Here is a 57,671-nt window from a genome sequence, read left to right as displayed (position 1 = left end):
CAAAAAGATTCTCTTAACGAAGAAAACGCAATCGCGCTGCTAGTAGAAAACCCAGCGATGATTAAGCGCCCAATCTTGAAAGTTGAAGACCAACTTCATATTGGTTTCAAAGCAGACCAATACGCGACCATTTTTAACTCTTAATTAAAGGAACAATCAAGGATGACAGACAGTCCAGTACTGGCACTCGCTAAAGACCTGATCAGCCGCCAGTCCGTAACGCCTGAAGATGCAGGCTGTCAGGAAGTAATGATCGAGCGATTAAAAGCGCTTGGTTTTGAAATCGAAGTGATGGTGTTTGAAGACACAACAAACTTCTGGGCTCGCCGAGGTACAGAAGCACCACTGTTTGCTTTCGCCGGACACACAGATGTCGTGCCAGCAGGCAAATTGGAGCAATGGGACACACTTCCTTTTGAACCAACCATTATCGATGGTTACCTTCACGGGCGTGGCGCAGCAGACATGAAAGGCTCTCTAGCTTGTATGGTGGTCGCGGTTGAACGCTTTATTGCAGAAAACCCAGACCATAAAGGTTCGATTGGCTTTTTGATCACTTCAGACGAGGAAGGTCCTTTCATTAATGGCACCGTTCGCGTCGTTGAAACGCTCATGGCTCGTGGCGAGAACATCGACATGTGCATCGTTGGTGAGCCTTCAAGCACTGAAGTTGTGGGAGATGTAGTTAAGAATGGTCGTCGTGGCTCAATCACGGGTGATTTAACGGTAAAAGGAACACAAGGTCACGTGGCGTACCCTCACCTTGCTAATAATCCGGTTCATCAATCACTATTAGCCATTCATGAACTTGCTACGACAGAATGGGACCAAGGCAACGATTACTTCCCACCGACAAGCTTCCAAATCCCGAATGTCTCTGCTGGTACTGGTGCATCGAATGTGATTCCTGGCGAATTTAACGTGCAGTTCAACCTGCGCTTTAGCACAGAACTCAGCAACGAAATCATTGTTGACCGCGTGACCCAAACACTCGACAAACACGATTTAAACTACGATCTGAAATGGACATTCAATGGTGACCCGTTCCTCACCGATACTGGAGCATTGCTTGACGCAGTCGTTGCTGCCGTCGATGAAGTCAACAGCACGAAGCCTGCGTTGCTCACCACTGGCGGAACGTCTGATGGTCGATTTATCGCACGCATGGGCGGTCAGGTGGTTGAGCTTGGTCCGGTGAACGCGACTATCCACAAAGTGAACGAATGTGTAAAAGTCGATGACCTTGAGAAATTAACGGACATGTACCAAAACACGTTGAAACACTTACTCGCACAATAGTGTCATAACGAAACATGCAACAATTAACGAGAGTGCCATGACGCCAGAGCAACTTACCGGAATGACCGATTCCCACCTGCAATCCACATTAGTGGGTCAAAAAGCCTTTTTGCTTCACCCTGAAGTGGCTGACGACTTACTAAACATGATTGAAGCCGCCACACAATCAGGCTTTAAGATGGAGATCGCCAGTGGGTTCCGTGACTTTAACCGTCAGAAAGCAATCTGGAACGGTAAGTTTGCAGGTGAACTGAAGATCCTCGATTCCGATTCGCAACCGCTCGACAAAACTCTACTCAATGACGAAGAAAAGCTCACTGCGATTCTTCGTTGGTCCGCCTTACCCGGAGGCAGTCGCCATCATTGGGGGTGTGATTTTGATGTTTATGCGCGTAACTTATTACCCGCCGATACACAATTACAATTGGAACCATGGGAGTATCTCGAAGGTCATCAGCGTGCTTTCTATCAATGGTTAGTCGATAACCTCGATAGCTTTGGGTTCTTTTTCCCTTATCAACAAGACTTAGGCGGTGTCGCCATCGAACCTTGGCACATCAGCCACAAATCTGTAGGGCAACAATGCCTGTCATTGTTAACACCAGAGTTGCTGAAAACTCAGTTAATTCAGCAAAATCAGATCGACAGCATTGCAGGGATGGATGTCATATTGAATAATTTGGATAAGGTTATCACCCAATTTATTCACAACATCACGCCGCCGGAGGCTCTATGATCGAAATTCTCACCAACCCCTGGGTCATTATCATCATAGTGCTCAGTATCGTGGTTGGTAACATTGCTGCGCTTAAGTACACCGCAAAGATGAAGTTTGGTCAGATGGATAAAAGTCGAAAAAACGATTTAGATAAGCTGAACGAACTAGACAAAGAACGCTATGGAGAGGAAAGCGAGAAGAAAGACGAAAATCGCTAATCTCTCGCACTTGATGCATTCTTCAACATTTGACATCAAGTAAGCAATCAAAAAGGGACCGTTGCGGTCCCTTTTTTACTATTCAAATCTACTTATTTGTAGCGAAGTTAGTCTTTCACAACCGCAGCCAGTACTGGCGCAAGTGATTTCAAGAACTCTTCTTCTACTGGCTTACCAGACGAATCAGTAATGTTGATAGAAGTACGGTTACCTAGATCACCAAGCAAGAAGGTGTAAGTACCAGAGTTTAGATCGATTGGCTTAACACCAATGTCATTCCAGAACGCATCATCCGGTGACGCGTATTTCGCAGTCACTGTACCTTGCGACTGACTGCGCTCTTCAATCTTGAAGCCCATCTTCGGCATGATATCAGGCAGACGGTTCCACACGACATTGTATTGTGCACGAGCAATGATAACTGGCAGACCACTGCGGTCTTTACCCATGGTAATTGGGATGTGTTTCACTAGCTCTTGCGCTTTACGTTGCGCTTCTTCACGTACGTGTTGGTCGTAGCGTGCCGTTACCAAGTTGGTCATGAACACGTTGTAACGCTCACGGTTAGTACGTGTCACTTCTTTGACTTGGTTGCCTTCACGCCAGTCAATCAAGCTTACCTTGAAACCATGACGACCATTCATCTCACCGCGAGTAATCTCGTAGCGGCTGCCGATTTCCATCTCTTCATCAGGAGAGTTCCAAGTCACCCAACCTGTTTCGATGCGGTTATCCGTTTGGCTTTCAACTGGGATCTTGTTCTCTGCAACCATCTCTTGAACGGTCTTCCAAACTTTATCCAGTTCATCCTTACGAAGCAGCCATAGTGTTACTTCACCGTCGCTACTGCGATCTAGGCGAGCACCAGGGATCAATTCCAATACTTGCTGAGGCGGACGAATATCAACATCTTTACCAATACCACCAGCGTAGTTTCCTTCAGGAATACGGTAGTTCGGGTAAAACTGAGGTTGAGCACCTGCCGGTACACTCCACTCTTCAAGAGCAGGCGTGTTCAAATACTCGAAGTCGTCCTTTGCTTGACGACGCTGATTGGCACCACCTGAACAGGCAGTCAATACGAATACAGCTAGTGAGCTTAACACTAACTGGCTTGAAAGCTTCATTTATACTCCTAAAACACTGAGGGCTTTACCACCCTCAGCATGAACTTCAATCCTAGTAAATACCGGCGTCTGTTAGCGCTTGTTCCACAACTGGCTGCGATTTTTCAGAAAGTGGGGTTAAAGGAAGACGCAGCTCACCCTCTTCAATCAAACCAAGCTTATGTGCTGCCCATTTCACTGGGATCGGGCTTGATTCAACGAATAAGTTTTTATGCAGAGTCATCAGACGATCGTTGATCGCTTCTGCTTCTTCAAATTTACCTTCACCTGCCAAATGGAACATGTCTGCCATGTCTTTAGCCGCGATATTGTTCGTTACTGAGATAACGCCGTGACCGCCTAGTTTAACAAATTCTAGACCCGTCGCATCATCACCACTTAGTAAGATAAAATCTTCGCCACAAAGTTCACGGTGAAGTGCAATTCGGCTTAAATCACCCGTCGCATCCTTCAACGCCACGATATTATCAAGCTTTGACAGGCGTGCCACTGTCTCAGGCGACATATCTACCGCAGTACGACCCGGTACATTGTACAAAATTAGAGGTACATCACTCGCTTCTGCGATTGCTTTGTAGTGTTGGAACAAACCTTCTTGAGTTGGTTTGTTGTAGTAAGGCGTTACACTCAGGAAGCCAGCAATACCAGAATCAGCCAATAATTTGCTAAATGTAACTGCTTCGTGGGTTGCATTTGCTCCCGTACCAGCAATCACTGGGATACGACCGTTTGCGAATTCAACGGTTTTATTTACGACCTTTACATGCTCTTCAATGGTTAGAGTCGCTGACTCACCAGTGGTGCCAACTGCAACAATACCGTCTGTACCAGCTTCAACATGGTACTCAACAAGCTTTTGTAGACTATCAAAGTCTACTTCACCATCTGCTTTTAATGGTGTAATCAGCGCTACGATACTTCCTGAAAACATGTTTATCTCCCTCATTTAACTCTTTCTGCATGGTACTGTAATGCGATTGAAAAACACAAGAGCGTAAACTCGCTTACAAAGTACAAATGAATGAATAATTATCAGTTGTTAGAGGTCTAGCAACTAAAATGTGAATTTTGTTCTCAATCCTAGCCATTCTAATAATCGTGTTCGTTGCAGCAAGGATTTCTCACCGCTTTCAATTAGGCGCGGAATATACTCTCTCGCCGAGAAGCTCAAGTCAGCGTTGAGTGAATTAATAGTGCACGCAATCAGCAAACTGTTCACTAAATCAACAAAGCGTTTTAACAAGTTTAAAAAAAGAACTGACTCGACATTTCTACTCCATATCTGTGCTAACATCTCTCTATTGAAGAAAGGACAAGAAGCTCATTTATGAAGCAACATCTGGTACTTACAGCGGTTGGAACGGATCGTCCGGGCATATGTAACCAAGTGGTTAAGCTCGTCACACAAGCTGGCTGTAACATTGTCGATAGCCGTATCGCTATCTTTGGTAACGAATTTACCCTTATCATGCTGCTTACTGGTAACGCCAGTAATGTCACTCGTGTCGAAACGCAATTGCCACTTCTTGGGCAAGAACACGACCTCATCACCATCATGAAACGCACATCAGCCCATGAGTTGCTCGATAACAGTTACACCATGGAAGTGTTTATTGAATCAGAAGACCGCATCGGTTTAACCGAGAAGTTTACGCAATTCTTTGCCGATAAACAGATTGGCCTACAATCACTTAGTGCGCAAACAATCAGTAAATCAAAGATCCAGCTGGATGCCGACCAATTCCACATTGCAATCACCGCTTCAGTAAGTGCAGATTGTAACTTGATGCAATTACAAGAAGATTTCGATGAACTTTGTAACACGCTCAACGTACAAGGTTCTCTGAATTTCATTAAAAACAATCTATAAGTAAAGGAAATAATGATGAATACGCTGACAGCAGGCACGCCAGCGCCAGCCTTCTCTTTGCTCGACCAAGATGGCAACACCGTTTCTCTCGGTGACTTCAAAGGTAAGAAAGTACTGTTTTACTTCTACCCAAAAGCGATGACACCAGGTTGTACGACTCAAGCAAAAGGTCTGCGTGATGTAAAAGCAGAACTAGACGCACATAACGTTGTGGTATTGGGGGTGAGTATCGATCCAGTAAAACGTCTAGGTAAGTTCATTGAGCGCGACGAGCTAAACTTCACGCTACTTTCTGACGAAGACCATGCCATTGCTGACCAGTTTGGTGTTTGGGGCGAGAAGAAGTTTATGGGTAAAGTCTACGATGGTCTTCACCGCATCAGCTTCTTGATCAATGAGGAAGGTGTTATCGAACACGTGTTCAACAAGTTCAAAACCAAAGACCACCATGAAGTGGTTGTGAACTACTTGAAAGAAAACGCGTAAACCTAGCTTTCAATCAAACATCAAAAAGCCCAGCGATCGCTGGGCTTTTTATTGGATTCAATTTCTATTCTTGTATTGGTTCGCTTTCTTCCGTACTTGGTAGCGCGTTCCATACTGCTTTTACAAGCGTCGCCAATGGGATAGCGAAGAAGACCCCCCAGAAGCCCCATAAACCACCAAATACCAACACAGCAACAATGATCGCTACTGGGTGAAGGTTAACCGCTTCAGAGAACAGTACCGGAACCAACACATTACCGTCTAGCGCCTGAATAATGCCGTAGGCAACAAGTAACCAATAAAACTGAGGCGTTAAGCCCCATTGGAACAAGCCGACAATCGCGACCGGAACCGTCACCGCAGCCGCACCGATGTACGGGATAAGCACTGACAAACCCACCGCTACAGCAAGCAATGCAGAGTAGCGCAGGTCAAGAATCGCGAAAGTCACGTAACTCACGCCACCCACGATCAAGATTTCCAGCACCTTACCACGAATATAGTTCGAGATTTGTTCGTTCATCTCGTGCCATACTTTGTTCGCCAGCTTACGGTTCTTCGGTAAGATGCCACTTGCCATGCTGAGCATCTCATCTTTGTCTTTTAGTAAGAAGAACACCAATAATGGAACAAGAATCAAGTAAACCGCTAGCGTTGCTAAACTCACTAGAGAAGCCAGTGAGCCTTTTACGACGCTCTCACCTAAGCCAATCGCTTGGTTCTTCGCGTTAGTCACCACGGTTTCAACAATTTCTAGGTTCGCCAGCTCAGGGTAACGTTGTGGCAAGGTTGCAATGAACTTTTGTAGCCCTGCATACATGTTCGGAATATCGTTGATTAAATTCCCCACCTGAGTCCAAATCGTTGGCACTAAACCAAATACCGCGATCAACATTAAGCCAATAAAAATCAGTATGACAGTAATGACAGAAAACGTACGTGGGATACCCAAACGGCACATCTGCGTTACTGGCCATTCAAGTAAATATGCAAGAACAATGGCCACCAGCAATGGCGCAATCAAATGCCCGAAAAAGTAAATTGTAATAAAGCCGAACAGCAGTATCGCCACGAGGCTCACTGCATGTGGGTCTGAAAAGCGTCGCTTATACCAACGACTTACCATTTCAAGCATCGTACGAAGATTCCTTATTGAATACGGTCAAAGTGAAGTGTTCAGGAGAAGCTTGGCAATCCACTGTGTAGCCTTGGTTACGCAAATACTTCACGATATCGTGCTTAGAGCTTTTATCCACCACTTGAATAACAAGCTGATAATCTTGTTGTGTTTCTTCCGGAAACACCTCAGCAGCGTGACGCTTGGCAAGTAACAGTGCCATAGGGCAGCGTTCCTTACGCAAATCAAGTAATATGGATTCCATTGTATTGCTCTGCACTTGTGATAGGGTTGTATTGTAACGGCTTTTTGAGCTGGTGCTAGCATTTCTCACATGATTTAAGAATAGACGCGCAGGACTTTTAGATTGACAATTTACGAAACCAATTCGTTTATCTTCGGTCTTATTGCTAGCATATTCATCCCACAAGGATGACCATAAAGTCTGTGCTGATGTTGAATGGATTTCGCCCCTCAAGCACACACTCGGTATTTTGGAGAATCTTTAAACCGTATGTTAAAACGCACTCGCTCGCTAGTTTGTTTATGCCTTGCTGCTGCATTGAGTACACCAACGCCAGTTTATGCCAATAGTCCCGACCTCCCAGATATTGGTACGGCAGCCGGAGGCACTCTAACGATAGATCAAGAGTTGATTTATGGTGACGCCTATATGCGTATGCTTAGAGCCAGCAAACCTATCGTCAATGACCCTGTTATTAACGAGTACATCGACTCACTGGGTCACCGTTTGGTCGCGAATGCCAATGACGTAAAAACCCCATTCCACTTTTTCATGATCCGAGATCGCAACATCAACGCCTTCGCTTTTTTTGGCGGCTACGTTGCCCTGCACTCAGGTCTCTTTCTCCATGCCCGCACTGAAAGTGAGTTAGCCTCCGTTGTTGCTCACGAAATCGCGCACGTTACTCAGCGCCACCTTGCACGAAGCATGGAAGAACAAGCTCGTCGTTCACCAGCAACCATGGCAGCACTTGCTGGCGCTCTTCTGCTTGCGATAGCCTCTCCTGAGGCTGGTATGGCAGCGGTGACGGCAGCAACCGCTGGCAATATGCAAAGCCAAATCAACTACACTCGCTCCAACGAGAAAGAAGCAGACCGCTTTGGTATCGCGACACTGGCAAAAGCGGGCTTTGATGCACAAGCGATGCCACGCTTTTTTGGTCGCCTAGCGGATGAATATCGATACGCAAGCAAACCGCCACCAATGTTGCTCACTCACCCGTTGCCTGAAGATCGTATTACAGACAGTCGTGCTCGTGCTCGTGCTTATCCACCAATGCGGGTGATGCCTTCTATTGATTACCATTTAACCCGAGCTCGCATTGTCGCACGTTATGCCGGAATTGATGGTCAAGCAGCAATGAGTTGGTTTGACCGAACTCAAAAGAAAGCCTCACCTGATATTGTGCCATCATTTGATTATGGTCGAGCCTTGGTACACCTAGACAACAAGCGTTTGAGTGAAGCGGAACCTTTATTGAAAAAGCTCCTTCAGCAAGACCCAGGTAACCCGTTTTATCTGGATGCAATGACCGATCTTTATATTGCTCAAAAGCAACCACAAAAAGCAGTGGATATGTTGAGTAGCGCACTCAAACGCAACCCACAAAACAAAGTCCTGACCATCAACTATGCAAACGCATTACTTGAGGCGAAAAAGGACCAAGAAGCGGTGCGTATTCTGCAGCGCTACACACACGATAACCCAGAAGACACGAATGGCTGGCACCTGCTTTCACAAGGCAGTCATGCGCTGGGTAAAAGTGATGAAGAACTCGCCGCACGTGCCGAAATTTTGGCATTGCGAGCCAACTGGAACAAAGCCATCCAGTATTATAGTGAAGCAAGTAAAATTGCTAAGTTAGGTAGCTTACAACAAGCTCGATATGACGCTCGTATCGACCAACTGATGATCCAAAGAGATCGATTCATGGCATTACAATAACGAAATGGAGAAAACCATGTCAGTCGTGATTTATCACAACCCTCGCTGCTCAAAGAGCCGTCAAACACTTGAACTGCTTGAGCAAAATGGCGTAACACCGGAAGTGGTTAAATACCTTGATACACCGCTTAATGTTGAACAACTGAAAGCGCTTTATGCTCAACTTGGTTTCTCTTCCGTACGCGAAATGATGCGTACCAAAGAAGACATCTACAAAGAGCTGGCACTGGGAGAAGCCTTTGTCAGTGATGAGCAACTGTTCGAAGCGATGGCACAAAACCCGAAACTGTTTGAACGCCCAGTAGTAGTTGCAAATGGGAAAGCAAAAATCGGTCGCCCACCAGAACAAGTTTTGGAAATTCTGTAAATGGATTGCCAGATCCTCATTTTGTATTTCAGCCGTCATGGCTCGACAAAACAACTGGCAAGACAAATAGCAAGAGGAGTCGAGTCGACTCCTCATTGCGAAGCGATTTTACGTACAGTTGAAGAATTGTCACCTCACTCACATACCCCTTCTGATCCAATTGCTACTCTAGATGAGTTGAAGCAGTGCGATGGTCTCGCGTTTGGCAGCCCAGTTTGGTTTGGCAACATGGCAGCGCCGCTCAAGCACTTTTGGGATCAAACCACACCTTTGTGGGTGAATGGCGACCTTATCGATAAGCCAGCTTGTGTGTTTACCTCATCGTCTTCCATGCATGGTGGTCAAGAAACCACGCTACAAAGCATGATGACCCCATTATTGCATCACGGCATGATGGTATTAGGAATCCCTTATTCAGAGCCAGAACTGCACACCACGCAATCAGGAGGCACACCCTATGGTGCAAGCAGTGTAGGACAAGAGCCAAGTCTCACGGCAGAAGAGATTCGTCTCGCACAACAATTAGGAAAACGACTGGCAACCACAGCGAAAAAGCTCAAAGGAAGTCAGTAAGCTCAAGGATAAGTAAATCGATGTCTGACATTATTGACCAACCACCTCTTAGCACACGCACTCAAACCTATCGCTACATGGCGCTGTTTGGCAATTTGGCGTTATTGGCTTGGGTTGCGATTTGGCAACTGGCGTTGTCCCCTCACCCACATCTAAGCAGCACTACATTGGCGATTGCTTGGTGTATACCTCTATTGTTGCCACTTCCTGGTATTTTAGCGGGCAAACCCTACACACACGCTTGGGCAAACTTCGTTCTGATGCTGTATTTCTTGCATGCGTTGACGATTTTGTATGTTGACGATGGTGAGCGTTGGTTGGCCGCAGTAGAGTTGCTCCTTACCTCACTCGGCTTTGCAGGTAACATTTTGTTTGCCCGAGCACGTGGTAAAGAGTTGGGTCTGAAGTTAAAACGCTTATCTCAAGTCGAAAAAGAAGAAAAAGCGAAGTTCAATAAATAGAAGCGAAACAATTACGGGGACATGGCGTTTCAAGCTGAACCAGCTTCATCACATCTCCAGCCATAGAACCACCAAAAAAAGAGTCGCACTAAGCGACTCTTTTTTGTTTTGAACAAACCTTAACTTAGGTTTTCAACCACATCCGTTTCCAATACTGGCGCGATTTCAGAATCTTGTTCTACTGGCTCGGCTTTCGTGCGAACTGGAGCATTCCATTTGTAGATCAGATCGTACTGCTTTGGCGCTGGTTGTAGTGCAACAGCAGGTGTGATTGATGCCGGCTCAGTTGCCACATTTGTTTCCGTTGCCGTATCGAGCTCAACGACTTGAGCGGTTTGATCTTCTGTTGTTTCCGCTGGCAATTGCGTTGGTTGAACAACTTCCTCAGGAAGCTGGGCTGGTGCTGACGGCTCTACATTCTCAAGCGGGTCTTCGGTAATCTCAAGTGAACGGATAGAAGACGCTTCTTGTTCAAACGCTTGTTGAGATGCCAACAAGTGAATCGTTAACGTCACTTGATTGCCTTGAATTCGTTTGATTTCAGTACCCGCAACTGAGTTTAGCTTCGTCAATGAGTTCTCAAGATTAAAGAAGTCCACCGCTGATGCGACATCTAATACCTTCACATCAATCGCTTCAGATGATTTGCTTGATACCACAACAGCACTCTTCTTCGCGTAGTAGTCTGCGATACCACCCATCATGGCAGAGATTGCATTTGCACCAGACGCTGAGCCACTGCGAGGTGACTGTTGCGATTGAGCAAGTTGCGCTGGTGATTGATCATATAGCGTCCAGCGAATTTTATCGCCTTGCACACGCACCACTAGCACAGCATCAACAGGGTAACGCTGACTCGCTTGGCTGATTGGGTCTACAAAGCCCCCCCACAAATCAGACACGTTAACACCCGTAACATCATCAAAGTCCCCCACAGGCATAGTGACTGGTAGGCCTCGAGATTCAGCCGCAGCGCGCAGTGCAGCAGCACTGGTTGAGTCTGAATGCTCCCAAGTGATCGTACGATCATAGCCCTGCTCTTCTACCATCCAAACTAAGATGTTGGCACGGTTTGGAGACCATAATGGTAATTGCGCTTGAGTCAGTAGCGAACGAATCTGACCACTATTAAACAGCATCTTTAAACTGCTTTGACCATCAAGCTGACCATAACCAAGCTGAGAAATGTAGCGAGAACTTGAACCCACTGCTTTCTTTATTACCGGGTTGCTAAGGGAAGATTGGCTACCTGTCGCACGCACAATCACATCTTGCATACCTTGTTGACGAGCGAGCTCTTCGCCGTCTTTTTGCTCACCGTCGATCGCCACTTCGGCACGATAGATATCTACCTGAGTTAATGCATAAACTGGCAGAGACAACCAACCTATCAATAAGAGAGCTAAATAGCGCATAGTTTTCATAATCCTCTGAACAAGAACCCGCATGATAAGCAACTATCAAACCGTGAGCAAGAAGAGTACTGAGTGAATTGTCTGTATTCTGACCAAGTTAAAACACGTAAGTGAAACTAAACATTCGTCGACCTTATAAATCCACACAAAAGTTTGATCTAGGCAACATTGCAATCGATTGCCAGATGATAAGATTCGCCGGATTTGTCTGCGTATCTTTGAAATAGGGAATTATTATGAAAAACGCGTTACAAGGCGCTCAGATGCTCTTTGTCGCTTTTGGTGCTCTCGTATTAGTACCACTTCTTACTGGTCTTGACCCAAACGTTGCTCTGTTTGGTGCTGGTGTCGGTACTCTTCTTTTCCAACTAATAACTAAACGTTCCGTTCCTATCTTCCTTGCCTCTTCTTTTGCGTTTATTGCTCCTATTATGTTCGGTATCCAAACTTGGGGTATCGGTGCGACTATGGGCGGCTTAATGGCGGCGGGTTTGGTTTATGTCGCGCTTGGTGCGATGATCAAAGTGCGTGGTGTCGGCTTCATCCATAAAATTTTACCACCAGTTGTGGTAGGTCCGGTGATTATGGTCATTGGTCTTGGTTTGGCACCAACAGCAGTAAACATGGCGGTAGGTAAAACCGGTGATGGTGCCATCCAACTCGTAAATGGTGATGCTGCAGTTATCATTTCAGCAGTGTCGTTGCTAACGACCATCGCACTGAGTGTATTCGCGAAAGGCTTCCTAAAACTGGTGCCTATCGTCGGCGGTATCTTAGCGGGTTACTCTGTTTCGCTTTTCTATGGTGTGGTTGATTTCACTCCAGTAGCTCAAGCTGCTTGGCTAGCCATGCCAAACTTCACGGCGCCAGAGTTTAACATCAACGCTATCTTATTCATGATCCCAGTTGCGATCGCACCAGCGGTAGAGCACGTAGGAGACATGCTGGCTATCTCAAACGTAACGGGTAAAAACTACCTGAAGAAACCTGGTCTTCACCGCACGATTGCGGGTGACGGGGTGGCAACAATTGCGGCTTCTATGGTTGGTGCTCCACCAAATACAACTTACAGCGAAGTAACGGGCGCAGTGATGCTGACTAAAGCCTTTAACCCTGTGATCATGACATGGGCGGCGATCACGGCAATCGTACTTGCCTTAGTGGGTAAGCTCGGAGCCATTCTACAAACGATCCCTGTTCCGGTCATGGGTGGCATCATGATCCTATTGTTCGGTTCTATTGCAACCGTCGGTCTAAACACGCTCATCAAAAACAATGTGGACCTGCACAAATCACGTAACCTAGTGATCGTCGCAGTAACACTGGTATTTGGTATCGGTGGCATGGCTTTCGGTATTGGCGAGTTTAGCCTACAAGGTGTGAGCCTGTGTGGTATCGTGGCTATCATTCTTAACCTTGTGCTACCACACGATCTTGGTGAAAACCACGTGGTGGATAATGCACAGATGGAAGAAGACAACGCGAAGTAATTTATCGTGCGGCTTAATTGATTTGAGTCGCGCGGTTATCACTTTCATATCTAGCTTCTAGCTTCCACATAGCAGAGACAGAAAAGGCTTGGTTTTCACCAAGCCTTTATTTATTCAATTCAGTAAAAGCAATAACGCTTATTTAGTACCGAAGATCTTGTCACCAGCGTCACCTAGACCAGGAACGATGTAACCTTTGTCGTTTAGCTTCTCATCGATTGCAGCAGTGTATAGCTCAACGTCTGGGTGAGCTTTTTCTAGCGCTTCGATACCTTCAGGAGCAGCAACAAGAACAAGTACTTTGATTGCCTGACAACCTTTCTCTTTTAGAAGGTCGATAGTCGCGATCATAGAACCACCTGTTGCAAGCATTGGGTCAACAACTAGAGCAATACGCTCATCGATGTTAGAAGCAAGCTTGTTAAAGTATGGTACTGGCTCTAGTGTTTCTTCATCGCGGTAGATACCAACAACACTGATACGCGCGCTTGGCATGTGCTCTAGAACACCATCCATCATGCCTAGACCTGCACGCAAGATTGGCACTACTGTTACTTTTTTACCCTTGATTTGGTCAACTTCTACAGGACCATTCCAACCTTCAATGGTTACTTTCTCTGTTTCAAAGTCTGCAGTCGCTTCGTAAGTAAGTAGGCTACCGACTTCTGTCGCTAACTCACGAAAACGCTTCGTGCTGATGTCACCTTCTCGCATTAGACCGATTTTATGTTTTACTAGAGGGTGTTTAACTTCAACAACTTTCATTTCCATCTCCGGCTTTATTGGCAATATTTAAACAAACCTTCAGATTATACATGATTTTTGCAGGGATATCAGGATAGATCACTAAAGAAAAAAACCGACGCAAACGTTTGCTATCTGTATTTAACCACTGGTAGAATAGCGCCGTTTTCATATCCAACTTAAAAACCGAGGACTTCCCTGTGAGTGGTAACAACTCTTCTCTTAGCTATAAAGACGCTGGTGTAGATATTGATGCAGGCAACGCGCTTGTAGATCGTATTAAAGGTGCGGTTAAGCGTACTCATCGCCCTGAAGTGATGGGTGGTATCGGCGGTTTTGGCGCATTGTGTGAACTACCAACTAAATACAAACAGCCTGTACTGGTTTCTGGTACTGACGGTGTAGGTACAAAACTTCGCCTAGCGCTGGATATGAACAAGCACGACACTATTGGCGTTGACCTAGTGGCAATGTGTGTAAACGATCTAATCGTTCAAGGTGCAGAGCCATTATTCTTCCTAGATTACTACGCGACAGGCAAACTGGATGTAGACACAGCGGCAGACGTAGTTTCTGGTATCGCTGATGGCTGTGTTCAAGCAGGCTGTGCACTTATCGGTGGTGAAACCGCTGAAATGCCAGGCATGTACGAAGGCGAAGACTACGACGTTGCAGGCTTCTGTGTTGGCGTAGTGGAAAAAGAAGATGTGATTGATGGTACTAAAGTAGCTGCTGGTGATGCACTTATCGCAGTTGGCTCTAGCGGTCCACATTCGAACGGTTACTCGCTTATCCGTAAGATTCTAGAAGTTTCTGGCGCAGATAAGAACGAAGAGCTAGCAGGTCGCACTATTGGCGAACACCTTCTAGAACCAACTAAGATTTACATCAAATCAGCACTTAAGATGATTGAGAAACACGATATCCACGCGATCTCTCACATCACTGGTGGTGGTTTCTGGGAAAACATCCCACGCGTACTGCCTGAAGGAACCAAAGCCGTTATCGATGGTAACAGCTGGGAATGGCCAATCATCTTCAAATGGTTACAAGAGAAAGGCAACGTCGAAACACACGAGATGTACCGTACGTTCAACTGTGGTGTTGGTCTAGTCGTTGCACTACCAAAAGACCAAGCGGACGCAGCAGTTGCACTTCTTAAAGAAGAAGGCGAAAACGCATGGGTGATTGGTGAAATTGCTCAATCAGAAGCCAATGAAGAGCAAGTCGAAATCCAATAACTTGCGAATCAAGCTCAAAAAATAAAAAGAATGGGGATGTTATCCCCAAATAACTTCTAAATGCTGGTTCAGCGAGAATGAATTGGTTTGTAGGCGCGACAACGATTTGAAGATCTAGTGGTTCTAAATCAAAAATCGTTAACAAAGTATACAAGCCAATACAGCTCGCCCTTCGGGAGCATGTCACCAATACGATTTCATCGTCAAACAACTTGGAAAAAGCTTACTATTCCACTGCGTTGTTTTCCTTGAACTAGAATTGGTGACAAAGCTCTGAATCCAGCCTAATGAAGTCATTTGGGGATATAGTCCTCATTCTGCTATCTGGAACATCGAAAACCATTCTAATAGTAGGTAATTTAGCAATTACGCACGTCAAACCTACAGTATCAAGGCAGTCTCAATATCATGAAAAACATAGTGGTCCTCATTTCAGGTAACGGCAGTAACCTGCAAGCTATCTTGGAAGCTTGCGAAGACAACATGCCAAATGCACAAGTCGCAGCCGTATTCTCCAACAAAGCTGACGCTTATGGTTTAGAACGTGCAAAGCAGTTTGATGTGAACGACCATTTTGTCGATCCAAAAGCATTTGATTCACGCGAAGACTTTGATGCTGAACTGATGCAGCAAATCGATGAGTACCAACCAGACGTCATTGTGCTCGCAGGCTACATGCGTATTTTGAGCAGCGCGTTTGTTTCCCACTATCTGGGCAAGATGATCAACATCCACCCTTCTCTTCTGCCAAAGTACCCGGGGTTACACACCCACCAGCGCGCGATTGATGCAGGCGACAAAGAACACGGCACCAGTGTTCACTTTGTGACAGAAGAATTAGACGGCGGACCTGTGGTGTTGCAAGCAAAAGTGCCAGTATTTGAAGACGACGATGCCGATACTCTAGCCGCTCGCGTTCAAACTCAAGAGCACAAGATCTACCCAATGGTGACTAAGTGGTTAGTAGAAGAGCGCTTAACCATGAAAGATGACAAAGCATTTCTTGATGGTTTCGAGCTTGGTGAACACGGCTACGCTGACGAGTAATTCTGAATACCAAATTCCAAACGCAAAAAGGCAGCCATCAGGCTGCCTTTTGTTATTTTAAATCTTATAAGCTTGACTCAATGAAGCCATTGTCAAACTAGAAACCAAAACTAACAACCTAAAAAGTCCCTGACACTACCTTAGCAATACAACACTCGGATAGTAGATTCTGAATCTGACTCGTTCCTCGTCGTTCAGAATGACGCTGCAGGCAAAGAAAAATCAATTTAACTTCAATCATTTACGTCATTCCAGCGAGCCTTAGCGAGACTAGGAATCTATTATCAATACGCTAGGAAGTAAAAATGCTCATCTGTACCCACCTTCGGTTTAAGACGCATAAAAATAAAGCTCGCGATTAAGCGAGCTTTATCTAGATGTTCATTGTCAAAAACCATCACTCCAACGGTTCAGTCGGCGCTTGGTTACCTGGCTTCGGTGCAGCAAATGGAACATCTTCCAGAGCTTTGGCATTGTTCAATACCAATTCCCCAACGTGAAACAAACCGTACTCGCCCGGCTTCATGCGATGCCATGTTTCATTGCCAGTAAGCGGCTGAGTTGCAATCACAGAAACCACATCATTTGGTGTCGTCTCTTCTTGGAAGTTGATTTCTACATCTTCATCCAACAGAGCGGCCTTGCCAAATGGAGCTCGACGGGTAATCCAATACAAATGGTTGGTACAGTAAGTCATCACAAACTCACCGTCGCTGAGCAGCATATTGAACACGCCTTTCTCTTTTAGCTTGTCGCAACATTCAGCGACATAGATAAAGACCGCTTCCATATCCTGAGGAGGCTCAGGATACTTATCTTCCATCTGCTTTAATAGCCAGCAAAATGCCATTTCACTGTCAGTTTGCCCTACCGGACGGTGACGCCCTGTGTACAAATCTTGGTAATCGGTCAGCTGACCATTGTGTGCAAAAGTCCAGTAACGCCCCCAAAGCTCACGCGTAAACGGATGGGTGTTTTCCAGATTCACACCACCTCGGTTAGCTTGGCGAATATGACTCACTACTGCGCGACTTTTTATCGGGTAGTTTTGCACTAATTCAGCAATCTTTGAGTCACAACTTGGGTTTGGATCTTTGAAAGTGCGGAATCCCTTTCCTTCATAAAAAGTGATTCCCCAACCATCACGATGCGGACCAGTACGACCACCGCGCTGCATCAATCCAGTAAAACTGAAACAAATATCGGTTGGAACATTTGCGCTCATGCCGAGCAATTCACACATGGTTTAACGAACTCCTTACCTTAAAACACAACTAAGCCATCATTCAGCTTAGTTGTAAATCTTATTCCATCTCTTTTTCGATCAATTGAATAATGATGTGAATGATCTTGATGTGTACTTCTTGGATACGGTCTGCATAACCGAAATGCGGTACGCGGATCTCGATGTCTGCAAGACCGGCCATCTTACCGCCATCTTTACCCGTTAGCGCAATCGTCTTCATGCCTTTTGCTTGGGCTGCTTCAATCGCTTTTAAGATGTTACCTGAGTTACCAGAAGTCGATAGACCGAACAGAACATCACCTTTGCGACCCACTGCTTCTACGTAACGTGAGAAGACAAAGTCATAGCCAAAGTCGTTACTTACGCAAGAAAGGTGGCTTGGATCTGAAATAGCGATGCCAGCATAACCTGGACGGTTTTCACGGTAGCGACCTGTTAGCTCTTCTGCAAAGTGCATTGAGTCACAGTGCGAACCACCATTACCACACGACAGCACTTTACCGTCTTGCTTGAAAGAATCAGCAATCATTTTCGCTGCTGCTTCGATTTGCGCGATGTTGTGATCATCACTTAAAAACTTGTTCAGAACTTCAGCAGCTTCGTTTAATTCACTTCTAATCAGATCTTGGTACATAAGACGTTCTCTTTATTATTTCGGCCAAAACAGTGAGGTTGAGCCTCTCGCTTAGCAAATTGTGCTGATGAGGCAATTGCCTTGCACATTTCATTACTCTGAGTTTACCCACAAACGAGAATTAGTGTCGATAGCGAACCACAAGATTTGGATTCTTCACGGTAATAAACTTGCTAACTTGCTTATGAAATCATCACCCAACTCTCAACTTTAGAATTTTAACTCTACTTAGATCACTTTTTGCTCAATGTTGTGTTTTACATTTCTTTAATATTTTGATTACACTTACGAGAACTGGTTAGACCTCTTACCAAAATACAGACGTACAACATAATTAAAGTCTGAGAAGGAAAAAACATATGGACATCTTGCTCTCAATCGTAGCGATGACAGTTGTGTTAGGCATTACGCTTTACCACAGAATGTCACTCGTGAAATCCGTCAGCCTGCTAACAGCTGCCATGCTAGCACTGACTATCGCAGGCTCAGTTGGTTTTATTGGCTGGGTACTTTACGTTCTTGCCGTTGCAGTGTTCGCGGTTTCTAGCATTCGCCAATCCCTCATTAGTCGAAAAGCACTTGCTCTGTTTAAGAAAGTCCTACCTGCTATGTCTCAAACCGAAAAAGAAGCATTAGACGCCGGTACAGTGTGGTGGGAAGCAGAACTATTTAAGGGCAAACCTGAATGGCAAAAACTTCATGCCATCAAAGCTCCTAAATTAAGTAAAGAAGAGCAAGACTTCTTAGACGGTCCTGTAAACGAAGTGTGCGCCATGGTTAGTGACTTTCAGGTAACGCACGAACTTGCAGATTTACCACCAGAAGTGTGGCAATACCTTAAGGACAATAAGTTTTTCGCCATGATCATCAAGAAGAAATACGGCGGTCTTGAGTTCTCTGCATACGCTCAATCTTTGGTATTACAAAAACTAACCGGTGTTTCTGGCGTTTTGTCATCTACAGTTGGTGTTCCAAACTCGTTAGGTCCTGGTGAACTACTGCAACACTACGGCACTGAAGAGCAGAAAAACCACTACTTACCCCGTCTTGCTGAAGGTAAAGAAATCCCATGTTTCGCATTAACTAGCCCAGAAGCAGGTTCCGATGCAGGCTCAATCCCAGATTACGGCATTGTATGTAAAGGCGAATGGGAAGGCGAAGAAGTGCTTGGTATGCGCTTAACATGGAACAAGCGCTACATCACTCTTGCTCCTGTCGCAACGGTACTTGGTCTTGCTTTTAAACTGCGTGATCCTGATGGCTTGCTAGGCGACCAAAAAGAGTTGGGCATCACCTGTGCGCTTATTCCAACGGACCTAAAAGGCGTTGAGATCGGCAATCGTCACTTCCCGCTTAATGTACCATTCCAAAACGGTCCAACCCGCGGTAAAGACATTTTCGTTCCGATGGATTTCATTATTGGTGGCGAGAAAATGGCAGGTCAAGGCTGGCGTATGCTGGTTGAATGTCTGTCAGTTGGTCGAGGTATAACACTGCCTTCTAACTCAACAGGTGGCATCAAAACTGCCGCGATGGCGACAGGCGCTTACTCGCGCATTCGTCGTCAGTTCAAACAACCTATCGGTCATATGGAAGGCGTAGAAGAACCATTAGCACGCCTAGGTGGTAATGCTTACGTTATGGATGCGGCAAGCAACTTAACTGTAGCTGGTATTGACCTTGGTGAAAAACCTTCGGTTATCTCGGCTATCGTGAAATATCACTGTACTCACCGTGGGCAGCAAAGCATCATCGACGCGATGGACATCGTAGGTGGTAAAGGTATCTGTATGGGTCCTTCTAACTTCCTAGCGCGTGGTTACCAAGGTGCGCCAATCGCGGTAACGGTAGAAGGTGCAAACATCTTAACTCGTTCAATGATCATCTTTGGTCAAGGTGCGATTCGTTGTCACCCGTATGTTCTTGAAGAGATGAACGCGGCTTACTCTGACGCAGGCGATGCGGTTGAGAAATTCGACAAAGCGCTAGCGGGTCATGTCAGCTTCACGATGAGTAATCTCGTTCGCAGTATCTGGTTTGGTCTAAGTGATGGTCTGGGTTCCTCATCACCAACTAAAGATGCAACTAAGCGTTACTACCAACAATTGAACCGTTACAGTGCAAACCTTGCTCTGCTATCGGATATCTCAATGGCGGTGCTAGGTGGCTCATTGAAACGTAAAGAGCGTCTGTCTGCACGTCTTGGCGACATTCTAAGTCAGCTGTACCTTGGCTCTGCAACCCTAAAACGCTTTGAGCAAGATGGTCGTCCGGTTGAAGACCTACCACTAGTACACTGGGGCTTACAAGACAGCTTGAAGCAGACTGAAGCAGCGATTGATGAGTTCCTAGCGAACTTCCCTAATAAAGTGATCGGTCGCGCACTGCGTGTATTGATCATGCCATTTGGTCGTGTACGTAAAGCGCCAAGTGATAAGCTAGACAGCAAAGTAGCTCGTATTCTACAAACACCAAGTGCAACACGCTCACGCATTGGTCGTGGTCAGTACCTAGAACCAACTGAGCACAATGCAGCAGGTAAAATTGAGCTAGCACTGTCTGTGATTCTTCAAGCTGAGCCTGTGTTCGACAAGGTATGTAAAGCGCAAGGCAAGCGTCGCCCATTCCTACGTTTGGATATGATCGCTCAAGAAGGTTTAGAGCAAGGTGTAATCACTCAAGAAGAAGCGGATCTGTTGAGAGAAGCAGAGCAGCATCGTCTAGACACCATCAACGTAGACGACTTTGAGCCAGAGCTATTAGCCGCAAAGCCGCTTTACCCTCAGATGGAGCACGTCGCTTAAGCAGGTAATCACTTAAACGAAAAATAGAAAAGCAAAACGGGAGCTAAGGCTCCCGTTTTTTATTGAATCTCTGCTTCGCACAACACGGCGCTCGCAAAGTCCTAGAACGCTGGTAGCAGATTCTTAGTCTCGCTGAAGCTCGCTAGAATGACGGTTTACTTTGAGTTATCAAGTGACTACACGCACAGTGTACCTAGATTTCCGTCATTCTGAACAGCGAGGGACGAACATGATTCAGAATCTACTTACCACGTGTTCCTTAGATAATGACGCCCCAAAGCCCTAGAGCGCTGATAGCAGATTCTTAGTCTCGCTGAAACTCGCGAGAATGACGGTTTACTTTGAGTTGCCAGGTTACTATACGCACAGTGTTCCTAGGTTTTCGTCATTCTGAACAGTGAGGGACGAACATGATTCAGAATCTACTTTCCACGTGTTCCTTAGATAATGATGCCCCAAGATCCTAGAACGCTGATAGCAGATTCTTAGTCTCGCTGGAGCTCGCTAGAATGACGGCTTACTTTGAGTTATCAAGTGACTACACGCACAGTGTACCTAGGTTTTCGTCATTCTGAACAGTGAGGAACGAACGTGATTCAGAATCTACTTTCCACGTGTTCCTTAGATAATGACGTCCCAAAGTCCTAGAGTGCTGATAGCAGATTCTTGGTCTCGCTGAAGCTCGCGAGAATGACGGTTTACTTTGAGTTACCAGTTATCAAGTGACTACACGCACAGTGTTCCTAGGTTTTCGTCATTCTGAACAGTGAGGAACGAACATGATTCAGAATCTACTTTCAACGTGTTCCTTAGATAATGACGTCCCAAAGTCCTAGAGTGCTGATAGCAGATTCTTGGTCTCGCTGAAGCTCGCTAGAATGACGGCTTACTTTGAGTTATCAAGTGACTATACGCACAGTGTTCCTAGGTTTTCGTCATTCTGAACCGTGAGGAACGAACGTGATTCAGAATCTACTTTCCACGTGTTCCTTAGATAAGGACGTCCCAAAGTCCTAGAGTGCTGATAGCAGATTCTTAATCTCGCTGGAGCTCGCTAGAATGACGGTTTACTTTGAGTTATCAAGTGACTACACGCACAGTGTTCCTAGGTTTTCGTCATTCTGAACAGTGAGGAACGAACGTGATTCAGAATCTACTTACCAAGAGAGCCTAGCTAGACAGATAAAAGATCCGGTTTGGAAAAACATCCACCAAACACTCTGACTCCGTAATAGATGTAGGAAGCCCTAAAGTTCGACATGCCGTGTTCGAGACATATTTGACGTAGAAGCCTATCCGCTTGCTCTCGACTGCTTTGCGGCAATACTTCCTCCCTCATGAGCTGGTACAACGCGTCATGCACCAAAGACGCCTTGAGGATGTTTTGAGTATCAATCGCAGGACCACTCGCTCCATCCCATGAGTAACCTTTCTTAATCGTCAGCACCCCTTGCTCGGATAGGCTGAGAAACGGGCTGTCAAAAGGCTGCGCGAGGGCGATACCGGTTTCAATCTGTTCTTCGGAATGAAGGTTATATTTGTACGTCCGACGTTTTTTGTACTTCATAAACACCTCCTAGCCACCAAGCGGCTTGTAAGACACTATACCTAGAGCTTGTCTGCGAGTTTCTTGAGGTAGTTTTTTGCCAACTCATTGTTGTCGCGACTCAGCCATTTTATACAGTCAAACAGCTCCCAAATCAGACCTTGGTCTCCACTTGTATAAACGGGAAAATCTTCGTGCTTTGGGGCTGGCTCATCGGTTACTAACTCATCGATGATATCAGCTTTATCGAATAGAACTTTGAAGGGTCTTGAAAGTTGGAAAGGTTCATTAAGATCCAAGCAATGAATCTCTGCACTGGTCAGATCGTTAAAGATGTATTTTTTAAAGCAAGCATTCTCATTGTGATCGCCTTCAAGACGATAGAAGATCTCTTTGTCTTCCTCAAACAGAGCAAAGCAAGGTGTGACATTTTTATGGAAGTTATTTTTGGTAAACACGATAACATCCGCATCCGATACACGATCCCCTTTTCCTGAAGACAATGAGCCAAGCAATACTGCGGCTACCACCTCTTCTTCGTGCACAAAGGCGTTGCATGCAGATTCCACTAGCGCTCTTTGCAAAGGTAAATGATCTAGATTTAATAATTTGATTGTCACAGCTAAAGTCCTCAATTTAAACGCAGCACACAATGTAAATATCAGTTTTTAAACCAAAGTACACCCAAGTGACTTCAAGATACAGGATTCAGAGCGTTGTCATTGATTCGAGAGTAAGGAAAATAACGCAGTATAATAGCCAGCTCTTTCCAAGTTGTTTGGTGCAGCCATTGGTTTAATAAAAAAGCGAGTTCATGACACACTCTCAAAGGGCACTCTTTACAAATAGTAAGGGCCTTGGCTTGTATACTTTGTTGCCGATTCTTGATTTAGAATCAAGATCTTTAAATCGCCGCAGCGTCTACACATCAACTCATTCTCGCTGAACCGAGTATCTGAGGTTACTTGGGTATAAAACTCTAGTAAGACGATTTAACAAAAACGGAGCCAATCGGCTCCGTTCTATAATCTCATTTCTTTGCCCTACTTCTTAGGGACTTCCAACTGCATCTCTGGCATAGCTTGACGTTTAGCTTTTACCTTGCTCCATATGATCCAGAATAGCACCACTAGAATCAGTGCGATGACGTTTCCGATACCTATGATGATCATGCTGCGCTTACGTTCCGCCTCGCGCTCAGCAATGATGCGTTTTTCCATTTCAATACGACGCTGCTCAGCGAGTTCCGCCTCTTTCGCGACACGAGCCGCTTCAAGATCCACCTCTTCAACAACACTAAATGACTGTTCTTTGATTGGGAAGACTAATGAACGCTTAGTCGCTAAGTCAGTTGCAAACACCTCACCGTGCCATGAGTATTTACCTAGCTCTGGATCATTGTCCATTTTGAGCGTGGTTTTCGTGCCATCAGCCGACACTTGACCTTGGCTATAACTGATAAAACCATCGGGCGCTTCCTGCTCAATGTTCACCGCAATAGAGCCCGGAGTGATCATGCCTTGTTCACCACTGACCACCAGCTGATGCGGTTGGTCTGCATGACGTGATTGAATAAAGGTGCGCGTAATTGGCGATGGATAGACCAGCACGATTTGTTCTTGCGCTCTCAGGAAAACCCCGTTACCTGATGTAATGCGTGCGCGGTACTTACCCGGCTCAACATCAATTGGTAGCTGAACCGTAAATACACCATCACCTGCTTTTTCATCCAAACCACGACCATCATCGGCAAACTCACCGATCACCATAGGTACTGGTCGCGCTTCTTTGATCAGTTCGTCTTCATTCTCAACAAATTTGGTGAAGGTGACGCGCAGATTGACGCGGTCTAGAAAATCTCTCAATACCAACGGTTGATCGTCTGAGGTTAAACGCGCGGTGAACTTAAGCGCCTCACTGTGGTAAAGGCGATTAGGGAACACATCGGTACTCAGCTTGAGATGTGAAATCAGACGGATGTTGTTTTTAGGAGTGACCTTACCCACAGCCTGCCAAGGACCTGGCATTGGATTATCAATCGATATGATGTCCAGAGAAGGCTCTTGGTACCAACGCACATTGTCGTAGGTACCCCATGCATAATATTTTTTGCCATCAGGACGGACAAGAACAACGGGCTGAGAGCTCTGTTCGCGATAAACCAGAAAGGTAATTTGTTCGATGGTTGGGTCGACACGAAATCGGTTATCTAACAAAGACATGGCGGACTCGCTCGCAGAAAACGCGAAACAACTCCAGAACGCTAAAATAGCGACTGACAAAGCCCTCAACATAGTCTCTCCTATTACTGCCAAATACTGTCGTTCACCAGTTCCAATCTTTTCTGGTGTGCTTCTACTTCATCGGCAGTTGCACGCAAAACCTTTAGCGCTTTTCTTCCTTCAACACGACGAATACCTTCTGCACCGCCGTCACTCTTGTTAGCGTTGAATTCTAGGCTTGTTTGTCCACCAGTCATCAGTAGGTAAACGTCAGCTAGAATCTCCGCATCGAGCAATGCCCCGTGGAGCGTACGGTGTGAGTTATCAATGCCGTAACGTTCACACAAAACGTCGAGGTTGTTTCGTTTGCCTGGGAAGATTTTCTTCGCCATGGCAAGGGTATCAGTCACCTTACAGAAGTCATCCGTTTTACCGATCGTCGGATCGAGCATTTCAAACTCGTAATCCATAAAGCCGGTATCGAAGGGCGCGTTGTGGGCAACCAACTCGGCACCTTTGATGAAATCTAAAAACTCTTGGTGGACATTTGCATAGTCCGGCTTGTCGACAAGAAACTCATCGGTGATACCGTGTACTTCAATTGCATCTGGCTGAATGTCACGGTCCGGTTTTAGGTAAACGTGGAAGTGACGACCAGTTAGCTTACGGTTGATGATTTCCACGGCACCGATCTCGATAATGCGGTGCCCCATGTAGTGCGGGCCGCCTTCGAGGTTCATACCCGTGGTTTCGGTATCGAGTACGACAATACGATTATGTTCAGAATTGCTGCTGGTATTCATAAGGTTATGTGTGTCAGACTATGCTTTATTAAATGTTTCGGCTAATAGTACCAAAAATATGACCAAACACGTTGAGATTTTCACTGATGGATCTTGTTTAGGCAATCCTGGTCCAGGTGGTTACGGCATTGTTCTGCGTTACAAGCAAACAGAAAAGACGCTAGCAAAAGGCTACACATTGACGACCAACAACCGTATGGAAATGTTGGCAGCAGTAGTGGCACTTCAAACGTTAAAAGAGCCATGCCAAGTAACGTTAACAACGGATAGCCAGTACGTGCGCCAAGGCATTACGCAATGGATACACAACTGGAAAAAACGTGGCTGGAAGACCGCAGATAAAAAGCCGGTAAAGAACGCCGATCTATGGCAAGCACTCGATAAAGAAACCTCTCGCCACCAAGTAGATTGGCACTGGGTGAAAGGTCATGCGGGTCATCGTGAAAACGAAATCTGTGATGAGCTAGCACGCGCAGCCGCAGAAAACCCAACCGAAGAAGATACAGGGTACCAAGCGTCTTAGTTTTTACCGCTTGAGACCTTTTTCACTGCACTGCCCTCTCTGTTCATCACGCCCAATGGTGTTAACTTTCTCTTCAAGCGCCAATGCGGCTTGATCGGTTTGAGAGGGTACGTTCGTTTACGAGCAACGATATAGTACAAACTTCCTGCCGGTGATGCCCAATCGCCTAAGCTATTTTCTAGCCACGTCCACATAGTTTTGTAACGCGTCATAGGAAACAGCGCGTAACGGTCACAATGAATCACTTGATAGTTCAATACACCTAACCAGTCTTTGATACGGTTGGCGGTGAACATACGTCCGCTCCATGGTAAGTTGTTTCTGCGCCAAGGCAACAAACTTGCTACACCAGTGAGACTGATCGGATTAAACCCCGTAATAATAAGATAACCATCATCCATCATGACGCGGTCAACTTCACGTAGCAACCGATGGGGATCACTTGCATAGTCAAGCTGATGAGCCAGCACAACAACATCAAAGCTTTTCTCTAAAAAGGGTAATTCGTAACCATCTGCGATGACATTATGCAACGGGTTCTGGATATCTACGTTGACTTGGTGTTGAATGTTACAACTACAGCTGGTTAGCTCACAGCTCAAGCCACCCAATTTCAACATGTGGTAACCGAACAGCTTCGGACACCACTCATCAAGGCGGGTTTGGATTGACTCAAGTACCCATGGACCATTGTTCATTTCTGACCAAGTCGACGGGTGCTGTAAAGTTTTGTTGCTGAGTGCTGGTTTCATTAACCACCTGACTATTAAAAGGGTGACGGAGAACGAATCGTGTTAGAGATCAAAAGCATACCCGCATTTAATGATAATTACATCTGGCTGATACAAAATAGCGACAAGCGTTGTGCGGTGGTCGATCCGGGCGATGCTAAGCCAGTGTTAGAATATTTGCAGGCTAACGAGTTAACTTTAGAAGCGATCTTAATTACGCACCACCACAACGATCACATTGGTGGCGTTCCAGATTTAGTTCATGCTTTTCCACATGTTTCTGTGGTAGGCCCAAAAGCGGAGCCTATTCCAACTTTAACCAATGCGATGGAAGAAGGCGACAAACTAGAGTTGTTTGGCGAAATCTTTATGGTACTTGGCTTACCAGGTCACACTTTGGGTCACATTGGCTATGTCGGCGACGGTAAGCTTTTCTGCGGCGATGTGTTGTTCTCAGCTGGTTGCGGTCGCATTTTTGAAGGCACACCAGAGCAGATGTTCGAATCCCTAAGTAAGCTTTCCAAGCTTCCTGAAGAAACCGAAGTATTCTCCGCTCATGAATACACCGCAAGTAATGTAGCATTTGCCCTTGCCGTTGAGCCGGATAATGAACACTTGCGCCAGTACCGCGACGACGTAAATCGCCTACGTGGGCTGAACATTCCAACTCTCCCGACAACGCTGCGTAAAGAGAAACTCATTAACCCATTCCTTCGTGCGACCAACGCGGAAGTTATTCAATCCGTCGCAAACCGTATTGAAAATAGCGATCCATGCTCGGTTTTTACAGCTCTACGTGAGTGGAAGAACGAATTTTAACCAATTTCTGCTTGTAAACTTGCTCGACGCAAGTATTATCGTGAGCTGATTTTCATAGAAGCGCCTCTGGCGCTTCTATTGCGTTTAGGGGCTGATATAAAGCAGTTTGTATTTCACCCAAACGCATACAGTAGCGGCTATGTGCCCTACTTTTAGTTAGTGTTACAAGATGTCTATTATCTTGCGACTGCCACGCACCTTAGCTGCGCGACAGGCAGGAGAAGATAAACAGGCCCTAAATAGGCTGAATCCATGCGTTTAAAGTACAGTTGGGCGTTGGCGTTATTACTTTCTGGCTGTCAATTGACTCAGTCAGATTCAACAAACACTCCAGCACCAGAAACCAATAAGTCCGAGCAAGCAGTAAAACAAGATGCGGCTCAAACGGACTCCGAGAAAAAGCAATCAATAGCAAAGAAATCTGCTAAAGAGACCCCAAAAGCCCTTTCTCCTCAGGAACAAAAAGATGTATGGCGACGTATCGGCATGCAACTTGAGATGGACATCCCAGACAACAAGAAAATTGCTTACTACCGCACATGGTATTTGAAGCACCCTAGCCACCTGCGCACCGTTTCAGAACGTGCACAGCCGTTTTTGTACATGATTACAAAACGCATCGAAGAACGTGGACTGCCAATGGAGTTGGCGCTTCTGCCTGTGGTAGAGAGCTCGTTTGATGCGTTTGCATACTCGCACGGCAGCGCAGCAGGGCTTTGGCAGTTCGTGCCTGGTACGGGCAAAATGATGGGACTAGAGCAAAACTACTGGTACGACGGTCGTCGCGACGTGTACGCGTCAACTAATGCTGCACTCGATTACCTAGAGCAACAAAGCAAGCGCTTTGATGGTAACTGGGATCATGCTATCGCGGCGTACAACAGTGGTGGTGGTCGTGTATCAAGTGCCATTCGTAAGAACAAAAAGCTTGGTAAGCCAACAGACTTCTTCTCTTTGGATCTTCCAAAGGAGACAAGCAGTTACGTTCCTAAGCTCCTTGCTCTTGCCGACATCGTCGCTAACCAAGATAAGTACGGCATCGAGATCCCACCGATCCCAAACAAACCAGTACTGACACTTGTTGATCCGAAAGAGCAACTCGATCTTGCGATTGCTGCTGATTACGCAGGCATTGGCGTAAAAGAGCTACAAGGTTACAACCCTGCTTACAACCAATGGTCTACCGCCCCAGAAGGACCACATCAACTTCTTATTCCTATTGAGAAAAAGGATCAGTTCCTTGCCCAAGTGAAAAAGAACCGTGGTAAAGGGGTTAAAGTAGCACGCTACAAAGTGAAGTCTGGTGACTCACTCAGCGTGCTCGCTCAAAAGTACGGCACGACAACGAAAGTTATCCAACGTGCTAATGGTTTATCAAACAACAATATCCGCGTTGGTCAGTACCTGATGATCCCAACGTCAACAAAAGACGATTCTAAGTACGCTTTAAGTGCTGAAAATCGCCTCAACAAAATGCAATCTCAAGCTCGTGGTCAATACAAATTGACGCACACCGTCCAATCTGGCGAGAGCTTGTGGTCTATCGCGCGTGAGAACAGGGTCTCTCATAAATCCCTAGCGAAATGGAACGGTATGGGACCAAAAGACACACTGCGCGTCGGTCAAAAACTGGTGATTTGGAAGAACTCAGACAAAGGTGCGGTAATTCGCACTGTGTTCTACAACGTACGCTCAGGCGACACCATCAGTGGTATTGCAAGCAAGTTTAAGGTGAAGAGTAACGACATCGTGAAATGGAATTCTCTTCAAAAGCAGAAGTACCTGAAACCAGGTCAGAAGCTTAAGTTGTATGTTGACGTAACTAAGGTAAGTGTATGAACCCATCGAGTAACCCGCTTGTAATGTTGTTGGATATTTTCCGATCTCCAACATCGTGCTTCTTGGCGCTGTATCAGCGTGGAGGCTGGGGGTGGCAACCGTTCATCTTCTTGATGATCAGCCCATTCCTGTTTTGGGGTGCCTATTTCTCGAATGTGGATTTCACTTGGTTGAGTGAACAATTAACCGCTCAGTTCCAACAGATCGATCCTAAGCAGATTGAACTGTTGGAGCCGAACACGCTGATGGCAAGTGCCATTATCAATGACGTGTTTAACCGTTTTGCAACGCTACTTCTACTGTCGCTTTGGTTCCTTCTAGCGACAAAAGCGAGCAAACAACAATACGGTTACTGGAAATGGTTTGCCGCTTCAAGCGCAATCCTATTCCCTGCTGTACTGGGTGACATTGCCAGCTACGCGAGCCTACTTTTGAAACACGGTGAAGTGATGACTTACGCTGCAGACCTAAACAGTCTTAACGGTCTGTTGAAACTGCCGTTAACCAACGAATGGTCACATTTTGCAAGCTCACTACCGCTATTGCTGCCTTGGTACATTGTATTAGGTTATGGCGTGGTTCTAACTTGGACTGAGTTTGAACGCGGACAGGCTCTTGTTATTTCGAGCCTGCCTTGGATTGCATTCTACGTGATTTGGGCACTGTACATCGTTATTACTTAAGTCCTCAAGCGAACTTAACGCTGTCAGCGCTCATCGTTGAGCATAAATGACACCAACAGTGGATTATGATCGGAAGCGTCGCTCTGCGGCGCTTTCGCATTTTTGAGGGTCAGACCACGATAAAAGACATGGTCAAGTGGCAATCCCGTAATGAATTGAGTTCGATCATCTTGGTTAAACTTAGCCTCTTGAAGATGCGCTTTTTGTAACGCCTTTTTCATCGCAGCGACACGTTCTTCACTCCAGCTATTAAAATCCCCAGCAAACAGAATTGGACCTTGGTGCTCCTTCAATACCATCTCTAACGCAGACAACTGCGATGTGTATTCTTCTGTGCCCACGGTAAAGTTAATTGCATGAATGTTCACGACTGCCAAAGTTTGACCATTGCTCAGTTGATATTTGCTGTACAGCGCAGATTTCGGCAAACGCAGCCACGGCTCTTTCGATGTATACGCACAAGCTCGGATTGGCGCTTGCTGAGCAATGCTAATCACACCAGCACCGCTGCCCAATGCTTTGAACGCACTGACTTGATTACTCACCCAATGCCCTTCTACCAACCAATTCTTAAACTCATCCGTTAAGCTCGCTTCTTGTAGAAGCAACAGTTGTTTATTGGCAGAAAACGCATCCAATGCTTGTTGCCAGTTATCACGGTTCTGTTTATAGATATTCCACACCAAGACATTTAATTCACCGTCCTTATCGAGCGCTTGCGGTTTATCAAACTCCATACAACGGATGTTTTGAGTAATATTCGCCCCTGTTTGAGTAATAATTTGCGGCTGTTCTGGCACGGTGAAAATGACCTGAAAGCTCACAAACCCAGCGATAATGAGAAAAACTAACGCAAAAGCAAAACGCTGATACATAAACCTACCTAAACACAAAAATGTCACATATATACCCGAGTGGCTTCAAGATGCAGAATTCAGAACGTTGCCGCTTCTACAAACCAAGTCACTTTCGCTGAACTACGCATCTCGAAGTTACTTGGGTATAAAATGCGAATAATAAAAAAGGAGCCATGCGCGGCTCCCTTTTAGCTTACTCAAATTTTCACCACATAATGAAGTGAAATCTTAATTCTATCTCGACGGAGTTAGATTGCGTCTTCGTCTTCTTCACCTGTACGGATACGTACTACGCGTTCTACGTCGGTCACGAAAATCTTACCATCACCAATCTTGCCCGTTTGCGCTGTTTCGATGATAGTTTCTACGCACTTGTCTGCAACGTCTTCAGTCACAACGATTTCTAGCTTCACTTTAGGCAGAAAATCCACCATGTACTCTGCACCACGGTACAACTCAGTGTGCCCTTTTTGGCGACCAAAGCCTTTCACTTCAGAGACGGTCATCCCTGTAATGCCTACTTCAGCCAATGCTTCTCGAACATCATCCAATTTGAATGGCTTGATAATCGCTTCAATCTTTTTCATGTTCATCCCTTAAGCTTCAATCGTTTGCGCATATTATCGGTTAGCGTCCCACAACATTCAATCCTTGTTATTACCAAGCGACTGAAAATCCTGACACTGATGGAGTTTATTTGACGAAGAACGCAACAAAATACAAGGTGACTGAGACCATACGTTGTGTTCGTCAATAGCAAAAAGCCAGAGCAAAAACTCTGGCTTAACGTAACTTATTGTTCGTACCTATTTTAAGCTAGCATAGTATGCCGCCAAGTTCGCAATATCCTCGTCAGAGAGCAAGTTCGCTTGTGCTTGCATCACAGGCGCAAGACCGCCGGTACGTTGACCCGCTTTATACGCTTTGATCGAGCTTTCAATGTATTGCTCGTTCTGCCCTTTCAGATTTGGATAGCCCGGAATCACCGCGATACCATCCGCGCCATGACAAGCGGCACACACAGCAGCTTTCGCTTGTCCTGCCGCTGCATCTCCAGCAGCCAGTGCTTGCCCACTCAACATGGTTAGCGCAACCATTGCGCCCATGATTGCTTTCTTCATTGCTTCACCTAATCGTTTTTATTTAAGTATCTGTTTTTTATATTCGATATTGTGGCATGAATTACAACGACTTGCGCCAGATAAGTTCACAGTCTTGACCACTGAAAGCCTGATCAACAAACAAATCTCCAACGGCGACTACCTGATTTTGGTACATCAAAATCGGAATTTGACGACGTAGCCAACTTGGCACATTGTACTCTTGAAACAACTTTTTCAGCTTACGACTGTGATTCCGCGTGGTTGGGTGCGCAGAAAGCCCCTCTGGATTAAACGTCACTCTGAGCAGATCTGGCTGGGACGGTAACGCTATTGTCGCGTTATCTGAGCTTGTGCTTAGCGTCAACTCTCCTAAATGTTCAGGCAGTACCAACCGTGTGTCGAGCTGAATTTCGCTGTGCCATGTTGTGACATCGACACTTTCTTTCACCCAGTAAAGACGATGTTGAAAGCGGCGCACTTCGCCTTGTTTGAGCTTGAGCTTTGGGTTGGCATCTTGTTGCGCCAAAGCGACTTCATTCCAAATCAGATTGAGTTGCACCTGCGTCGGCATGTTGACTGCAAGTTTTGCTAGCCACATTCGGATAAGCCTTGCCCGCGCGAGTTCACTGTGTTCATTGAGTGCTTCAATACTCACGCTGAGATCAGTTTGCAAAACACGCTCAAATGCCGCTCCTAGCAGTTCATCCAACAAGGCTTCTTGTTGCGCGCATAAACTCGCACTGCGCTGAACGGCTTGATGGACACTCGGCCAACGTTCAGATAACTCAGGCACAATTCGATGACGGAGGAAGTTACGGTCGTAACGAATATCTTGGTTACTTTCGTCTTCTACCCAGTCCAGTTTTTGCTCTCTGGCTGCCACTTCGATTTGCTCTCGCTTAACGGTCAGCAACGGACGAACTAATATGCCACCAGCAAACGGCATGCTTTCAGCCATTGCTGATAACCCCTTTGGTCCACTGCCTCGTTTAAGTGCTAACAAGAAGGTTTCCACTTGGTCATCGGCATGTTGCCCTGTCAGCAATAAGTCACCCATTTGGATATGCTTTTCTAAGGCTTGGTAACGAGCTTCACGTGCCAACAACTCGATACTTTCACCGCTGTTGATGTCTAACTCAACCCGTTCAACAGTGCATGGAATGTTCACATATTTTGCCCATAGCAAGCATTTGTCTGCCCAATCATCGGCATTCGAACTTAAACCATGATGAACGTATACCGCCTGACACCTGAGTAACTTAGATTCAGTTGAGTTCACTTGCTGATAACGACTGAGCAGCTCAAGTAGCAGACGCGAATCAACCCCGCCGCTAAACGCCAAGACAATCTTTGTATCTGGTTGAAAATAGCGGTCGAGAACTTGAGCAAAATGCGAGTAAAGCGATTCCATAAGCCATCCGATAGAAACAAAAAAGGGTTAGGCATATGCCCAACCCTTTCTATTTTATCTGTTATCTTGCGAGATATCAGCTAGCGCTTAGCAGTAACCGTAGTTCATTAGACGTTGGTAACGACGCTCTAGTAGCGTTTCGTGGTCTAGTTGCTCAAGGTCTTCTAGCTGACGAAGCAAGTTAGCTTTCATGTTTGCAGCCATTTGAACGTGGTCACGGTGCGCGCCACCTAGCGGCTCTTCAATGATTTCGTCAATAAGCTCAAGCTCTTTTAGGCGCGGAGCTGTTAGACCCATTGCTTCTGCTGCTTGAGGCGCTTTGTCTGAATCACGCCATAGAATTGAAGCACAACCTTCCGGAGAGATTACTGAATACGTTGAGTACTGAAGCATGTTTACGTAGTCACCAACACCAATAGCGAGTGCACCACCAGAACCGCCTTCACCAACAACGTTACAGATTACTGGTACTTTAAGACCAGACATCACTTTAAGGTTCTTCGCGATAGCTTCTGATTGACCACGCTCTTCAGCACCAACACCTGGGTATGCACCTGCTGTGTCGATGAAAGTGATGATTGGCATGTTGAAACGCTCAGCCATTTCCATCAAACGCAGTGCTTTACGGTAACCTTCAGGCTTTGGCATACCAAAGTTACGTTTTACTTTTTCTTTAGTTTCACGACCTTTTTGGTGACCAATGATCATCACAGGACGACCTTCAAGACGTGCAATACCACCAACGATCGCTTTGTCGTCTGCGAACGCGCGGTCACCCGCAAGCTCATCAAACTCTTCGAATACGTGCTGAATATAGTCTAGCGTGTATGGACGTAAAGGGTGACGAGCCAGTTGAGCTGTTTCCCATGCACCTAGGTCGCTGAAGGTTTTCTTCTTAAGCTCTAGGCTCTTCTTCTCAAGCTGTTCGATTTCTTTATCAAGGTCAATTGCAGAATCACCACCGTGACGAGATACGTCACGTAGCGCTTCAATTTTCGCTTCTAGTTCTGCAATTGGCTTTTCAAATTCAAGAAAGTTTAGGCTCATCTATGAATCCTTTTTGACTCAGCGTCTTACGTATTGCGCTGAATTTTTTAGTTAAATTCGAGTTCTACTTGGCTCTTACCAAGTAACTGTTTTAAATCGTCTAGTAATGTATCACTTGGCGTTACTCGCCATTCGGTGCCCAATGTTAACCGCGCTCTGGCGTCGGCACGCTGGTAGTATACATTGACAGGTACGGTTCCGGCTTTGTGCGGTTCTAAAATACGAGTAAATTGCTCAAAGAATTTATCGTTAATCTGTTTAGCATCAATTGATACTGACAAACCACGTGCATATTTCTCACGCGCAGTACCCAGATCCATAACTTCACGCGCCGACATTTTAAGGCCACCGTTGAAGTCATCAAAGCTGACCTGTCCAGAAACAACCAAAATTTTATCTTTTTCGAGAAGTTCTGCATACCTATCAAGCGCATCCGAGAACAACATCACCTCCATTCGACCACTTCGGTCGTCCAGAGTCATGATACCGATTCGTGTACCGCGCTTGGTTGTCATAACACGAGCTGCAATCACCAAACCCGCGACTGTCACGGATTGATCACGACGAGTTGGGGTTGCGTCTTTTAGTCGACAACTAACGTACTTATTTAGTTCCTTTATGTATGCGTTAACTGGGTGCCCGGTCAAATATAAACCGAGCGTCTCACGTTCACCCTCTAACCATACTTTCTCTGGCCATGCTGGCACCTGAGTATATTTGTGTTCCACCTCTTCCGGAGCATCGGTCAATACACCGAACATATCCGTTTGACCAAATGCTTCCGCTTGGTGGTGTTGGCTTGCCGCTTTCACCGCGTCATTAAGCGATGCCATTAGTGCCGCACGGTGTGGACCCAGTCTATCGAGTGCGCCTGCGTAAATCAGCTTTTCGATGACACGTTTGTTGACCTTTTTCAGGTCGATTCGCGCACAAAAATCAAATAGGTCGATGAAGTGACCGCCTTTGTTGCGCGCTTCCAAGATCGCATCGATTGGACCTTCACCCACACCTTTAATCGCGCCGATGCCATAAACAATCGCGCCATTCTCGTCTACGTTAAAGCGGTACAAGCCGGCATTGATGTCAGGCGGAAGCACGGTGAGCTTCATGCGGAAACATTCGTCAACTAAGCCAACCACTTTCTCAGTGTTATCCATATCGGCAGTCATTACCGCTGCCATGAATTCCGCTGGATAGTGCATCTTCAGCCATAGCGTTTGGTACGAAACCAGTGCGTAGGCTGCCGAGTGAGATTTGTTAAAGCCGTAACCCGCGAACTTCTCTACCAAGTCGAAGATCTTCATCGCCAACTCGCCATCGACGCCGTTGGCAATTGCCCCCTCTTCGAAGGTAGCACGCTGTTTCGCCATCTCTTCCGGTTTTTTCTTACCCATCGCACGACGAAGCATGTCCGCACCACCAAGGGTGTAGCCAGACAGTACCTGTGCGATCTGCATTACCTGTTCTTGATACAGGATGATGCCGTAAGTCGGATCCAGAATCTCTTTAAGCGATTCGTGTTGCCACTTTTCATCAGGATAAGAGATCGCCTCACGACCGTGCTTACGGTCGATAAAGTTATCTACCATGCCCGACTGAAGCGGCCCTGGGCGGAACAGTGCCACCAATGCGATGATGTCTTCAAAACAGTCCGGTTGCAGACGTTTAATCAGCTCTTTCATACCGCGCGATTCAAGCTGGAATACCGCAGTGGTTTCTGAGTTTTGCAGCAAACGGAATGACGCCGCATCATCCAGTGGAATCGATTCGATGCGAACAGGATCTTTGCCTTCACGTTCTAGACGCGGGTTAATCAGACCCAACGCCCAGTCGATGATGGTTAAGGTACGCAGACCCAAGAAGTCAAACTTAACCAGACCAGCGGTTTCAACGTCGTTCTTATCGAACTGAGTAACTGGGAAGTGACCTTCCGAGTCAGCATAAATCGGGGCGAAGTCTGTAATTGTGGTTGGTGAGATTACAACACCACCCGCGTGCTTACCGGCGTTACGTGTACAACCTTCTAGGATGCGACACATATCGATCAGTTCTTTAACTTCTTCGTCAGCATCATACAACTCAGGCAGTGCTGGCTCAGCTTTAAACGCTTTCTCCAGAGTCATACCCGGATCAGGCGGTACCAGTTTGGAGATGCGGTCTACAAAACCAAACGGATGCCCCAGTACACGACCTACGTCGCGAATTACCGCTTTTGCCGCCATGGTACCGAAGGTGATGATCTGTGATACCGCATCACGACCGTACATTTCTGCTACGTGATCAATTACTTGGTCACGTTTATCCATACAGAAGTCGACGTCAAAATCGGGCATGGATACACGTTCTGGGTTCAAGAAACGTTCGAATAGAAGGTCATATTCTAACGGATCAAGATCGGTGATTTTTAATGCGTATGCCACCAAAGAACCAGCACCCGAACCACGACCCGGACCTACCGGAATCGCGTTGTCTTTCGACCACTGAATGAACTCCATTACGATCAAGAAGTAACCTGGGAATCCCATTTGGTTGATTACGTCGAGTTCGATTTGTAGACGATCATCGTATTCAGGACGACGTTGCTTGCGCTCTTCCTCATCTGGGAATAGGAACTCTAGACGCTCTTCCAGACCTTCACGAGACTTCATGACCAAGAAATCAGTCTCTTCCATACCCTCGGTTGGGAAAGCTGGGAGGAAGTATTCGCCAAGACGTACTGTGACGTTACAGCGCTTGGCAATTTCGACACTGTTTTCTAGTGCTTCCGGAATGTCGGCAAACAGCTCGCACATTTCCTCTTCAGTACGCAGGTATTGTTCTGGGCTGTAATTCTTTGGACGGCGCGGATCTTCTAGTGTGTAACCGTCATGGATCGCAACGCGAATTTCATGAGCGTCAAATAAATCTTCGCTGAGAAAGACTACTTCGTTGGTAGCGACTACTGGCAATTGTGTTTTTTCTGCCAATTCGATGGCAAAGTGCAGGTAAGTCTCTTCGTCGGAACGGCCAGTACGAACCAGCTCTAAATAGAAACGGTCTGGGAAATATTCTTGGTAGAACGCTACACAGCTTTCCACCACTTTGCGGTTACCCTTAAGTAACGCTTTACCAATTTCACCATTTTTCGCGCCAGATAATACGATCACACCTTCTGACAGCTCGGCTAACCAAGCTTTATCAATCACAGGTTGGTGTTGTACGTGACCACGAAGGTAGGCTTTAGAGATCAATAAGGTCAGGTTTTTGTAACCTTCGTTATCTGCAGCCAATAGGGTCAGTTGCGTCAGTTCCTCACCAAACTCATCCGATTGCATTTTGAAATCTGCGCCGATGATTGGTTTCACACCACTGCCGTGCGCAGTGCCGTAGTATTTCACCAAACCACATAGGTTAGTGAAATCGGTCAACGCCATTGCTGGCATGCCGAGCTCGGCGACTTTCTTAACGAGCGGTGGAACTTTGTTGATACCATCCACCATCGAGAAATCACTGTGGATTCGAAGGTGAATGAACTTAGGATCTGACATTAACAGGTACCGTAAAACTAAATCTTGTTTGGGATTCTAACCTAAAGCGGGCATGGTTTATAACACCGATATGCCCGTTATACCACTTTGGCTTATTCTTCGATGCCGAGCGCTTTCTTTACTGGTTTGAAGCTCTTACGATGCTCACTGATCACACCGTGTTGTTCAATTGCTTCAAAGTGCGCTTTGGTTGGGTAACCTTTGTGCTTAGCAAAACCAAATTGTGGGTATTGCTTGTCTAACTCTTCCATTTCTTGGTCACGAACGACTTTCGCAATGATAGAAGCAGCACTGATTTCAGCAACACGCAAATCGCCCTTCACGACGGCTTGCGAGTCCATCGGAAGTTGCGGGCAACGGTTGCCGTCGATAAGAGCTAAGTCTGGCTGCACTTCCAAACCAGCGATCGCACGTTGCATAGCAACCATCGTCGCTTGCAGGATGTTTAGCTCGTCAATCTCTTCTGGAGAGCAGCGCCCTACTGACCAAGCCAACGCTTTCTCTTTGATTTCTGGCAGCAGCGCCATGCGTTTTTTCTCGCTCAGTTTTTTAGAATCGTTCAAACCCTCAATTGGGTTATTCGGATCTAAGATCACTGCCGCAGTCACGACATCGCCAACCAAAGGACCGCGTCCTACCTCATCAACACCGGCAACCAATTGATAGCCTTGTGGGTATTCAAACGGTGGTAGTTCAACTTTGGTTTTGGTCGCTTTTGGTTTAACAGCCATGATAAATCTCTATTTTTCAATCAGTTTTAGAACCGCATTTGCGGCTTGTTGGTCCGCATCTTTACGGATCCAGTGGTGCATTTCGGTGAACTTATCCAACATTTCTTGGTTGTCACTTTCTAGCAAGCGAGACACTTCGTTGAATAAATTATCCGGTGTGCAATCCTCTTGCAGATATTCTTTGACCAATTCGGTATCAGCCAAAATATTCGGTAGCGATACGTATTTAGTCTTCAGCAAGCGTTTAGCAAGAAATGCCGTCATAGCGTTCACACGGTAACCCACCACCATCGGACGCTTAAGTAACATGCATTCTAAGGCAACGGTACCGGAAGCCAACATCACCGCGTCTGAAGCCGTAATTACGTTACGCGCTGTATCATCCACCAACTTAAAATCCAATTCTGGAGCGTATTCTTTCCACGCTTGTTCGAATTGCTCACGACGTTTTTGATTTACTAACGCAACGACAAAACCAAGATCTGGGAATTTCTGATGGAGTTTTTTACACGTTTCAATGAAGGGTTGAGAGAGCATTTTCAGCTCACTACCACGACTCCCCGGAAGCACCGCTAGCCATTGCTTATCTTGTTCTAGACCCAATAGCTCGCGAGCAGGCGTTTTGTCTGATTGCAGTGGAATCGCATCTGCGAGAGTATGACCAATGAATTCACAAGGTACATTGAATTTGTCGTAGAACGCTTTTTCAAACGGAAGGAATGCCAGCACTAGATTGGTTGCTGCTTCAATTTTGAAAATACGCTTCTGACGCCAAGCCCAAACTGAAGGGCTCACGTAATGCACGGTTTTTATCCCTGCATTTTTCAAATCCAGTTCAACACGCAAGTTAAAATCTGGTGCATCGATACCAATAAAGACATCTGGCGGGTTATCAGTAAAGTACTTAACAAGCTCAGCTTTGACTTTTAGCAATCTTGGTAAGCGCCCTAGAACTTCTACTAAGCCCATTACAGCAAGCTCTTCCATATCGAAGAGAGACTCACAACCTTGAGCGATCATCTTTGGACCGCCAATACCAACGAACTCCGCGTCAGGGTATTGTTGTTTCACCGCTTTGATAAAGCCTTCACCTAGCGTGTCGCCAGACAGTTCTCCGGCAATGATGCCGATACGTAATGGTCTTTCCATATCTACTTCGCTATTTTTCCTGTGCGCTATGGATAACGGTTTGCACTTTCTCTCACACAAACCGTTATCCATAAAACACAAAAAGACCGCAGCCCTGCTTGGGCGCGATCTTTTCTATTTAACCGCTCACTCGTTGATTAACGAATGATGCCACGTTCCGTCGTTTCCAGAATGTCTGAGAAACGTTTCACTGCTGGCCACTCTTGTGCCATTTCAGCTAGGATTGGTTTTACTTCTTCCAGAGTCTTACCTGAACGGTAGATTTCTTTATACGCTTTCTGTAGTGCACGAATCTCTGGTTTTTCAAAACCATTACGCTTCAAGCCAACCAAGTTCAAACCAAATGGCGTCGCATGGTTACCTTGCGCGAGTACGTAAGCTGGTACGTCTTGAACAACGGCAGAACAGCCGCCAACGTAAGCATAAGCACCAACAGTACAGAACGGATGAATCGCAGAAAGTGCCATAACACCAGCATGATCATCAACCGTTACGTGACCACCAAGGATCGCGTTGTTGCCAATGTGAGTGTGGTTACCTACGATAACATCGTGTGCGATGTGAGCGTTAACACACAGCAGGTTATCATCACCAATCACTGTTGTTGCTTTATCTTGAACCGTACCACGGTGAATTTGAACCGCTTCACGAATCACGTTGCGGTCACCAATAACCACTGTTGTATCTTCGCCACCGTACTTCTTGTCTTGGTTCTCTTCACCAATTACAGCATGTGGGAAAATGCGGTTATCTTTACCAATTTTGGTGTGGCCTTTGATCACTACGTGAGACATCACTTCAGTACCTTCACCAATCTCCACCGTAGAGGTGATGTAAGTGAAAGGACCAACGGTCACGTTAGCGCCAATTTTCGCGCCTTCTTCTACCACCGCTGCTGGGTGGATTTTAGCGGTTTCATGAATCATATTAAAACTCTCGACGAGCACACTTCAGCTCAGCTGAACATACCACTTCGCCGTCAACTTTTGCTACACCGCTAAATGCAGCAATGCCACGGCGCTCTTTCAGAAATTCTACTTCAATAATCATTTGATCGCCTGGTACTACTGGCTTACGGAACTTAGCACCGTCTACACTTGCGAAGTAGTACAGTTCGTTTTCCGTTGGTGCACCAAATGATTTAAATGCAAGTAGGCCTGTCGCCTGAGCCATCGCTTCCAAGATCAATACGCCTGGGAATACTGGTAGCTGTGGAAAGTGACCTGTAAACTGAGGTTCGTTAACCGACACGTTTTTAATTGCGTGAAGGTACTTCTCTTCTTGGAAGTCAATCACACGGTCGATCAATAAGAATGGGTAGCGATGAGGTAGTAGCTCTTGAATTTCAGAGATGTTCATCGTTTTCTTTTCAGTAGTCAAAGTCGTCTTCCTATATCAATTCTCAACAACCAAGATGGCAAGGCAGCGGCAAATGCCACTTATTCAGGAATTGCCTGCAAAGTGTATACCAGCTTGGTGATAAATCTACTTATAGCGCGTCATTATAGAAGAAAAAGACCCGCATTTCGCGAGTCTTTGTTCAGAATGTGGAACTAAGATTCTTCTTTCTGTTCCAGCTGCTTTTCAACAGCTTTTAGGCGTTTGTTCATCTCGTCAATACGGTGAACTCGAGTCGCCGTTTTACGCCACTCTCGGTTGGTTTGCAGCGGAATGCCTGATGAGTACAGACCTTTCTCTTCGATACTCCGCATCACCATGCCCATACCGGTGATAGCTACGCCATCTGCAATCGTGATGTGACCATTAAGAACCGACGCGCCGCCGATCTGACAGTACTTACCAATTTTCGTACTGCCCGCCACAATAGTACCACCTGGCATCACAGTACCATATCCGATCTGCACGTTATGAGCGATTTGAAGTTGGTTATCAAGAACTACGTTGTCTTCGATGATGGTGTCTTCTAGCGCACCACGGTCAATAGTGGTACATGCACCGATCTCGACACGGTTACCGATACGCACAGAACCCAGTTGAGGAATCTTGATCCATTCGCCTTTGTCATTTGCATAACCGAAACCATCAGAGCCAATGACTGTACCAGATTGAACTAGACAATCATCACCCAACGATACTTCATGATAGATCGTCACATTAGCCCAAAGCTTAGTATTGTTACCTAGCTTTGCGTTTTTACCGATAAAGCAACCAGCGCCAACACTTACGTTGTCGCCTAGTTCTACACCCGTTTCAATCACTGCGTTAGCACCGATTGTCACGTTAGTACCCATCTTTACATCCGCTGCGATCACTGCACTTGGTGCAATCTCATCAGCGGGCTTTGGCGTGGTGTCCATCGCTTGAACAACACGAGCGAAAGCAATGTAAGGGTCAGCAACAACCAGAGCGTTACCCGCGCACTGGTCTTTGTGTTCTGGTTTCACCATTACCACAGTTGCTTGGCACTCAGATAGGTGTTTCGCGTATTTTGGGTTAGACAAGAAGGTCACATCGCCTTCTTGTGCTTTATCCATTGGAGCTACGCGGTTTACAACGAGAGACTCGTCACCAAATAGCTCACCCCCGGTAATTGTTGCCAACTCGGCTAATGTCAATTTCTTCATAACTTCTTATTTTAGAGCTTTAATTACGTCTTCAGAGATGTTGTATTCTGGCTTACCGTACTGAAGCGAAGAGATATCGATAACTAGGTCGTAACCTTTTTTCTCTGCTACTTTCTTCACTGCGTCTTGGATAGTTTTGAATAGTTTTGCTTTCTCTTCAGCTTCGCGACGTGCACTTGCTTTCTCAAGCGCTTGTGCTTTCACTTTGTATTCGCTGTCTAGTTTAGCGATATCAATACGCAGTTTTTCGATCTCTTCTTGACCTAGAAGCTCGCCGTCACGCTGCAGTTTTTCAATCTTTGTCTTAGCTTGCGCTTGGATTGATTTCAGCTCATCAGCTTTGCTCTTAAAGTCTTTCTGCATTTTTTGTAGAACCACTTCACGTTGAGGAAGTGCTTGGAAAACTTGAGCAGTGTTGATGTAGCCAATTTTCTGAGCAGCTTCTGCCGCGTTTGCAAACATTGAAGAGCTAAGTACAAGAAGGCCAATGCCTGCCGCTTTGATCATTTTATTCAAAATATTTTCCTCTTTAGAAGGTTCTACCGATAGTGAACGTGAAGAACTCTTCATCGTCGCCATCAAATTTCTTAATTGGTTTCGCTAGTGAGAATACTAGTGGTCCCATTGGAGACATCCATTGCAACGCCGCACCATAAGATGAACGGTAGTTGGTTGGATCTGAGTAATCGTAGTAGTAACGGTCGCCGTATTCAGCACCAGAACTGCGGTAATCGAATTCCGTATCCCAAACACTTGCCATATCAAAGAAGATACTGGTACGAATTTGGTTACGAACTTCATCCGAAGCAAATGGGGTTGGTACGATCAACTCGATACTTGCAAGCGCTACCGCGTTACCACCAACAGAATCATCTGTTGCGGTGTCAGCACCGTTGTTTGAGCCTGAGTAATCACGGTAAACCGCTTTCGGACCTACTGAGTTAGAGCCGAAACCACGTAGTGTTGTAAAACCACCTGCGTAGTAGTTTTCGTAGAATGGGAACAAGTTATCGTTGCCATCCGTTTGACCATAACCGTTACCATAACCTAGACGACCACGGAACAAGAGCGTGAACTCATGCTTCTTGGTTAATGGCACGTATTGACGAACATCATACTGCATCTTGAAGTATTGAACGTCAGAGCCAGGTACGGTCATCTTGTAGAATGCACGTTGGTGGTTACCTGCTGTCGGGAAGTAACCGCGGTTCAGGTTGTTACGTGTCCACGAGATGTTGAAGTCAAAGTCATTAGTATTCAATGCGCCGCTAGAATCAATGTTGTCAGCTTGCGCTTGTAGGAACTGTTCTACCTGTAGGTAAGGTGACAAGTTACCGATCTTGTTGTGGGTGTAACCAACACCGAACTCAAAGCGGTTCAGTTCGTCAAATGGGAAGCCCCATGTCAAACTTGCACCATAGCTTTGGTTGGTATAGTCAACGATACCCGCTTCAGATGCTTCGAACTCATCGTAGAAGATCTTACCACCCAAACTTACACCATCTAGGTTCCAGTATGGGTCACGGTAGTCTAAGCTCACGTTTTTCTGGTAGTCGTTCATCATCGCGTTAATACCAACGCGGTTACCACTACCAATAAAGTTGTCTTGTTGTAGACCAACTTGGAAGCTCACACCTGATTCAGTACCGTAACCGACACCGAAGTTTACGCTGCCTGAGTTAGCCTCTTTTACGGTATAAACAAGATCAACTTGGTCATCGCTGCCAGGTACACGGACCGTTTGAACCTCTACATTTTCGAAATATCCAAGACGGTTTAGACGCGTTTTACCCGTTTCGATAGATTTCGAGTTTAGCCAGCTGCCTTCCATCTGACGCATTTCACGACGCAATACTTCATCTTTCGTCGAGTTGTTACCCGTAAAGCGAATATCTCGTACATAAATACGGTTGCCTGGGTCAACGTTCACAATCAAAGAAACTTGCTTGTTCTCGTCATCAAACTCAGGGATGGTATTGACTTGTGGGTAAGCGTAACCAGATTCACCAAGTACGCGCTTAATGCCTTCTTCCATCGAAGTCACACGAGAACCATTGTATGTCTCGTTATCTTCAAATGGCACAAGCTTTTCGAATTCCGCCTCTTCACCAATCAGGTTGCCACGGAATTTTACGTCCTTAACGGTGTAAACGTCGCCTTCTTCAAGACCAAGTGTAATGTATACGCCTTTTTTGTCGGGAGAAATCGCCACTTGTGTCGAATCAACGTTAAATTTCAGGTAACCACGGTCTAGGTAGTAAGACTTCAGAGCTTCGATATCACCAGCAAGCACTTGCTTTTGGTATTTTTCGTCCGCTAGGAAGTTCCACCATGGCACATCAACATTTAGGTTGAAACGAGAAAGAAGTTCTTCGTCAGAAAAGACCTCATTGCCGATAAAGTTGATTTGTTGAATTTTCGCCGAAACACCTTCGGTGAAGACGAATTTCAAGTCAGAACGGTTACGAGGCAATGGAGTAACAACCGCTTTTACCGTTGCGTTGTATTTACCAACACTGTAGTAAAAGTCTTCCAAACCTTTTTCGATGTTGCTTAGCGTTGTACGGTCAAGCGCTTCACCTTCACGAACACCAGAAGCATTCAGGTTTTCTTGTAGCTGCTCGTCCTTGATTGCTTTGTTACCCGAGAATGAGATGCTCGCAATAGTTGGACGTTCTTTCACTTGAACAACCAGAACATCACCATCACGCAGTACTTTTACATCTTCGAAGTTACCCGATGCGTACAATGCACGAATGATCTCTGCAACATCGCCTTGGTCAACGGTGTCACCGACACGTACAGGCATTTTCAGCAACGCGGCACCTAGTGCGACGCGCTGCAATCCATCGATTTCAATATCTTTAACTACAAAGTTCTCTGCTCCATTTGCAGATACACTGGTCGCCAGTAAACTTGCAAACAGAATTCGCTTAATCGCCATACTTGTTCTAATTATTCCTTGCTACTACTTTTGTCTCTGAACTATCACAGACGAGTAAAATCATTAAATAGCGCTAACGCCATGAGCGAGAAGATAATCGCACCACCAATTCGATACCCCATTTCCTGTACTTTCTCAGGAACTGGGCGTCGGATGACCGCTTCAATTGCGAAAAATAGCAGATGACCACCATCCAACATTGGTAAAGGAACGAGGTTAATAATACCTAGGTTAACACTAATTAGTGCCAGAAAACCTAAAAAGTAAACCAGACCGTAGTCTGCTGTCGCCCCTGCTCCTTTGGCAATCGAGATTGGTCCACTCAAATTGTTCAGACCAACATCACCTACAATCAGTTTCTTAAGCATACTGATTGTAAGTCCAATAACTTGACCAGTTTTGTCAATCGCTTTGCCAATAGACTCGAATACACCAAACTGTAATTCGAAGCGATAACTTTCTGGCCATTCTGCGACTTCAGGTGCGATACCCGCAAAGCCAACGACTTGTTTGTTAGCTAGCTCACGACTACCCGGTGTCAGTGTGAATGATTGCTCCTCACCTTGACGCAACACCGTCAGTTCCATTGGCGTATCTGGGTTAGAACGAATGGCTTCTACCACTTCATCCCATTTAGAAATCTTATTTCCATTAATCGCAATGATCTTATCGCCAGCTAGTAGACCTGCTTTCTCTGCAGCACCACCTTCGCTTACTTGCGCTAACTCCGTAAAAATCTCTGGAGTATATGGCTTGAAGCCCAACGATTGCATCGCTGATTGTGTTTCTGGATCAAACTTCCAATCATGGATATCAAGTGTCTTCGTGACTTCTGAACCCACTTCGTTTGCAGAAGAGAGTGTCACTGTCATCGAATCATCACCAATATGAGAAACTAATCCCATGTTGACTGATTCCCAGTCCGGAGTTTTGATGCCTGAGATAGATTTTAGTTCCATCCCTGATTCAATTCCTGCTTCTGCAATGATTGAATTGGGCGTAACTTCACCAATTACGGGTTTAACCGCTGGAATACCGATCAGGAAAACCAGCCAGTAAGCCACAATGGCAAAAAGGAAGTTAAAAATAGGACCTGCCGCCACGATGGACGTGCGTTTCCACAAAGGCTTTTGGTCGAAAGCTAAGTGCTTTTCATGCTCTGGGACTTCATCAACACGGCTATCCACCATTTTGACGTAGCCACCCAGAGGGATCATAGAGATGCTGTATTCTGTTCCATCTTTGCCTACCTTGCTCCAGATAGACTTGCCAAAACCGATGGAAAACTTTTCAACTTTTACACCACAACGACGCGCGACCCAAAAGTGACCATACTCGTGCACGGCAACTAAAATGCCCAATGCAACGATAAAAGAAACCAAATTCCACAAGATACCAGTCATTAGCTACGCTCGCGTAAAAAGTCTAAGGCGATAGTTCGTGACATTCTATCTAGCTCTATCAAGCTTTCCAAGCTATTCACATTCTCAGTTGTATGGCTTGCAGTGATTTTGTTCAAAACTGATTCATTGATGCGAGCGATATCTGTGAAACCAAGGCGGTTATTTAAGAAGGCATCAACAGCAACTTCGTTCGCTGCATTCAATGCCGTTGTTGCATGTTGCCCTTCGTAACAAGCATCAATCGCTAGCTTTAAACAAGGGTAACGAGCAAAATCAGGCTGAAGGAAAGTTAATTCTCCAACTTGAGTAAAATCGAGTGGTTTCACACCAGCATCCACACGCGATGGGTAAGACATTGTCAATGCGATTGGTGTTGCCATGTCAGGCTCCCCCATTTGCGCTAACACAGAGCCATCACGATATTGCACCATAGAATGAATAACCGACTGAGGGTGAATGATCACTTTCAACTGCTCACGAGCGGCATTAAATAACCACTTCGCTTCAATGTATTCGAGACCTTTGTTCATCATGGTTGCAGAATCAACCGAGATTTTTGGTCCCATTGACCAGTTCGGATGAGCAATAGCTTGCGCTGGGGTTACGTTTTCTAACTCTGCAATATCGGTATAGCGGAATGGACCGCCTGATCCGGTAAGAAGAATCGAAGAAATACCATGCTCTTCAAGATTGCAACGACCCAAGTTGGTTTGAACTTGTTGCGGAAGACATTGGAAAATAGCGTTGTGTTCACTGTCGACGGGAAGCAGCTCTGCACCATGTTCTGCAACCGCATCAATAAACAGTTGACCTGACATCACTAGCGCTTCTTTGTTCGCTAACAGCACTCGCTTGCCCGCTTTTACCGCTGCCATCGTTGGTAACAGGCCTGCGGCACCGACGATTGCTGCCATTACGCTATCCACTTCCTCTAACGCAGACACATGGCAAAGCGCATCAATACCACCTAACACTTCTGTGCTTGGAGAAACTAAAGCTAGCTCACTTTGTAGAGCCACAGCCGCCGCTTTATCCGCCATTACCGCGTACTTAGGTTGCCATTTACGACAAAGTGCGACCATCTTTTCAACGTTCGTGCTTGCCGCTAATGCGACGATAGAAAACAGCTCAGGGTTTTGTTCAACCACTTTTAGTGTGCTTGCACCAATTGAGCCTGTTGCACCAAGAATCGTTAACTTTTGCATGATGTAAGACCGTTAGAAAAATTCAGGAGCGACGATGCCGCTCCCGATAAATTAGAATACGTAGTAAAGAAGAGCAAATACTGGGAATGCAGCAGTTAGGCTGTCGATACGGTCAAGAATGCCACCGTGTCCCGGAATGATGTTGCTGCTGTCCTTGATACCTGAAACACGTTTGAACATGCTTTCGACTAAGTCACCAAGAACAGATATCACAACAGTAATCAGAGTAATCATCACCATATGAAGTGGGCTGGTGAATTGGATATCGAACCAACCTGCGAATAACCATCCGACAACTAGTGCTGCGATGATGCCGCCAACCAAACCTTCAATTGTCTTATTTGGGCTCACATGAGGCGCCATTTTGCGTTTACCCATGCTTTTACCAGCAAAGTAAGCGCCGCTGTCTGCAGCCCATACCAAGAAGCAAACGTACAGCACAAGTTTTGCGCCGTGGTATGGATCTACTGAAATATCAGAAGCTCTAAGAATGATCACACTCCAAAGAAAAGGGATCAATGTTAGAAAACCGAATACATGACGAAGGGCTTTGCTACCTTGCCATAAATTGGTGGTTTTAGGGTAAGTGATTGCCATCCCACTTGCGATAATCCACCATACAAAGCCAAGCGATAATACTGCGTAGTGTGGCATTGCTAGTTGATTTAAGCTGGTTGCGTCTGGCGAAATGAATAGAAAACTTAGTCCGGTTACAACGGCTGCCGGAACAAGCGCAGCAATACGTGAATTGCTTTCTGTAAACTGGGTCCACTCCCAAAAGCCTAATAGCGTTACCGCAGTCAAAGCGATAATGAAGCCAATTAGGGGTAATTTAAAAATACCTAAAATAACCAGGGGAGCTAAAATTAGTGCTGTTATTATTCTCTGTTTCAAACTAACTAGTCCTTATTGAGCAGCCATTAATGCCTTTACTTGTTCACCAGTACAACCAAAACGACGCTCTCGGTTAATAAACCAAGTCACAGCCTCTACTAAGCTGTCTTCGTCAAACTCTGGCCAGTACTCGGGAGTAAAGTACATTTCTGCATACGCCATTTGCCACAGCATAAAGTTACTGATGCGGCACTCACCACTCGTACGAATCAATAGATCCACTTCAGGTAAGTCTGACATCGTCAAATGCTGGGAAATTAACTGCTCGTTGATATCCTCTACACGGATCTCACCGTTGCGAGCTTTGAGCGCCAACGTTTTTGCCGCCTCTGTGATGTCCCATTTACCGCCATAGTTAGCAGCAATGTTGATCACCATCCCCGTGTTGTTCGCCGTCAGTGCTTCTGCTTCGACAATTTTACCTTGTAAGCGCTCGTTAAAACGGCTGGTATCGCCAATAACGCGCAAGCGTAAATTGTTTTTATGCAGCTTTTTTACTTCGCTCGATAAAACAGAAATGAACAGCTCCATCAGTAGCCCCACCTCTTCTTCAGGTCGACGCCAATTTTCGCTGCTAAAAGCGAATAAGGTCATGGCTTTAATGCCGAGTTTAGAAGCGGCTGCAACGGTCTTACGAACGGCACTAACGCCTTTTTTATGACCGAATACGCGAGGTTTTCCTTTGGACTTAGCCCAACGACCATTACCGTCCATGATGATGGCAATATGCTTAGGGAGGGAATCAGAGAAGGCTTGAGAATTTTGCATAGGGAGTTAATTGAGTTCCATCAGTTGGATAGACTAACACAAAAAAACGCTGCACTGTGAGCACAGCGTTTTCCAACAGTGATGTGGGTGGGAGTATTAAACTTCCATCAACTCTTTTTCTTTTGCAGCAAGAACTTCGTCGATCTTCTTAACTGCAACGTCTGTCAGTTTTTGGATCTCGTCTTGTGCTTTGCGATCTTCGTCTTCAGAGATTTCTTTATCTTTTAGAAGACCTTTTAGGTCGCTGTTTGCGTCACGACGGATGTTACGAACTGCAACACGTGCGCCTTCAGCTTCACCACGAACGATCTTAACTAGGTCTTTACGACGCTCTTCTGTTAGCGGTGGAAGTGGAACACGGATGATTGTGCCAGCAGACATTGGGTTTAGACCAAGATCTGACATCATGATTGCTTTCTCAACTTTTTGAGTAAGCTCTTTGTCGAAAACTGTGATTGCTAGAGTACGAGCGTCTTCAGCAACAACGTTTGCTACTTGGTTAAGAGGAGTAGCAGCACCGTAGTACTCTACAGAGATACCAGATAGTAGGCTTGGGTGCGCGCGGCCAGTACGAACTTTAGAAAGGTTGTTCTTTAGCGCTTCAACGCTTTTGTCCATGCGCTCTTGCGCGTCTTTATTGATTTCGTTAATCACGGTTTCACCTTAAAAATGTCATCTTTCCTGAAGAAAGCCTAAAAGGGTTGAGCAAAGCGAAACACCATCCAACCTAGCGTGGATGGCGTTTAGGATTATGCGTCAGCGTTGATCAGCGTGCCTTCAGCTTCACCCATAACCACGCGACGTAGTGCGCCTGGCTTGTTCATGTTAAATACACGGATTGGCATTTTGTGGTCACGAGCTAGAGTGAACGCTGCCAAGTCCATTACTTTCAGCTCTTTATCCAGAACTTCTGCGTAAGATAGCTTATCATACAGCTCTGCGTCTGGGTTTGCTACTGGGTCTGCAGTAAATACGCCATCAACTTTCGTTGCTTTTAGAACTACGTCAGCTTCAATTTCGATACCACGTAGACACGCCGCTGAATCTGTTGTGAAGAATGGGTTACCAGTACCTGCAGAGAAGATTACCACTCGGCCTTGACGAAGTTCGCGGATAGCGTCTGCCCAATTGTAGTCGTCACACACACCTTTTAGAGGAATTGCAGACATTACACGAGCGTTTACGTATGCACGGTGAAGTGCGTCACGCATTGCCAAACCGTTCATTACCGTTGCAAGCATACCCATGTGGTCGCCTACTACGCGGTTCATACCAGCTTCCGCAAGACCAGCGCCACGGAACAGGTTACCACCACCGATTACCACACCAACTTGAACACCCAGTTCAACCAGCTCTTTAACCTCTTGAGCCATACGGTCAAGAACCGCTGGGTCAATACCGAAACCTTCTTCGCCTTGAAGAGCTTCACCACTCAGTTTTAATAGAATACGTTGATATGCTGGTTTAGGGTTCGTAGTCATGGAGTTTACCTTCCAAAAGAGAGTTGTCGATTAACAGTCATGAATAGACACAAGTTTGCTGATGACTATTCATCACGGCTAATTTTTTGCCGCTCTTTTCGTAAAAAGACCGCAGCCAAGGCCACGGTCTAATCTTTGCACAAATCTCTAAGGATTAACCTTTTTGAGCTAGTGCTACTTCTTCAGCGAAGCTCATTTCAGCCGCTTTCTCGATACCTTCACCTACTTCTAGACGAACGAAAGTCGATACTGATGCACCTTTCTCTTTTAGCATTTCGCCAACAGATTTCTTAGGTTCCATGATGAAAGCTTGACCAGTTAGAGAGATTTCGCCAGTGAATTTCTTCATGCGGCCGATAACCATCTTCTCAGCGATCTCTTGTGGCTTGCCTTCGTTCATAGCGATTTCAACTTGAACTTCTTTCTCTTTAGCAACTACGTCAGCTGGAACGTCTTCTGGGTTAACGAACTCTGGCTTAGAAGCAGCAACGTGCATTGCAACGTGCTTAAGAGTTTCTGCGTCGCCTTCACCAGCAACAACAACACCGATTTTCTCACCGTGACGGTAAGAAGCGATAGCAGTACCTTCTACGTATGCAACGCGACGGATGTTGATGTTTTCGCCGATTTTAGCAACTAGAGCTACGCGCTCTTCTTCGAACTTAGCAACTAGCTCTTCAGCAGTAGCTTTAGTCGCTAGAGCGTCAAGTGCTACTTTGTCTGCGAATGCAGTGAAGTTACCGTCTTTAGCAACGAAGTCAGTTTGGCAGTTAACTTCAAGAAGAACAGCAACGCCGTTTTCTTCTTTGATGATGATTGCGCCTTCAGCTGCAACGTTACCAGCTTTTTTAGCTGCTTTCGCTGCGCCTGATTTACGCATGTTTTCAATTGCTAGTTCGATGTCAGCGTTTGCTTCTACAAGCGCTTTCTTACATTCCATCATGCCAGCGCCAGTGCGCTCGCGAAGTTCTTTAACTAGAGCAGCAGTTACAGTTGCCATTCTCTATTCCTCGTTTGATTCGAAATAAGGTAAAAAACAGGGGCCTACATTGTCGGCCCCCATTGCTAACTATAACTCAGTCTATGCTACAACAAGGTTTCACATAGACTAAGTGTGACACAGAGCCGCTATTATTCAGCTTCTACGAAACCGTCTTTTTCAGCAACTGCTGCAACGTCTTTGTTGCGACCTTCAGTTACTGCAGATGCAGCAGCGTTTAGGTATAGTTGAACTGCGCGGATCGCGTCGTCGTTACCTGGGATGATGTAGTCAACGCCGTCTGGGTTAGAGTTAGTATCTACCACAGCGTATACTGGAATACCTAGGTTGTTAGCTTCTTTAATTGCAATGTGCTCGTGATCAGCGTCGATTACGAATAGAGCGTCTGGTAGACCGCCCATATCTTTGATACCACCAAGAGATTTCTCTAGCTTCTCCATTTCACGAGTGCGCATTAGAGCTTCTTTCTTAGTTAGCTTGTCGAAAGTACCGTCTTGAGACTGTGCTTCGAAATCTTTTAGACGCTTGATAGACTGACGAACTGTTTTGTAGTTCGTTAGCATGCCGCCCAACCAACGGTTGTTTACGTAGTATTGGTTGCTTGCGATTGCAGCTTCTTTAACAGCTTCAGATGCAGCGCGCTTAGTACCTACGAAAAGAACTTTACCTTTTTTCTCGCCAATTTTAGCAAGCTCAGCTAGAGCTTCATTGAACATTGGTACAGTTTTTTCTAGGTTGATGATGTGAACGCGGTTACGAGCACCAAAGATGAATGGCTTCATTTTTGGGTTCCAGTAACGAGTTTGGTGACCGAAGTGAACACCAGCTTTCAGCATATCGCGCATTGATACAGTTGCCATTTTAAAATCCTCTATGGGGTTAGGCCTCCACATCCCCCATAATTCCGACCAAGCTTCTGCTCAGCACCCCGGAACATGTGACGGAATGTGTGTGATTTAAAGATAAAAAGTTAATCGGAAGAAGCCTGCTTCGCCACTTCTCTAACGAAAAGTAAAGAGAACAGTCCTCGATTCCGGCGCGCTTTATACCATATTTTAGCCCAACATGGCTAGTAAAAATTGTTTCTTACCATTCTAATTTACCTATCACAGTCTCCCCTACTCTCTCTTTAATTACATAACTAAACTACAAGTAAGAATGACTCATATTCTTAACTGGCTTGGGTTAGCCACTCGATATCTGATAGAATGCGCGCATTCGCACGTTTGCGTGCTTACGAATAAGTAGAGAAAGCCAATGTCAATCAAGATTAAAACTGCTGAAGAAATCGAACGCATGCGCATTGCGGGCAAGCTAGCCGCAGAAGTTCTAGAAATGATCGAACCGCACATCAAAGCAGGTGTGACAACAGAAGAGCTAAACCAAATCTGTCACGATTACGCTTTAGAGAGAGGCGCTTACTCTGCACCGCTTGATTACCATGGATTCCCTAAATCAATCTGTACGTCGATCAACCACATCGTTTGTCACGGAATACCGGCAACCCAAGATGAAAAGGGTGCTAACGGTCAAATGAAACCTGCGGTCCTAAAAGACGGTGACATCATCAACGTTGATATCACAGTGATTGTTCCAAACGATGAAAACGCAGACCTAAGCGTTCGTCCACAAGGCTACCACGGTGATACGTCTAAGATGTTCCTAGTTGGTGATGTTTCACCAGCAAACAAGCGTCTATGTATGGTTGCACAAGAGTCACTTTACATCGGTATGCGTCAAGTTAAGCCTGGTGCAACTGTTGGTGACATCGGTACTGCAATCGAGAAGTACATTAAAGAAAACAACAAGAACAACCCACGTAACAAGTTCTCTATTGTTAAGGACTTCTGTGGTCACGGCATCGGTGATGAGTTCCACGAAGAGCCACAAGTGGTTCACTACAAGAACAAAGACCGCCGTGTACTAAAAGAAGGCATGTGCTTTACGATTGAACCAATGATCAACGCGGGTAAATTTGGCTGTACTGTTGACGCGCAAGACGATTGGACAGTTTACACCGGCGACGGTAAAAACTCAGCGCAGTGGGAACACACTATCGTGGTAACTAAAGAAGGTTGTGAAGTGCTTACACTTCGTAGCGACGATACCATTCCACGAATGATGAAAAACGTTTAATCGCCCATCACTTTCCCTATCCCCGCTCATGCGGGGATATTTTTTATCTGCTTCAAATTTGTTAGATTGCTAATAGTTTAGCTTGCACGGATAGCAAATATGACCCTTCAGTCTCCTCTTACGTTTACCGATGAACAAATCAATATCGGAGAACTTAAGCAAGAACTTGAAAAATTCAGTTCATACCAAAAAGAAGAATTTCTACAGCACCACCCTGTGACCAACCTTGTTTTGTCACGAGCCGAGTACATGGACTTACTCCTCAATCGTTTGTGGCAACACTTTGGTTTTAAAGATATCCATAATATTTCTCTGGTCGCGGTAGGTGGTTATGGTCGTGGTGAATTGCACCCCCTTTCCGACATCGACATTTTGATTCTGTCGAACAACAAACTGCCTAATGCACTGGAAGCCAAAATCAGTGAGTTCATTACGCTACTGTGGGATTTACGCCTTGAAGTAGGTCATGCGGTTCGTACTGTCGAGGAGTGTGCTGAAATTGGGCGTTCAGATTTAACTGTCGCCACCAATTTACAAGAAGCTCGTTTGCTCTGTGGCAGTGAAGACACCTTCCAAGCGCTGAAGAAAGTGGTGCTATCTGATTCTTTCTGGCCAAGCGAGACCTTTTATCGAGCCAAAATTCAAGAACAGCGCGAACGCCATGCTCGGTACCATGACACGACCTACAATCTTGAACCAGACATCAAATCCACACCAGGTGGTCTACGTGACATTCATACATTAAGTTGGGTGGCACGCCGTCACTTCGGCGCGACTTCATTGTTGGAGATGAGCCGCTACGGATTCTTAACAGATGCCGAATACCGTGAGTTGGTTGAATGTCAGGATTTCCTGTGGCGCGTGCGTTTTGCGCTGCATATTGAACTACGACGTTACGACAACCGTTTGACCTTTGCCCACCAAGCGCAGGTCGCGGAGCACCTTGGCTATGTGGGTGAAGGTAATCGCGGCGTCGAAATGATGATGAAAGAGTTCTACCGTACCCTTCGACGTGTGGCAGAGCTCAATAAGATGCTACTCAAGCTGTTCGATCAAGCCATCATCAATGGTGGTGCAACAGAAGATGCAGAAATCATTGATGAAGACTTCCAACGTCGTGGCGCCTTAATTGAGGCACGTAAGCCCGCTTTGTTCCAAGCTCGCCCAGAGACGATTCTGGATATGTTTCTGCATATTGCCAATGATTCAAGCATCGAAGGGGTTAGCCCACCAACATTGCGTCAGTTGCGTACTGCGCGTCGTCGATTGAATAAATTCTTACACACCATGCCAGAAGCGCGTGAAAAGTTTATGGCATTGTGTCGCCACCCGAACGCCCTACATAAAGCGTTCAGTCTGATGCACAAGCTTGGTGTCCTCGCGGCATACCTTCCACAATGGAGCCAAATTGTCGGTCAGATGCAGTTCGACCTATTCCATGTGTATACCGTAGATGAGCACAGTATTCGCCTGCTCAAACACATTAATACCTTCAGCTACGCAGAGAACCACAGTAAGCATCCGATTTGCTGTGAGGTTTACCCTCGCATTCAAAAGAAAGAGCTGCTTATCCTAGCCGCGATTTTCCATGATATTGGCAAAGGCAGAGGTGGTGACCATTCGGTGATAGGCGAAGGTGAAGCGTACGACTTCTGTATTGAACACGGTTTGTCTAAACCAGAGGCGAAATTAGTAAGCTGGCTGGTAAGGCATCACCTATTAATGTCGGTGACTGCACAACGCCGTGATATTTACGATCCAGATGTGATCACAGAATTCGCCAAGCAAGTACGTGATGAAGAGTACCTTGAGTATCTTGTTTGTCTAACGGTAGCCGATATCTGCGCAACTAACCCAGAGCTTTGGAATAGTTGGAAACGCACCTTGCTCGCGGAATTGTTCTATTCCACCCAACGTGCACTGCGTCGCGGCTTAGAAAATCCCGTCGATGTGCGTGAACGTATTCGCCATAATCAACAAATGGCGTCTGCCCTACTACGTAAAGAGGGCTTCTCGGCACGAGAAATTGAGGTGCTGTGGCAGCGCTTTAAAGCTGATTACTTCTTGCGTCACACCCATAAGCAAATTGCGTGGCATTGCGAGAATTTGCTGCGTATGGAAGACCCAGCAAAGCCACTGGTACTTATCAGTAAAAAAGCGACACGAGGTGGTACCGAAGTATTCGTTTACAGCCCTGACCAGCCCGCGTTGTTTGCTACCGTTGTTGCTGAGTTAGACCGTCGTAACTTCAACGTGCACGACGCACAAATCATGACCAGTAAAGATGGCTATGTACTCGATACTTTTATGGTACTTGACCAACATGGCAAAGCGATTGAAGAAGGTCGCCACGGAGCCGTTACTAAGCACATTACTCATGTATTGGAAGATGGTCGCCCAACCAAGATCAAAACACGTCGCACACCGAATAAACTTCAGCATTTTAATGTAAAAACCAAAGTCGACTTCCTGCCAACCAAGAGTAAGAAACGCACTTTGATGGAGTTTGTCGCTCTAGATACTCCGGGGCTTCTGGCCAAAGTTGGTCGTACATTTGCTGACTTGGGAATTAACCTCCACGCTGCGAAAATTACCACCATTGGTGAACGAGCAGAAGACTTGTTCATTCTAACCAGTGAAGCGGGGGGTAGGCTAAGCGAGGAACAGCAAGCAGAGCTGCGTGAGAAGTTGATTGAGAACTTGTCTGAGCCAGTCTCAGCTTAAGAGAAACCTTCCTTTCATCAATAACTAACGTGGGCAAGAACGATAGCGATCTTGCCCACAAGTTGAGCAATTTGGCTAAATATCAGCTATCTAGCTCATTAATGGGCTGCTACAGTTATACGGAAACTAATTCTAGTTATTAGATAGAGGTAGCCTATGTATCCACACCTCACTGGTTTGGGCATCCATGACCCGAAACAGATTGAACGTTACTCCCTGCGACAAGAAGCACACAAAGACGTCCTAAAGATCTACTTTCACAAACAGAAAGGCGAGTTCTTCGCGAAAAGTGTTAAGTTCAAATACCCGCGCCAAGTTAAAAATGTACTGGTCGACAGTGGCAGTCACAAGTACAAAGAGGTCACGGAGATCAACCGCAACCTGACGCTTGTGATCGATGAGCTGAACAAGATAACCAAGCCTGTGAAAGTGGCTGAAGTGGATGTGAAAGAGAAGATACTTTCTGATCTTCGTCATCTAGAAAAGGTGGTTTCAAGCAAGATCGCCGAGATCGAAGCGGATCTGGAAAAACTCAAGTAGCCCGCTCAATTCCTCAAGAATAAAAAAGGGGGTGATACATATACCCAAGTGACTTCAAGATGCAGGATTCAGAGTGTTGTCATTGATTCGAGAGCAAGGAAAACAATGCAGTGTAATAGCCAGCTCTTTCCAAGTTGTTTGACGCAGCAATCGGGTCAATGACACGCTCCCAAA

The 57,671-nt window shown here is 45.9% G+C and carries 55 protein-coding genes (1 of these 55 running past the window's edge); 21 read left to right on the top strand and 34 right to left on the bottom strand.

Going from position 1 to position 57,671, the window contains the following annotated elements; genetic code table 11:
• The 4 genes in view from MHO32_RS18700 to MHO32_RS18685 are tightly spaced (at most 37 nt apart) and all read left to right on the top strand, a layout consistent with a single transcriptional unit that may run on beyond the window.
• Window positions 1–144: the 3' end of an ArsC family reductase gene (locus tag MHO32_RS18700; protein WP_005436871.1), read on the top strand. The gene continues 207 nt to the left of window position 1, outside the view; only the last 144 of its 351 coding nucleotides appear in the window; its start codon lies off the left edge, out of view; the stop codon is at window positions 142–144.
• Window positions 145–162: 18 nt separating this feature from the next.
• The gene (gene dapE / locus MHO32_RS18695) at window positions 163–1,299 is read left to right on the top strand and encodes a succinyl-diaminopimelate desuccinylase (protein WP_038899087.1); all 1,137 of its coding nucleotides are present in this window, start codon (window positions 163–165) and stop codon (window positions 1,297–1,299) included.
• Window positions 1,300–1,336: 37 nt separating this feature from the next.
• Window positions 1,337–2,035 carry a M15 family metallopeptidase gene (locus MHO32_RS18690; protein ID WP_005445346.1) on the top strand — a complete coding sequence of 233 codons (699 nt, stop codon included), beginning with the start codon at window positions 1,337–1,339 and terminating at the stop codon, window positions 2,033–2,035.
• Window positions 2,032–2,235 carry a DUF2897 family protein gene (locus MHO32_RS18685; RefSeq protein WP_005445345.1) on the top strand — a complete coding sequence of 68 codons (204 nt, stop codon included), beginning with the start codon at window positions 2,032–2,034 and terminating at the stop codon, window positions 2,233–2,235. Before MHO32_RS18690 ends, MHO32_RS18685 begins: the two co-directional genes overlap by 4 nt.
• Before the next feature lie 107 nt (window positions 2,236–2,342).
• Here MHO32_RS18685 and bamC read toward each other — a convergent pair whose 3' ends face one another.
• Window positions 2,343–3,362 carry an outer membrane protein assembly factor BamC gene (gene bamC / locus MHO32_RS18680; protein WP_005445344.1) on the bottom strand — a complete coding sequence of 340 codons (1,020 nt, stop codon included), beginning with the start codon at window positions 3,360–3,362 and terminating at the stop codon, window positions 2,343–2,345.
• A 52-nt stretch (window positions 3,363–3,414) separates the two neighbouring features.
• Complete coding sequence (gene dapA / locus MHO32_RS18675) at window positions 3,415–4,293, bottom strand: 4-hydroxy-tetrahydrodipicolinate synthase (RefSeq protein WP_005445343.1); 879 nt, start codon at window positions 4,291–4,293, stop codon at window positions 3,415–3,417.
• A 396-nt stretch (window positions 4,294–4,689) separates the two neighbouring features.
• Here dapA and MHO32_RS18670 point away from each other — a divergent pair, with 396 nt between their 5' ends.
• Window positions 4,690–5,232 (top strand): glycine cleavage system protein R, encoded by a 543-nt coding sequence (locus MHO32_RS18670; RefSeq protein WP_005445342.1) that lies wholly within the window; start codon window positions 4,690–4,692, stop codon window positions 5,230–5,232.
• A gap of 15 nt (window positions 5,233–5,247) precedes the next feature.
• Complete coding sequence (gene bcp / locus MHO32_RS18665) at window positions 5,248–5,718, top strand: thioredoxin-dependent thiol peroxidase (RefSeq protein ID WP_005445341.1); 471 nt, start codon at window positions 5,248–5,250, stop codon at window positions 5,716–5,718.
• Between the two features lie 64 nt (window positions 5,719–5,782).
• Here bcp and MHO32_RS18660 read toward each other — a convergent pair whose 3' ends face one another.
• Window positions 5,783–6,853, bottom strand: a complete 1,071-nt coding sequence (locus MHO32_RS18660) for an AI-2E family transporter (protein WP_005445339.1) — start codon at window positions 6,851–6,853, stop codon at window positions 5,783–5,785.
• Window positions 6,846–7,100 (bottom strand): sulfurtransferase TusA family protein, encoded by a 255-nt coding sequence (locus MHO32_RS18655; protein ID WP_239213367.1) that lies wholly within the window; start codon window positions 7,098–7,100, stop codon window positions 6,846–6,848. The genes MHO32_RS18660 and MHO32_RS18655 overlap by 8 nt, the downstream gene beginning before the upstream one ends.
• A 249-nt stretch (window positions 7,101–7,349) precedes the next feature.
• On the opposite strand from MHO32_RS18655, the gene MHO32_RS18650 reads away from it, so the two are divergent.
• From MHO32_RS18650 to MHO32_RS18635, 4 genes are read left to right on the top strand one after another with little or no spacing between them, the layout of a single operon-like run.
• Window positions 7,350–8,804: a beta-barrel assembly-enhancing protease gene (locus MHO32_RS18650; protein ID WP_005445335.1), complete on the top strand. Its 1,455-nt coding sequence runs from the start codon at window positions 7,350–7,352 to the stop codon at window positions 8,802–8,804.
• Between the two features lie 16 nt (window positions 8,805–8,820).
• Window positions 8,821–9,171 (top strand): arsenate reductase (glutaredoxin), encoded by a 351-nt coding sequence (gene arsC / locus MHO32_RS18645; protein WP_009698620.1) that lies wholly within the window; start codon window positions 8,821–8,823, stop codon window positions 9,169–9,171.
• Complete coding sequence (gene wrbA, locus MHO32_RS18640) at window positions 9,172–9,744, top strand: NAD(P)H:quinone oxidoreductase (RefSeq protein WP_005445329.1); 573 nt, start codon at window positions 9,172–9,174, stop codon at window positions 9,742–9,744. It begins immediately after the preceding gene.
• A gap of 20 nt (window positions 9,745–9,764) precedes the next feature.
• Complete coding sequence (locus tag MHO32_RS18635) at window positions 9,765–10,205, top strand: DUF2069 domain-containing protein (protein ID WP_009698621.1); 441 nt, start codon at window positions 9,765–9,767, stop codon at window positions 10,203–10,205.
• A gap of 119 nt (window positions 10,206–10,324) precedes the next feature.
• On the opposite strand, the gene MHO32_RS18630 is transcribed toward MHO32_RS18635, so the two are convergent.
• A complete protein-coding gene (locus tag MHO32_RS18630; RefSeq protein WP_009698622.1) occupies window positions 10,325–11,620 on the bottom strand; it encodes a DUF2066 domain-containing protein in 1,296 nt (431 codons plus the stop codon).
• A gap of 236 nt (window positions 11,621–11,856) precedes the next feature.
• Here MHO32_RS18630 and MHO32_RS18625 point away from each other — a divergent pair, with 236 nt between their 5' ends.
• On the top strand, window positions 11,857–13,110 hold the full coding sequence (locus MHO32_RS18625; protein ID WP_005433047.1) for a uracil-xanthine permease family protein: 1,254 nt from the start codon (window positions 11,857–11,859) through the stop codon (window positions 13,108–13,110).
• A 138-nt stretch (window positions 13,111–13,248) separates the two neighbouring features.
• On the opposite strand, the gene upp is transcribed toward MHO32_RS18625, so the two are convergent.
• Entirely contained in the window at window positions 13,249–13,875 is a 627-nt protein-coding gene (gene upp, locus MHO32_RS18620; RefSeq protein WP_005445324.1) for a uracil phosphoribosyltransferase, read from the bottom strand.
• A 179-nt stretch (window positions 13,876–14,054) separates the two neighbouring features.
• On the opposite strand from upp, the gene purM reads away from it, so the two are divergent.
• Window positions 14,055–15,095 (top strand): phosphoribosylformylglycinamidine cyclo-ligase, encoded by a 1,041-nt coding sequence (purM, locus tag MHO32_RS18615; protein WP_239213365.1) that lies wholly within the window; start codon window positions 14,055–14,057, stop codon window positions 15,093–15,095.
• Between the two features lie 408 nt (window positions 15,096–15,503).
• Window positions 15,504–16,142: a phosphoribosylglycinamide formyltransferase gene (gene purN / locus MHO32_RS18610; protein ID WP_239213363.1), complete on the top strand. Its 639-nt coding sequence runs from the start codon at window positions 15,504–15,506 to the stop codon at window positions 16,140–16,142.
• Window positions 16,143–16,539: 397 nt separating this feature from the next.
• On the opposite strand, the gene MHO32_RS18605 is transcribed toward purN, so the two are convergent.
• Both MHO32_RS18605 and lpcA read right to left on the bottom strand, forming a co-directional pair.
• The gene (locus MHO32_RS18605) at window positions 16,540–17,385 is read right to left on the bottom strand and encodes a class II glutamine amidotransferase (protein WP_005445320.1); all 846 of its coding nucleotides are present in this window, start codon (window positions 17,383–17,385) and stop codon (window positions 16,540–16,542) included.
• A 61-nt stretch (window positions 17,386–17,446) separates the two neighbouring features.
• Window positions 17,447–18,022 (bottom strand): D-sedoheptulose 7-phosphate isomerase, encoded by a 576-nt coding sequence (gene lpcA, locus MHO32_RS18600; RefSeq protein ID WP_005436835.1) that lies wholly within the window; start codon window positions 18,020–18,022, stop codon window positions 17,447–17,449.
• 359 nt (window positions 18,023–18,381) lie between these two features.
• Here lpcA and fadE point away from each other — a divergent pair, with 359 nt between their 5' ends.
• Window positions 18,382–20,826, top strand: a complete 2,445-nt coding sequence (gene fadE / locus MHO32_RS18595; RefSeq protein ID WP_017189239.1) for an acyl-CoA dehydrogenase FadE — start codon at window positions 18,382–18,384, stop codon at window positions 20,824–20,826.
• A gap of 1,174 nt (window positions 20,827–22,000) precedes the next feature.
• Here fadE and MHO32_RS18590 read toward each other — a convergent pair.
• The 4 genes from MHO32_RS18590 to dnaQ form a co-directional block, all read right to left on the bottom strand.
• On the bottom strand, window positions 22,001–22,393 hold the full coding sequence (locus MHO32_RS18590; protein ID WP_017189238.1) for a DUF1353 domain-containing protein: 393 nt from the start codon (window positions 22,391–22,393) through the stop codon (window positions 22,001–22,003).
• A gap of 41 nt (window positions 22,394–22,434) precedes the next feature.
• Complete coding sequence (locus MHO32_RS18585; protein WP_239213361.1) at window positions 22,435–22,941, bottom strand: nucleotidyltransferase domain-containing protein; 507 nt, start codon at window positions 22,939–22,941, stop codon at window positions 22,435–22,437.
• Window positions 22,942–23,415: 474 nt separating this feature from the next.
• The gene (locus MHO32_RS18580; protein ID WP_009698629.1) at window positions 23,416–24,666 is read right to left on the bottom strand and encodes a TIGR03503 family protein; all 1,251 of its coding nucleotides are present in this window, start codon (window positions 24,664–24,666) and stop codon (window positions 23,416–23,418) included.
• An 11-nt stretch (window positions 24,667–24,677) separates the two neighbouring features.
• A complete protein-coding gene (gene dnaQ, locus MHO32_RS18575) occupies window positions 24,678–25,397 on the bottom strand; it encodes a DNA polymerase III subunit epsilon (protein WP_038899081.1) in 720 nt (239 codons plus the stop codon).
• Window positions 25,398–25,455: 58 nt separating this feature from the next.
• Here dnaQ and rnhA point away from each other — a divergent pair, with 58 nt between their 5' ends.
• Window positions 25,456–25,920, top strand: coding sequence for a ribonuclease HI (gene rnhA, locus MHO32_RS18570; RefSeq protein WP_050933738.1), 465 nt, complete (start codon window positions 25,456–25,458; stop codon window positions 25,918–25,920).
• On the opposite strand, the gene MHO32_RS18565 is transcribed toward rnhA, so the two are convergent.
• Window positions 25,917–26,672: a class I SAM-dependent methyltransferase gene (locus MHO32_RS18565; protein ID WP_005446141.1), complete on the bottom strand. Its 756-nt coding sequence runs from the start codon at window positions 26,670–26,672 to the stop codon at window positions 25,917–25,919. The two genes, rnhA and MHO32_RS18565, sit on opposite strands and share 4 nt — an antisense overlap.
• A 39-nt stretch (window positions 26,673–26,711) precedes the next feature.
• Between MHO32_RS18565 and gloB the strand changes: the two genes are divergently transcribed.
• The 3 genes from gloB (at window position 26,712) to MHO32_RS18550 (ending at window position 29,992) form a co-directional block, all read left to right on the top strand.
• Window positions 26,712–27,470, top strand: a complete 759-nt coding sequence (gene gloB / locus MHO32_RS18560; RefSeq protein WP_009703865.1) for a hydroxyacylglutathione hydrolase — start codon at window positions 26,712–26,714, stop codon at window positions 27,468–27,470.
• A gap of 252 nt (window positions 27,471–27,722) precedes the next feature.
• On the top strand, window positions 27,723–29,309 hold the full coding sequence (locus tag MHO32_RS18555; protein WP_239213359.1) for a lytic transglycosylase: 1,587 nt from the start codon (window positions 27,723–27,725) through the stop codon (window positions 29,307–29,309).
• Window positions 29,306–29,992 (top strand): YIP1 family protein, encoded by a 687-nt coding sequence (locus tag MHO32_RS18550; RefSeq protein ID WP_005446147.1) that lies wholly within the window; start codon window positions 29,306–29,308, stop codon window positions 29,990–29,992. Before MHO32_RS18555 ends, MHO32_RS18550 begins: the two co-directional genes overlap by 4 nt.
• A 23-nt stretch (window positions 29,993–30,015) precedes the next feature.
• Here the strand turns inward: MHO32_RS18550 and MHO32_RS18545 are convergent, their stop codons facing one another.
• The 21 genes from MHO32_RS18545 to rpsB form a co-directional block, all read right to left on the bottom strand.
• Window positions 30,016–30,867, bottom strand: coding sequence for an endonuclease/exonuclease/phosphatase family protein (locus tag MHO32_RS18545; RefSeq protein WP_029789633.1), 852 nt, complete (start codon window positions 30,865–30,867; stop codon window positions 30,016–30,018).
• Window positions 30,868–31,097: 230 nt separating this feature from the next.
• Window positions 31,098–31,436, bottom strand: coding sequence for a nitrogen regulatory protein P-II (glnB, locus tag MHO32_RS18540; RefSeq protein ID WP_005436810.1), 339 nt, complete (start codon window positions 31,434–31,436; stop codon window positions 31,098–31,100).
• A gap of 219 nt (window positions 31,437–31,655) precedes the next feature.
• Complete coding sequence (locus MHO32_RS18535) at window positions 31,656–31,970, bottom strand: c-type cytochrome (protein WP_050933321.1); 315 nt, start codon at window positions 31,968–31,970, stop codon at window positions 31,656–31,658.
• 61 nt (window positions 31,971–32,031) lie between these two features.
• Window positions 32,032–33,363: a tRNA lysidine(34) synthetase TilS gene (gene tilS, locus MHO32_RS18530; RefSeq protein ID WP_239213357.1), complete on the bottom strand. Its 1,332-nt coding sequence runs from the start codon at window positions 33,361–33,363 to the stop codon at window positions 32,032–32,034.
• A gap of 87 nt (window positions 33,364–33,450) precedes the next feature.
• Complete coding sequence (gene accA, locus MHO32_RS18525; RefSeq protein WP_005446156.1) at window positions 33,451–34,410, bottom strand: acetyl-CoA carboxylase carboxyl transferase subunit alpha; 960 nt, start codon at window positions 34,408–34,410, stop codon at window positions 33,451–33,453.
• Between the two features lie 47 nt (window positions 34,411–34,457).
• Complete coding sequence (dnaE, locus tag MHO32_RS18520) at window positions 34,458–37,937, bottom strand: DNA polymerase III subunit alpha (protein WP_239213355.1); 3,480 nt, start codon at window positions 37,935–37,937, stop codon at window positions 34,458–34,460.
• Between the two features lie 92 nt (window positions 37,938–38,029).
• Window positions 38,030–38,668 (bottom strand): ribonuclease HII, encoded by a 639-nt coding sequence (rnhB, locus tag MHO32_RS18515; RefSeq protein WP_005446160.1) that lies wholly within the window; start codon window positions 38,666–38,668, stop codon window positions 38,030–38,032.
• A 9-nt stretch (window positions 38,669–38,677) separates the two neighbouring features.
• Window positions 38,678–39,817: a lipid-A-disaccharide synthase gene (lpxB, locus tag MHO32_RS18510; RefSeq protein ID WP_045488932.1), complete on the bottom strand. Its 1,140-nt coding sequence runs from the start codon at window positions 39,815–39,817 to the stop codon at window positions 38,678–38,680.
• 137 nt (window positions 39,818–39,954) lie between these two features.
• Window positions 39,955–40,743, bottom strand: a complete 789-nt coding sequence (gene lpxA, locus MHO32_RS18505; RefSeq protein WP_005446164.1) for an acyl-ACP--UDP-N-acetylglucosamine O-acyltransferase — start codon at window positions 40,741–40,743, stop codon at window positions 39,955–39,957.
• 1 nt (window position 40,744) lies between these two features.
• Window positions 40,745–41,197, bottom strand: a complete 453-nt coding sequence (gene fabZ / locus MHO32_RS18500; protein WP_005430234.1) for a 3-hydroxyacyl-ACP dehydratase FabZ — start codon at window positions 41,195–41,197, stop codon at window positions 40,745–40,747.
• A 173-nt stretch (window positions 41,198–41,370) separates the two neighbouring features.
• The gene (lpxD, locus tag MHO32_RS18495; protein WP_005446166.1) at window positions 41,371–42,402 is read right to left on the bottom strand and encodes a UDP-3-O-(3-hydroxymyristoyl)glucosamine N-acyltransferase; all 1,032 of its coding nucleotides are present in this window, start codon (window positions 42,400–42,402) and stop codon (window positions 41,371–41,373) included.
• A 6-nt stretch (window positions 42,403–42,408) separates the two neighbouring features.
• Window positions 42,409–42,918 carry an OmpH family outer membrane protein gene (locus tag MHO32_RS18490; RefSeq protein WP_005446168.1) on the bottom strand — a complete coding sequence of 170 codons (510 nt, stop codon included), beginning with the start codon at window positions 42,916–42,918 and terminating at the stop codon, window positions 42,409–42,411.
• A gap of 13 nt (window positions 42,919–42,931) precedes the next feature.
• Window positions 42,932–45,346 carry an outer membrane protein assembly factor BamA gene (gene bamA, locus MHO32_RS18485; protein ID WP_005446169.1) on the bottom strand — a complete coding sequence of 805 codons (2,415 nt, stop codon included), beginning with the start codon at window positions 45,344–45,346 and terminating at the stop codon, window positions 42,932–42,934.
• A 44-nt stretch (window positions 45,347–45,390) separates the two neighbouring features.
• Complete coding sequence (gene rseP, locus MHO32_RS18480; RefSeq protein WP_239213353.1) at window positions 45,391–46,749, bottom strand: sigma E protease regulator RseP; 1,359 nt, start codon at window positions 46,747–46,749, stop codon at window positions 45,391–45,393.
• The gene (gene ispC, locus MHO32_RS18475) at window positions 46,749–47,954 is read right to left on the bottom strand and encodes a 1-deoxy-D-xylulose-5-phosphate reductoisomerase (RefSeq protein ID WP_239213351.1); all 1,206 of its coding nucleotides are present in this window, start codon (window positions 47,952–47,954) and stop codon (window positions 46,749–46,751) included. The genes rseP and ispC overlap by 1 nt, the downstream gene beginning before the upstream one ends.
• A gap of 51 nt (window positions 47,955–48,005) precedes the next feature.
• Window positions 48,006–48,848 (bottom strand): phosphatidate cytidylyltransferase, encoded by an 843-nt coding sequence (locus tag MHO32_RS18470; RefSeq protein ID WP_005446172.1) that lies wholly within the window; start codon window positions 48,846–48,848, stop codon window positions 48,006–48,008.
• Between the two features lie 12 nt (window positions 48,849–48,860).
• Entirely contained in the window at window positions 48,861–49,616 is a 756-nt protein-coding gene (locus MHO32_RS18465; RefSeq protein WP_239213349.1) for an isoprenyl transferase, read from the bottom strand.
• 96 nt (window positions 49,617–49,712) lie between these two features.
• On the bottom strand, window positions 49,713–50,270 hold the full coding sequence (frr, locus tag MHO32_RS18460; RefSeq protein WP_005446175.1) for a ribosome recycling factor: 558 nt from the start codon (window positions 50,268–50,270) through the stop codon (window positions 49,713–49,715).
• 95 nt (window positions 50,271–50,365) lie between these two features.
• The gene (gene pyrH, locus MHO32_RS18455) at window positions 50,366–51,097 is read right to left on the bottom strand and encodes a UMP kinase (RefSeq protein WP_005446177.1); all 732 of its coding nucleotides are present in this window, start codon (window positions 51,095–51,097) and stop codon (window positions 50,366–50,368) included.
• Between the two features lie 154 nt (window positions 51,098–51,251).
• Window positions 51,252–52,097, bottom strand: a complete 846-nt coding sequence (tsf, locus tag MHO32_RS18450; RefSeq protein WP_005446179.1) for a translation elongation factor Ts — start codon at window positions 52,095–52,097, stop codon at window positions 51,252–51,254.
• 131 nt (window positions 52,098–52,228) lie between these two features.
• The gene (rpsB, locus tag MHO32_RS18445; RefSeq protein WP_005446181.1) at window positions 52,229–52,957 is read right to left on the bottom strand and encodes a 30S ribosomal protein S2; all 729 of its coding nucleotides are present in this window, start codon (window positions 52,955–52,957) and stop codon (window positions 52,229–52,231) included.
• Window positions 52,958–53,354: 397 nt separating this feature from the next.
• Here rpsB and map point away from each other — a divergent pair, with 397 nt between their 5' ends.
• The 3 genes from map to MHO32_RS18430 all read left to right on the top strand — a co-directional run bounded on the left by map (window position 53,355) and on the right by MHO32_RS18430 (window position 57,497).
• Window positions 53,355–54,233 (top strand): type I methionyl aminopeptidase, encoded by an 879-nt coding sequence (gene map / locus MHO32_RS18440; RefSeq protein WP_005446183.1) that lies wholly within the window; start codon window positions 53,355–53,357, stop codon window positions 54,231–54,233.
• Between the two features lie 99 nt (window positions 54,234–54,332).
• On the top strand, window positions 54,333–56,957 hold the full coding sequence (glnD, locus tag MHO32_RS18435; protein ID WP_009701987.1) for a bifunctional uridylyltransferase/uridylyl-removing protein GlnD: 2,625 nt from the start codon (window positions 54,333–54,335) through the stop codon (window positions 56,955–56,957).
• Window positions 56,958–57,113: 156 nt separating this feature from the next.
• The gene (locus MHO32_RS18430; protein WP_005436760.1) at window positions 57,114–57,497 is read left to right on the top strand and encodes a DUF3461 family protein; all 384 of its coding nucleotides are present in this window, start codon (window positions 57,114–57,116) and stop codon (window positions 57,495–57,497) included.
• Window positions 57,498–57,671: the final 174 nt, after the last annotated feature.

Source organism: Vibrio sp. MMH1-50 (assembly GCF_022347645.1).
Classification (GTDB): Bacteria; Pseudomonadota; Gammaproteobacteria; order Enterobacterales; family Vibrionaceae; genus Vibrio; species Vibrio harveyi.
Note: the sequence above shows the minus strand (reverse complement) of the source record. Positions and strands in the feature narration are given on the sequence as shown.

What these genes read in the sequence shown, in the direction of transcription:
- dapE (WP_038899087.1), top strand. Translation starts at nt 163, where the DNA reads ATGACAGACAGTCCAGTACTGGCACTCGCTAAAGACCTGATCAGCCGC.
- MHO32_RS18690 (WP_005445346.1), top strand. Translation starts at nt 1,337, where the DNA reads ATGACGCCAGAGCAACTTACCGGAATGACCGATTCCCACCTGCAATCC.
- MHO32_RS18685 (WP_005445345.1), top strand. Translation starts at nt 2,032, where the DNA reads ATGATCGAAATTCTCACCAACCCCTGGGTCATTATCATCATAGTGCTC.
- bamC (WP_005445344.1), bottom strand. Translation starts at nt 3,362, where the DNA reads ATGAAGCTTTCAAGCCAGTTAGTGTTAAGCTCACTAGCTGTATTCGTA.
- dapA (WP_005445343.1), bottom strand. Translation starts at nt 4,293, where the DNA reads ATGTTTTCAGGAAGTATCGTAGCGCTGATTACACCATTAAAAGCAGAT.
- MHO32_RS18670 (WP_005445342.1), top strand. Translation starts at nt 4,690, where the DNA reads ATGAAGCAACATCTGGTACTTACAGCGGTTGGAACGGATCGTCCGGGC.
- bcp (WP_005445341.1), top strand. Translation starts at nt 5,248, where the DNA reads ATGAATACGCTGACAGCAGGCACGCCAGCGCCAGCCTTCTCTTTGCTC.
- MHO32_RS18660 (WP_005445339.1), bottom strand. Translation starts at nt 6,853, where the DNA reads ATGCTTGAAATGGTAAGTCGTTGGTATAAGCGACGCTTTTCAGACCCA.
- MHO32_RS18655 (WP_239213367.1), bottom strand. Translation starts at nt 7,100, where the DNA reads ATGGAATCCATATTACTTGATTTGCGTAAGGAACGCTGCCCTATGGCA.
- MHO32_RS18650 (WP_005445335.1), top strand. Translation starts at nt 7,350, where the DNA reads ATGTTAAAACGCACTCGCTCGCTAGTTTGTTTATGCCTTGCTGCTGCA.
- arsC (WP_009698620.1), top strand. Translation starts at nt 8,821, where the DNA reads ATGTCAGTCGTGATTTATCACAACCCTCGCTGCTCAAAGAGCCGTCAA.
- wrbA (WP_005445329.1), top strand. Translation starts at nt 9,172, where the DNA reads ATGGATTGCCAGATCCTCATTTTGTATTTCAGCCGTCATGGCTCGACA.
- MHO32_RS18635 (WP_009698621.1), top strand. Translation starts at nt 9,765, where the DNA reads ATGTCTGACATTATTGACCAACCACCTCTTAGCACACGCACTCAAACC.
- MHO32_RS18630 (WP_009698622.1), bottom strand. Translation starts at nt 11,620, where the DNA reads ATGCGCTATTTAGCTCTCTTATTGATAGGTTGGTTGTCTCTGCCAGTT.
- MHO32_RS18625 (WP_005433047.1), top strand. Translation starts at nt 11,857, where the DNA reads ATGAAAAACGCGTTACAAGGCGCTCAGATGCTCTTTGTCGCTTTTGGT.
- upp (WP_005445324.1), bottom strand. Translation starts at nt 13,875, where the DNA reads ATGAAAGTTGTTGAAGTTAAACACCCTCTAGTAAAACATAAAATCGGT.
- purN (WP_239213363.1), top strand. Translation starts at nt 15,504, where the DNA reads ATGAAAAACATAGTGGTCCTCATTTCAGGTAACGGCAGTAACCTGCAA.
- MHO32_RS18605 (WP_005445320.1), bottom strand. Translation starts at nt 17,385, where the DNA reads ATGTGTGAATTGCTCGGCATGAGCGCAAATGTTCCAACCGATATTTGT.
- lpcA (WP_005436835.1), bottom strand. Translation starts at nt 18,022, where the DNA reads ATGTACCAAGATCTGATTAGAAGTGAATTAAACGAAGCTGCTGAAGTT.
- fadE (WP_017189239.1), top strand. Translation starts at nt 18,382, where the DNA reads ATGGACATCTTGCTCTCAATCGTAGCGATGACAGTTGTGTTAGGCATT.
- MHO32_RS18590 (WP_017189238.1), bottom strand. Translation starts at nt 22,393, where the DNA reads ATGAAGTACAAAAAACGTCGGACGTACAAATATAACCTTCATTCCGAA.
- MHO32_RS18580 (WP_009698629.1), bottom strand. Translation starts at nt 24,666, where the DNA reads ATGTTGAGGGCTTTGTCAGTCGCTATTTTAGCGTTCTGGAGTTGTTTC.
- dnaQ (WP_038899081.1), bottom strand. Translation starts at nt 25,397, where the DNA reads ATGAATACCAGCAGCAATTCTGAACATAATCGTATTGTCGTACTCGAT.
- rnhA (WP_050933738.1), top strand. Translation starts at nt 25,456, where the DNA reads ATGACCAAACACGTTGAGATTTTCACTGATGGATCTTGTTTAGGCAAT.
- MHO32_RS18565 (WP_005446141.1), bottom strand. Translation starts at nt 26,672, where the DNA reads ATGAAACCAGCACTCAGCAACAAAACTTTACAGCACCCGTCGACTTGG.
- MHO32_RS18555 (WP_239213359.1), top strand. Translation starts at nt 27,723, where the DNA reads ATGCGTTTAAAGTACAGTTGGGCGTTGGCGTTATTACTTTCTGGCTGT.
- MHO32_RS18550 (WP_005446147.1), top strand. Translation starts at nt 29,306, where the DNA reads ATGAACCCATCGAGTAACCCGCTTGTAATGTTGTTGGATATTTTCCGA.
- MHO32_RS18545 (WP_029789633.1), bottom strand. Translation starts at nt 30,867, where the DNA reads ATGTATCAGCGTTTTGCTTTTGCGTTAGTTTTTCTCATTATCGCTGGG.
- glnB (WP_005436810.1), bottom strand. Translation starts at nt 31,436, where the DNA reads ATGAAAAAGATTGAAGCGATTATCAAGCCATTCAAATTGGATGATGTT.
- MHO32_RS18535 (WP_050933321.1), bottom strand. Translation starts at nt 31,970, where the DNA reads ATGAAGAAAGCAATCATGGGCGCAATGGTTGCGCTAACCATGTTGAGT.
- tilS (WP_239213357.1), bottom strand. Translation starts at nt 33,363, where the DNA reads ATGGAATCGCTTTACTCGCATTTTGCTCAAGTTCTCGACCGCTATTTT.
- accA (WP_005446156.1), bottom strand. Translation starts at nt 34,410, where the DNA reads ATGAGCCTAAACTTTCTTGAATTTGAAAAGCCAATTGCAGAACTAGAA.
- dnaE (WP_239213355.1), bottom strand. Translation starts at nt 37,937, where the DNA reads ATGTCAGATCCTAAGTTCATTCACCTTCGAATCCACAGTGATTTCTCG.
- rnhB (WP_005446160.1), bottom strand. Translation starts at nt 38,668, where the DNA reads ATGGCTGTTAAACCAAAAGCGACCAAAACCAAAGTTGAACTACCACCG.
- lpxB (WP_045488932.1), bottom strand. Translation starts at nt 39,817, where the DNA reads ATGGAAAGACCATTACGTATCGGCATCATTGCCGGAGAACTGTCTGGC.
- lpxA (WP_005446164.1), bottom strand. Translation starts at nt 40,743, where the DNA reads ATGATTCATGAAACCGCTAAAATCCACCCAGCAGCGGTGGTAGAAGAA.
- lpxD (WP_005446166.1), bottom strand. Translation starts at nt 42,402, where the DNA reads ATGAAGAAATTGACATTAGCCGAGTTGGCAACAATTACCGGGGGTGAG.
- bamA (WP_005446169.1), bottom strand. Translation starts at nt 45,346, where the DNA reads ATGGCGATTAAGCGAATTCTGTTTGCAAGTTTACTGGCGACCAGTGTA.
- rseP (WP_239213353.1), bottom strand. Translation starts at nt 46,749, where the DNA reads ATGACTGGTATCTTGTGGAATTTGGTTTCTTTTATCGTTGCATTGGGC.
- ispC (WP_239213351.1), bottom strand. Translation starts at nt 47,954, where the DNA reads ATGCAAAAGTTAACGATTCTTGGTGCAACAGGCTCAATTGGTGCAAGC.
- MHO32_RS18465 (WP_239213349.1), bottom strand. Translation starts at nt 49,616, where the DNA reads ATGCAAAATTCTCAAGCCTTCTCTGATTCCCTCCCTAAGCATATTGCC.
- pyrH (WP_005446177.1), bottom strand. Translation starts at nt 51,097, where the DNA reads ATGACTACGAACCCTAAACCAGCATATCAACGTATTCTATTAAAACTG.
- tsf (WP_005446179.1), bottom strand. Translation starts at nt 52,097, where the DNA reads ATGGCAACTGTAACTGCTGCTCTAGTTAAAGAACTTCGCGAGCGCACT.
- rpsB (WP_005446181.1), bottom strand. Translation starts at nt 52,957, where the DNA reads ATGGCAACTGTATCAATGCGCGATATGCTGAAAGCTGGTGTTCACTTC.
- map (WP_005446183.1), top strand. Translation starts at nt 53,355, where the DNA reads ATGTCAATCAAGATTAAAACTGCTGAAGAAATCGAACGCATGCGCATT.
- glnD (WP_009701987.1), top strand. Translation starts at nt 54,333, where the DNA reads ATGACCCTTCAGTCTCCTCTTACGTTTACCGATGAACAAATCAATATC.
- MHO32_RS18430 (WP_005436760.1), top strand. Translation starts at nt 57,114, where the DNA reads ATGTATCCACACCTCACTGGTTTGGGCATCCATGACCCGAAACAGATT.